At 53.8% G+C, this 57,671-nt stretch carries 39 protein-coding genes, 7 tRNA genes, 6 rRNA genes, 1 pseudogene and 1 riboswitch (2 of these 54 running past the window's edge); of the genes and pseudogenes, 38 read left to right on the top strand and 15 right to left on the bottom strand.

What is annotated here, in order from left to right:
- A protein-coding gene (gene fadB, locus OQV00_RS25205; protein ID WP_004869686.1) for a fatty acid oxidation complex subunit alpha FadB crosses the window boundary here: on the bottom strand, positions 1-1,303 show its 5' portion. 887 nt of this gene lie to the left of the window's left edge; only the first 1,303 of its 2,190 coding nucleotides appear in the window; it begins with the start codon at positions 1,301-1,303; its stop codon lies off the left edge, out of view.
- A gap of 191 nt (positions 1,304-1,494) precedes the next feature.
- On the opposite strand from fadB, the gene pepQ reads away from it, so the two are divergent.
- The 11 genes from pepQ (at position 1,495) to birA (ending at position 13,370) form a co-directional block, all read left to right on the top strand.
- Positions 1,495-2,826, top strand: a complete 1,332-nt coding sequence (gene pepQ / locus OQV00_RS25200; protein WP_004869689.1) for a Xaa-Pro dipeptidase — start codon at positions 1,495-1,497, stop codon at positions 2,824-2,826.
- The gene (locus OQV00_RS25195) at positions 2,826-3,440 is read left to right on the top strand and encodes an IMPACT family protein (protein WP_015585390.1); all 615 of its coding nucleotides are present in this window, start codon (positions 2,826-2,828) and stop codon (positions 3,438-3,440) included. The genes pepQ and OQV00_RS25195 overlap by 1 nt, the downstream gene beginning before the upstream one ends.
- Before the next feature lie 40 nt (positions 3,441-3,480).
- A complete protein-coding gene (gene trkH, locus OQV00_RS25190; protein ID WP_266279597.1) occupies positions 3,481-4,932 on the top strand; it encodes a Trk system potassium transporter TrkH in 1,452 nt (483 codons plus the stop codon).
- 11 nt (positions 4,933-4,943) lie between these two features.
- Positions 4,944-5,477, top strand: coding sequence for a menaquinone-dependent protoporphyrinogen IX dehydrogenase (gene hemG, locus OQV00_RS25185; RefSeq protein ID WP_032718488.1), 534 nt, complete (start codon positions 4,944-4,946; stop codon positions 5,475-5,477).
- 388 nt (positions 5,478-5,865) lie between these two features.
- Positions 5,866-7,403, top strand: a 16S ribosomal RNA gene (locus OQV00_RS25180).
- A 71-nt stretch (positions 7,404-7,474) separates the two neighbouring features.
- Positions 7,475-7,551 (top strand) — tRNA-Ile (locus OQV00_RS25175).
- A gap of 109 nt (positions 7,552-7,660) precedes the next feature.
- Positions 7,661-7,736 (top strand) — tRNA-Ala (locus OQV00_RS25170).
- A gap of 207 nt (positions 7,737-7,943) precedes the next feature.
- Positions 7,944-10,848, top strand: a 23S ribosomal RNA gene (locus OQV00_RS25165).
- Positions 10,849-10,941: 93 nt separating this feature from the next.
- Positions 10,942-11,057 (top strand): 5S ribosomal RNA (rrf, locus tag OQV00_RS25160).
- Together the 16S, 23S and 5S rRNA genes with 2 tRNA genes alongside form the textbook arrangement of a ribosomal RNA operon.
- A 325-nt stretch (positions 11,058-11,382) precedes the next feature.
- Positions 11,383-12,411, top strand: a complete 1,029-nt coding sequence (gene murB / locus OQV00_RS25155) for a UDP-N-acetylmuramate dehydrogenase (protein ID WP_266279595.1) — start codon at positions 11,383-11,385, stop codon at positions 12,409-12,411.
- A complete protein-coding gene (birA, locus tag OQV00_RS25150; protein ID WP_004118405.1) occupies positions 12,408-13,370 on the top strand; it encodes a bifunctional biotin--[acetyl-CoA-carboxylase] ligase/biotin operon repressor BirA in 963 nt (320 codons plus the stop codon). Before murB ends, birA begins: the two co-directional genes overlap by 4 nt.
- A 47-nt stretch (positions 13,371-13,417) precedes the next feature.
- On the opposite strand, the gene coaA is transcribed toward birA, so the two are convergent.
- Entirely contained in the window at positions 13,418-14,368 is a 951-nt protein-coding gene (gene coaA / locus OQV00_RS25145) for a type I pantothenate kinase (protein WP_015585388.1), read from the bottom strand.
- A gap of 524 nt (positions 14,369-14,892) precedes the next feature.
- Here coaA and OQV00_RS25140 point away from each other — a divergent pair.
- The 14 genes from OQV00_RS25140 (at position 14,893) to OQV00_RS25075 (ending at position 30,842) form a co-directional block, all read left to right on the top strand.
- A tRNA-Thr gene (locus OQV00_RS25140) sits at positions 14,893-14,968 on the top strand.
- Positions 14,969-14,978: 10 nt separating this feature from the next.
- A tRNA-Tyr gene (locus tag OQV00_RS25135) sits at positions 14,979-15,063 on the top strand.
- Positions 15,064-15,182: 119 nt separating this feature from the next.
- Positions 15,183-15,257, top strand: a tRNA-Gly gene (locus OQV00_RS25130).
- Positions 15,258-15,262: 5 nt separating this feature from the next.
- Positions 15,263-15,338, top strand: a tRNA-Thr gene (locus OQV00_RS25125).
- 115 nt (positions 15,339-15,453) lie between these two features.
- Positions 15,454-16,638 (top strand): elongation factor Tu, encoded by a 1,185-nt coding sequence (tuf, locus tag OQV00_RS25120; protein WP_004118409.1) that lies wholly within the window; start codon positions 15,454-15,456, stop codon positions 16,636-16,638.
- A gap of 229 nt (positions 16,639-16,867) precedes the next feature.
- A complete protein-coding gene (secE, locus tag OQV00_RS25115; RefSeq protein ID WP_004118411.1) occupies positions 16,868-17,251 on the top strand; it encodes a preprotein translocase subunit SecE in 384 nt (127 codons plus the stop codon).
- 1 nt (position 17,252) lies between these two features.
- Positions 17,253-17,798 carry a transcription termination/antitermination protein NusG gene (gene nusG, locus OQV00_RS25110; RefSeq protein WP_002438628.1) on the top strand — a complete coding sequence of 182 codons (546 nt, stop codon included), beginning with the start codon at positions 17,253-17,255 and terminating at the stop codon, positions 17,796-17,798.
- A gap of 153 nt (positions 17,799-17,951) precedes the next feature.
- The gene (gene rplK / locus OQV00_RS25105; protein WP_003862340.1) at positions 17,952-18,380 is read left to right on the top strand and encodes a 50S ribosomal protein L11; all 429 of its coding nucleotides are present in this window, start codon (positions 17,952-17,954) and stop codon (positions 18,378-18,380) included.
- 3 nt (positions 18,381-18,383) lie between these two features.
- Entirely contained in the window at positions 18,384-19,088 is a 705-nt protein-coding gene (rplA, locus tag OQV00_RS25100) for a 50S ribosomal protein L1 (RefSeq protein WP_004118413.1), read from the top strand.
- A 417-nt stretch (positions 19,089-19,505) separates the two neighbouring features.
- On the top strand, positions 19,506-20,003 hold the full coding sequence (rplJ, locus tag OQV00_RS25095; RefSeq protein WP_001207203.1) for a 50S ribosomal protein L10: 498 nt from the start codon (positions 19,506-19,508) through the stop codon (positions 20,001-20,003).
- Positions 20,004-20,069: 66 nt separating this feature from the next.
- Complete coding sequence (gene rplL / locus OQV00_RS25090; RefSeq protein WP_004118416.1) at positions 20,070-20,435, top strand: 50S ribosomal protein L7/L12; 366 nt, start codon at positions 20,070-20,072, stop codon at positions 20,433-20,435.
- 325 nt (positions 20,436-20,760) lie between these two features.
- A complete protein-coding gene (rpoB, locus tag OQV00_RS25085; RefSeq protein WP_004118418.1) occupies positions 20,761-24,789 on the top strand; it encodes a DNA-directed RNA polymerase subunit beta in 4,029 nt (1,342 codons plus the stop codon).
- A 76-nt stretch (positions 24,790-24,865) separates the two neighbouring features.
- Positions 24,866-29,089 (top strand): DNA-directed RNA polymerase subunit beta', encoded by a 4,224-nt coding sequence (gene rpoC, locus OQV00_RS25080; protein WP_015585387.1) that lies wholly within the window; start codon positions 24,866-24,868, stop codon positions 29,087-29,089.
- A 412-nt stretch (positions 29,090-29,501) separates the two neighbouring features.
- Positions 29,502-30,842, top strand: a complete 1,341-nt coding sequence (locus tag OQV00_RS25075; protein WP_004118421.1) for an anaerobic C4-dicarboxylate transporter — start codon at positions 29,502-29,504, stop codon at positions 30,840-30,842.
- A 50-nt stretch (positions 30,843-30,892) separates the two neighbouring features.
- Here OQV00_RS25075 and OQV00_RS25070 read toward each other — a convergent pair whose 3' ends face one another.
- The 10 genes from OQV00_RS25070 to OQV00_RS25025 all read right to left on the bottom strand — a co-directional run bounded on the left by OQV00_RS25070 (position 30,893) and on the right by OQV00_RS25025 (position 39,636).
- Positions 30,893-31,201 (bottom strand): PTS lactose/cellobiose transporter subunit IIA, encoded by a 309-nt coding sequence (locus OQV00_RS25070; RefSeq protein ID WP_004118423.1) that lies wholly within the window; start codon positions 31,199-31,201, stop codon positions 30,893-30,895.
- A 3-nt stretch (positions 31,202-31,204) separates the two neighbouring features.
- Complete coding sequence (locus tag OQV00_RS25065) at positions 31,205-31,510, bottom strand: PTS sugar transporter subunit IIB (protein WP_004118425.1); 306 nt, start codon at positions 31,508-31,510, stop codon at positions 31,205-31,207.
- A 172-nt stretch (positions 31,511-31,682) separates the two neighbouring features.
- Positions 31,683-33,215, bottom strand: coding sequence for a sensor domain-containing diguanylate cyclase (locus tag OQV00_RS25060; protein ID WP_162661779.1), 1,533 nt, complete (start codon positions 33,213-33,215; stop codon positions 31,683-31,685).
- A gap of 306 nt (positions 33,216-33,521) precedes the next feature.
- The gene (thiH, locus tag OQV00_RS25055) at positions 33,522-34,655 is read right to left on the bottom strand and encodes a 2-iminoacetate synthase ThiH (RefSeq protein ID WP_004118432.1); all 1,134 of its coding nucleotides are present in this window, start codon (positions 34,653-34,655) and stop codon (positions 33,522-33,524) included.
- Entirely contained in the window at positions 34,652-35,422 is a 771-nt protein-coding gene (thiG, locus tag OQV00_RS25050) for a thiazole synthase (RefSeq protein ID WP_266279591.1), read from the bottom strand. Before thiG ends, thiH begins: the two co-directional genes overlap by 4 nt.
- A 1-nt stretch (position 35,423) precedes the next feature.
- Entirely contained in the window at positions 35,424-35,624 is a 201-nt protein-coding gene (thiS, locus tag OQV00_RS25045; RefSeq protein ID WP_004118436.1) for a sulfur carrier protein ThiS, read from the bottom strand.
- Positions 35,608-36,363 (bottom strand): HesA/MoeB/ThiF family protein, encoded by a 756-nt coding sequence (locus tag OQV00_RS25040; protein WP_004118439.1) that lies wholly within the window; start codon positions 36,361-36,363, stop codon positions 35,608-35,610. The genes thiS and OQV00_RS25040 overlap by 17 nt, the downstream gene beginning before the upstream one ends.
- Entirely contained in the window at positions 36,356-36,991 is a 636-nt protein-coding gene (thiE, locus tag OQV00_RS25035; RefSeq protein ID WP_004118440.1) for a thiamine phosphate synthase, read from the bottom strand. Before thiE ends, OQV00_RS25040 begins: the two co-directional genes overlap by 8 nt.
- Positions 36,991-38,886, bottom strand: a complete 1,896-nt coding sequence (thiC, locus tag OQV00_RS25030) for a phosphomethylpyrimidine synthase ThiC (protein ID WP_088402750.1) — start codon at positions 38,884-38,886, stop codon at positions 36,991-36,993. The genes thiE and thiC overlap by 1 nt, the downstream gene beginning before the upstream one ends.
- 85 nt (positions 38,887-38,971) lie before the next feature.
- Positions 38,972-39,085, bottom strand: a riboswitch (TPP riboswitch).
- A 53-nt stretch (positions 39,086-39,138) separates the two neighbouring features.
- Positions 39,139-39,636, bottom strand: a complete 498-nt coding sequence (locus tag OQV00_RS25025; RefSeq protein ID WP_004118442.1) for an Rsd/AlgQ family anti-sigma factor — start codon at positions 39,634-39,636, stop codon at positions 39,139-39,141.
- 93 nt (positions 39,637-39,729) lie between these two features.
- Between OQV00_RS25025 and nudC the strand changes: the two genes are divergently transcribed.
- The 6 genes and pseudogenes from nudC (at position 39,730) to OQV00_RS24995 (ending at position 44,084) form a co-directional block, all read left to right on the top strand.
- Positions 39,730-40,503 carry an NAD(+) diphosphatase gene (gene nudC, locus OQV00_RS25020; RefSeq protein ID WP_004118443.1) on the top strand — a complete coding sequence of 258 codons (774 nt, stop codon included), beginning with the start codon at positions 39,730-39,732 and terminating at the stop codon, positions 40,501-40,503.
- Positions 40,504-40,542: 39 nt separating this feature from the next.
- Positions 40,543-41,607: a uroporphyrinogen decarboxylase gene (gene hemE / locus OQV00_RS25015; protein WP_004118444.1), complete on the top strand. Its 1,065-nt coding sequence runs from the start codon at positions 40,543-40,545 to the stop codon at positions 41,605-41,607.
- Positions 41,608-41,616: 9 nt separating this feature from the next.
- Positions 41,617-42,288: a deoxyribonuclease V gene (gene nfi, locus OQV00_RS25010; protein ID WP_004118445.1), complete on the top strand. Its 672-nt coding sequence runs from the start codon at positions 41,617-41,619 to the stop codon at positions 42,286-42,288.
- Positions 42,289-42,330: 42 nt separating this feature from the next.
- A complete protein-coding gene (locus OQV00_RS25005) occupies positions 42,331-42,921 on the top strand; it encodes a YjaG family protein (RefSeq protein WP_004118446.1) in 591 nt (196 codons plus the stop codon).
- Positions 42,922-43,107: 186 nt separating this feature from the next.
- Positions 43,108-43,380, top strand: a complete 273-nt coding sequence (hupA, locus tag OQV00_RS25000) for a nucleoid-associated protein HU-alpha (protein ID WP_004097675.1) — start codon at positions 43,108-43,110, stop codon at positions 43,378-43,380.
- 72 nt (positions 43,381-43,452) lie between these two features.
- Positions 43,453-44,084: pseudogene (locus OQV00_RS24995) on the top strand (DUF1481 domain-containing protein).
- 189 nt (positions 44,085-44,273) lie between these two features.
- Here OQV00_RS24995 and purD read toward each other — a convergent pair.
- Positions 44,274-45,563 carry a phosphoribosylamine--glycine ligase gene (gene purD, locus OQV00_RS24990; protein ID WP_015585383.1) on the bottom strand — a complete coding sequence of 430 codons (1,290 nt, stop codon included), beginning with the start codon at positions 45,561-45,563 and terminating at the stop codon, positions 44,274-44,276.
- A gap of 15 nt (positions 45,564-45,578) precedes the next feature.
- Positions 45,579-47,168 carry a bifunctional phosphoribosylaminoimidazolecarboxamide formyltransferase/IMP cyclohydrolase gene (purH, locus tag OQV00_RS24985; protein WP_015585382.1) on the bottom strand — a complete coding sequence of 530 codons (1,590 nt, stop codon included), beginning with the start codon at positions 47,166-47,168 and terminating at the stop codon, positions 45,579-45,581.
- Between the two features lie 614 nt (positions 47,169-47,782).
- Between purH and OQV00_RS24980 the strand changes: the two genes are divergently transcribed.
- From OQV00_RS24980 to rrf (OQV00_RS24965), 4 genes are all read left to right on the top strand, one after another.
- Positions 47,783-49,321: ribosomal RNA gene (locus OQV00_RS24980) — 16S ribosomal RNA — on the top strand.
- 85 nt (positions 49,322-49,406) lie between these two features.
- Positions 49,407-49,482 (top strand) — tRNA-Glu (locus tag OQV00_RS24975).
- Between the two features lie 219 nt (positions 49,483-49,701).
- Positions 49,702-52,605 (top strand): 23S ribosomal RNA (locus OQV00_RS24970).
- A 93-nt stretch (positions 52,606-52,698) separates the two neighbouring features.
- Positions 52,699-52,814 (top strand): 5S ribosomal RNA (gene rrf / locus OQV00_RS24965).
- Positions 52,815-52,967: 153 nt separating this feature from the next.
- Here rrf (OQV00_RS24965) and OQV00_RS24960 read toward each other — a convergent pair.
- Positions 52,968-53,411 (bottom strand): acetyltransferase, encoded by a 444-nt coding sequence (locus tag OQV00_RS24960; RefSeq protein WP_099842579.1) that lies wholly within the window; start codon positions 53,409-53,411, stop codon positions 52,968-52,970.
- Positions 53,412-53,566: 155 nt separating this feature from the next.
- Between OQV00_RS24960 and metA the strand changes: the two genes are divergently transcribed.
- From metA to aceA, 3 genes are all read left to right on the top strand, one after another.
- Positions 53,567-54,496, top strand: a complete 930-nt coding sequence (gene metA / locus OQV00_RS24955; protein WP_004856375.1) for a homoserine O-acetyltransferase MetA — start codon at positions 53,567-53,569, stop codon at positions 54,494-54,496.
- Positions 54,497-54,756: 260 nt separating this feature from the next.
- Positions 54,757-56,358 carry a malate synthase A gene (aceB, locus tag OQV00_RS24950; RefSeq protein WP_266279587.1) on the top strand — a complete coding sequence of 534 codons (1,602 nt, stop codon included), beginning with the start codon at positions 54,757-54,759 and terminating at the stop codon, positions 56,356-56,358.
- Between the two features lie 95 nt (positions 56,359-56,453).
- On the top strand, positions 56,454-57,671 hold the 5' portion of the coding sequence (aceA, locus tag OQV00_RS24945; RefSeq protein WP_032718554.1) for an isocitrate lyase. It continues 87 nt past the right edge of the window; 1,218 of the gene's 1,305 nt are visible here — the first part of the coding sequence; its start codon is at positions 56,454-56,456; its stop codon lies beyond the right edge, outside the window.

The following is a 57,671-nucleotide window of genomic DNA, read 5'->3' as shown; positions in this document are numbered from 1 at the left end:
CACCGATTGGAATCGTTGAAGTGTTAGAAGCCAGAACCGTATCCGGGCGGACTTTCTCTTCGGTTTCCGCCAGCACGGCCTTTTTCACTTTCGGATTCTCGACGACGGCTTCGACCACGACATCTACGCGCTCAAAACCAGCATAATCGAGGGTCGGGTGAATCGTGCCAATAACGCCGGCCAGCTTCAGCCCATCGATTTTGCCGCGCTCAAGCTGCTTGTTGAGCAGCTTAGCGGCTTCGTTCATGCCGAGCGTCAGCGATTTGTCGTTAATGTCCTTCATGATCACCGGCACGCCTTTCCAGGCGGACTGATACGCGATACCGCCACCCATGATCCCGGCCCCCAGCACGGCGGCCTGTTTCGGCGTCTCAACGTTTTTGGTCAGCTTCTTCGCTTTGGCTTTGACATACTGATCGTTAAGGAAGATACCGACCAGCGCGCGGGCCTCTTTGGTGTGCGCCAGCGGGACAAAACTTTGGTTTTCCAGATTCAGCGCCTCTTCGCGGCCGAAACGAGCGGCCGCTTCGATGGTTTTTACCGCTGTTATCGGCGCCGGATAGTGTTTCCCGGCGGTCTGCGCCACCATGCCTTTGGCGATAGTGAAGCTCATGGCCGCTTCAATTTTACTGAGCTTCAATGGCTCCAGCTTCGGCTGGCGCTTCGCTTTCCAGTCCAGGTCGCCATTAATGGCCTGACGCAGAATGGCGAGTGCGCCATCGCGCAGTTTCTCTGGTTTAACGATACCGTCGACGAGGCCGATTTTCAGCGCCTGATCGGCACTGACATCTTTCCCGGCGGCAATAATTTCCAGCGCGCTATCGGCGCCGAGCAGACGCGGCATTCGTACTGAGCCGCCAAAGCCCGGCATGATACCCAGTTTGGTTTCCGGCAGGCCGATACGCAGATCCGGCGTAGCCAGACGGTAGTCCGTAGCCAGCACGCACTCGCAGCCGCCGCCCAGCGCATAGCCGTTCACCGCAGAAATAGTCGGTACCGGTAAATCTTCCAGGCGGTTAAAGACGCTGTTGGCAAAATGGAGCCACTGGCTCAACTGCTCCTGTGGTACCAGGAACAGGGACAAAAATTCGGTGATGTCAGCGCCGACAATGAAGGCCGCTTTCCCGGAGCGCAGCAACAGCCCCTTAAGATCGTGTTGTTTTTCGAGTACGTCCAGCGCCTCACCGAGGCTGGCTACGGTTGCGGTATCGAGCTTGTTCACCGAGCCGGGAGCATCGAACACCAGTTCGGCAATGCCATCTTCCAGCCAGTCGAGGTACAGGTTGTCGCCTTTGTAGAGCATGTCAGTCTCCTGAATCCAGCAATGTGATCTGGTCGTACCAGATGCAACGGAGTGTGGGATTTATGTTAAAGAATTGCAAATGAGTCTTTAAATAAATGCTGGTCTGATCACACCTGGCGGAAATCACCCTGCCCGGGGCCGATGTGCTAAGATGCGGGGAATTACGATCGAATAAAAGCAAAGGATGAAAGATGGAATCACTAGCCGCGCTCTATAAAAATCATATCGTTACCCTACAAGAACGTACCCGTGATGCTTTAGCTCGTTTTAACCTTGATGCGTTGCTGATTCACTCCGGTGAGCTGGTCAATGTCTTCCTGGACGATCATCCGTACCCGTTTAAGGTCAACCCGCAATTTAAATCCTGGGTCCCGGTGACGCAGGTGCCCAACTGCTGGCTGCTGGTTGATGGCGTCAACAAACCGAAACTGTGGTTCTACCTGCCGGTTGATTACTGGCATAACGTTGAACCGCTGCCGACCTCGTTCTGGACGGAAGAGGTTGAAGTGATTGCCCTGCCGAAAGCCGACGGTATTGGCAGCCAGCTGCCTGCGGCGCGCGGCAATATCGCCTATATCGGGCCGGTGCCGGAGCGTGCGCTTGGTCTGGAGATCGCTGCCAGTCATATCAACCCGAAAGGGGTGATTGATTTCCTGCACTACTATCGTTCCTTTAAGACCGATTATGAGTTGGCCTGCATGCGCGAAGCGCAGAAGTCGGCGGTTAACGGGCATCGCGCGGCCCATGAAGCATTCCTCTCAGGAATGAGCGAATTCGATATCAACCAGGCGTATCTGACGGCTACCGGTCATCGCGACACCGATGTGCCTTACAGCAATATCGTGGCGCTTAACGAACATGCCTCTGTACTGCATTACACCAAACTGGATCATCGTGCGCCGGCAGAAGCGCGCAGCTTCTTACTGGATGCCGGAGCGGAATATAACGGCTATGCGGCAGACCTGACGCGTACCTGGGCGGCACACGGCGATAATGACTTTGCCCATTTGATTAAAGACGTTAACGATGAGCAGCTGGCTCTGATTAGCACGATGAAGGCTGGAAAAAGCTATGTGGATTACCACATCCAGTTCCACCAACGCATTGCTAAACTGTTGCGTAAGCACCAGATCGTGACCGACATGAGCGAAGAGGCCATGGTTGAAAACGATCTGACCGGACCGTTTATGCCGCACGGTATTGGCCATCCGCTGGGCCTGCAGGTCCATGATGTGGCCGGTTTCATGCAGGATGATACCGGTACCCATCTGGCGGCGCCGTCGAAGTATCCCTATCTGCGCTGCACGCGTATTTTGCAGCCGCGTATGGTGCTGACCATCGAGCCGGGCATCTACTTTATTGAATCTCTGCTGGCGCCGTGGCGTGAAGGGCAGTTTAGCAAACACTTCAACTGGCAAAAAATTGAAGCATTGAAGCCGTTTGGCGGCATCCGTATTGAAGATAACGTCGTCATCCACGAAAACAGTGTTGAAAATATGACGCGTGACCTGAAACTGGCGTAATGGAAAGCTGGTTGATACCGGCCGCGCCGGTGACCTTTGTCGAAGAGATCAAAAAAAGTCGTTTTATCACGCTGTTGGCACATACTGACGGCGTGGTAGCGGCAAAGGCGTTTGTTGAGTCCGTCAGGGCGGAGCACCCTGACGCCCGTCATCATTGTGTGGCGTGGGTGGCCGGGCCACCCAATGACTCTCAACAGCTGGGTTTTTCTGACGATGGCGAACCGGCAGGCACCGCGGGTAAACCTATGCTGGCGCAGCTGATGGGCAGCGGCGTCGGCGAAATAACGGCCGTCGTGGTACGCTACTACGGCGGTATTTTACTTGGTACCGGCGGTCTGGTTAAAGCGTATGGCGGCGGCGTCCATCAGGCGCTTGCCGGGCTGACAACGCAGCGCAAGACGCCGTTGACCGCATATACTTTGCAGTGTGAGTACGGGCAGTTAGCCGGAGTTGAAACGCTGTTGGCTCAGTTCTCAGGACAAATTGTCGCCAGTGACTATCAGGCCTCCGTCCAGCTTCGTGTGGCGCTTCCGCAAGCTGAAGTGGCGTCTTTTTCGACAAAACTGGCTGATTTTAGTCGTGGTTCGTTGCAATTACTGAAGATTGACGAATAATCCCCACCTGATTTTTTGCATACCAAAGGAAGCGCCAGAGATGCATTTTCGCGCCATAACCCGAATCGTTGGACTGTTGGTCATTTTGTTTTCGGGGACGATGATCCTTCCGGGATTAGTGGCCCTGATATACCGCGATGGCGCGGGGCGGGCGTTTACCCAGACCTTTTTTGTCGCGCTGGTGATAGGCTATCTATTATGGTGGCCGAACCGCCGTGAGAAGGGCGAACTGAAATCCCGCGAGGGTTTTCTGATTGTCGTCCTCTTCTGGACCGTGCTGGGCAGCGTCGGTGCGCTACCGTTTATTTTCGCCGAACAACCGAATCTGACGATAACAGATGCGTTTTTTGAGTCATTCTCAGGCCTGACTACGACCGGTGCCACCACGCTGGTGGGGTTGGACTCTTTACCACATGCCATCCTCTTCTATCGACAGATGCTGCAGTGGTTTGGCGGTATGGGGATCATTGTGTTGGCAGTAGCAATACTGCCGATACTGGGCGTCGGTGGGATGCAGTTGTATCGGGCGGAAATGCCGGGGCCACTGAAGGACAATAAGATGCGCCCGCGTATCGCCGAGACGGCCAAAACGCTGTGGCTTATCTACGTGCTGTTGACGGTCGCCTGTGCGCTTGCGCTCTGGTTCGCGGGTATGCCGGCATTTGATGCTATCGGTCACAGCTTTTCGACTATCGCGATTGGCGGCTTTTCTACGCATGACGCCAGCGTAGGGTATTTTAACAGTCCAACCATTAACACGATTATTGCGGTTTTCCTGCTGATCTCAGGCTGTAACTATGGCCTCCATTTTTCATTGCTCAGCGGGCGCAGTCTGAAGGTGTACTGGCGCGATCCTGAATTCCGCATGTTTATTGGTGTCCAACTGACGCTGGTGGTGATTTGTACGCTGGTGTTGTGGTTGCATGATGTGTATAGCTCGGCGCTGACGACGCTGAATCAGGCCTTCTTCCAGGTCGTCTCAATGGCGACGACCGCGGGCTTTACCACCGACAGTATCGCGCGCTGGCCGTTATTCCTGCCGGTGCTGCTATTGTGCTCGGCATTTATTGGCGGTTGTGCCGGGTCGACGGGCGGCGGGCTGAAGGTTATCCGTATACTGCTGTTGTTCAAACAGGGGAACCGGGAACTCAAGCGTCTGGTGCATCCGAATGCGGTATACAGTATTAAGTTAGGTAACCGTGCGCTGCCGGAACGTATTCTGGAGGCGGTGTGGGGATTCTTTTCTGCCTATGCGCTGGTGTTCATTATTAGCATGCTGGCGATCATCGCGACCGGAGTGGATGACTTTTCTGCTTTCGCCTCGGTTGTGGCAACGTTAAACAACCTCGGGCCAGGACTTGGCGTAGTGGCGGACAACTTCGCGACAATGAACCCGGTCGCGAAATGGATCTTGATTGCTAATATGCTGTTTGGTCGTCTGGAAGTGTTCACCTTACTGGTGCTCTTTACCCCCACTTTCTGGCGCGAATAACAGGAGTGCTTGTGAAAACGTTGATATTATTCTCTACCCGCGACGGGCAGACGCGTGAAATTGCCTCCTTCCTGGCCTCTGAGCTGAAAGAGCTGGGTATCGATGCGGATACGGTTAATCTCAACCGTACTGAAGAGGTTGAATGGCGCCACTACGATCGCGTGGTGATTGGTGCATCGATTCGTTACGGACACTTTCATCCGGCGCTGGACCGTTTCGTGAAGAAACACCTGCAGTCGTTGAATGCGCTGCCGGGGGCGTTTTTCTCGGTGAACCTCGTGGCGCGTAAGCCGGAGAAGCGCACGCCGCAGACAAATAGCTATACGCGTAAGTTTCTGCTCAATTCACCATGGCAACCGCAGCGCAGCGCGGTGTTTGCCGGCGCGCTGCGCTACCCGCGCTATAGTTGGTACGATCGCGTCATGATTCGTCTGATAATGAAGATGACCGGCGGTGAAACGGATACCAGTAAAGAAGTTGTCTATACCGACTGGAAGCAGGTTGCCAATTTTGCGCGGGAAGTCGCACAAATGACGAGCAAATAGCCCATAAAATGGGCGTGATGGCGGGAATTTGAGCGGTTGAAAAGTTTTTTTAAAACAGGGCTTGTCAACGTCTCAGAACTCCCTATAATGCGCCTCCACTGACACGGAACAACGGCTTACAGGCCGCCGGGTTAGCGGGGTTCAGCGATGAACGCCGGCAGAGAAAAGCAAAAATAAATGCTTGACTCTGAATGAGGAAAACGTATTATACGGGACCTCGCGACAGAGCGTTCAGCGCCGTCGCACTGCTCTTTAACAATTTATCAGACAATCTGTGTGGGCACTCAAAGTGACATGGATTCTTAACGTCCTCGGACGAAAAATGAATACCAAGTCTCTGAGTGAACACGTAATTCATTACGAAGTTTAATTCACGAGCATCAAACTTAAATTGAAGAGTTTGATCATGGCTCAGATTGAACGCTGGCGGCAGGCCTAACACATGCAAGTCGAGCGGTAGCACAGAGAGCTTGCTCTCGGGTGACGAGCGGCGGACGGGTGAGTAATGTCTGGGAAACTGCCTGATGGAGGGGGATAACTACTGGAAACGGTAGCTAATACCGCATAACGTCGCAAGACCAAAGTGGGGGACCTTCGGGCCTCATGCCATCAGATGTGCCCAGATGGGATTAGCTAGTAGGTGGGGTAATGGCTCACCTAGGCGACGATCCCTAGCTGGTCTGAGAGGATGACCAGCCACACTGGAACTGAGACACGGTCCAGACTCCTACGGGAGGCAGCAGTGGGGAATATTGCACAATGGGCGCAAGCCTGATGCAGCCATGCCGCGTGTATGAAGAAGGCCTTCGGGTTGTAAAGTACTTTCAGCGAGGAGGAAGGCGTTAAGGTTAATAACCTTGGCGATTGACGTTACTCGCAGAAGAAGCACCGGCTAACTCCGTGCCAGCAGCCGCGGTAATACGGAGGGTGCAAGCGTTAATCGGAATTACTGGGCGTAAAGCGCACGCAGGCGGTCTGTTAAGTCAGATGTGAAATCCCCGGGCTCAACCTGGGAACTGCATTTGAAACTGGCAGGCTTGAGTCTTGTAGAGGGGGTAGAATTCCAGGTGTAGCGGTGAAATGCGTAGAGATCTGGAGGAATACCGGTGGCGAAGGCGGCCCCTGGACAAAGACTGACGCTCAGGTGCGAAAGCGTGGGGAGCAAACAGGATTAGATACCCTGGTAGTCCACGCTGTAAACGATGTCGACTTGGAGGTTGTTCCCTTGAGGAGTGGCTTCCGGAGCTAACGCGTTAAGTCGACCGCCTGGGGAGTACGGCCGCAAGGTTAAAACTCAAATGAATTGACGGGGGCCCGCACAAGCGGTGGAGCATGTGGTTTAATTCGATGCAACGCGAAGAACCTTACCTACTCTTGACATCCAGAGAACTTAGCAGAGATGCTTTGGTGCCTTCGGGAACTCTGAGACAGGTGCTGCATGGCTGTCGTCAGCTCGTGTTGTGAAATGTTGGGTTAAGTCCCGCAACGAGCGCAACCCTTATCCTTTGTTGCCAGCGGTTCGGCCGGGAACTCAAAGGAGACTGCCAGTGATAAACTGGAGGAAGGTGGGGATGACGTCAAGTCATCATGGCCCTTACGAGTAGGGCTACACACGTGCTACAATGGCATATACAAAGAGAAGCGACCTCGCGAGAGCAAGCGGACCTCATAAAGTATGTCGTAGTCCGGATTGGAGTCTGCAACTCGACTCCATGAAGTCGGAATCGCTAGTAATCGTAGATCAGAATGCTACGGTGAATACGTTCCCGGGCCTTGTACACACCGCCCGTCACACCATGGGAGTGGGTTGCAAAAGAAGTAGGTAGCTTAACCTTCGGGAGGGCGCTTACCACTTTGTGATTCATGACTGGGGTGAAGTCGTAACAAGGTAACCGTAGGGGAACCTGCGGTTGGATCACCTCCTTACCTGAAAGAACCTGCCTTTGTAGTGCTCACACAGATTGTCTGATGAAAAATAAGCAGTAAAAAATCTCTGCAGGCTTGTAGCTCAGGTGGTTAGAGCGCACCCCTGATAAGGGTGAGGTCGGTGGTTCAAGTCCACTCAGGCCTACCAAATTCGCTACCGTGCTGCGTTATGGCGATGCTCACATACTTCAGTATGCTTCGTATCACCATGCATTGCCCGATATCGAATTACGGTAAACAGAGAGAAACATTACGATGGGGTTATAGCTCAGCTGGGAGAGCGCCTGCCTTGCACGCAGGAGGTCTGCGGTTCGATCCCGCATAGCTCCACCATCCTTTACTGCTGCACAACAAGAAAACTTCAGAGTGTACCTGAAAAGGTATGCTGCGAAGTTTTGCTCTTTAAAAATCTGGATCAAGCTGAAAATTGAAACGACACACTGTTTCCTCTCTCCGTAATAAGAGAGGAAAAAGCGGTGTGTTCGAGTCTCTCAAATTTTCGCAACGCGGACTGTTTTACGAAACAGTTTCGGGTTGTGAGGTTAAGCGACTAAGCGTACACGGTGGATGCCCTGGCAGTCAGAGGCGATGAAGGACGTGCTAATCTGCGATAAGCGTCGGTAAGGTGATATGAACCGTTATAACCGGCGATTTCCGAATGGGGAAACCCAGTGTGATTCGTCACACTATCGTTAAGTGAATACATAGCTTAACGAAGCGAACCGGGGGAACTGAAACATCTAAGTACCCCGAGGAAAAGAAATCAACCGAGATTCCCCCAGTAGCGGCGAGCGAACGGGGAGCAGCCCAGAGTCTGAATCAGCGCGTGTGTTAGTGGAACGGTCTGGAAAGTCCGGCGGTACAGGGTGATAGCCCCGTACACTAAAATGCACACGTTGTGAACTCGAAGAGTAGGGCGGGACACGTGGTATCCTGTCTGAATATGGGGGGACCATCCTCCAAGGCTAAATACTCCTGACTGACCGATAGTGAACCAGTACCGTGAGGGAAAGGCGAAAAGAACCCCGGCGAGGGGAGTGAAAAAGAACCTGAAACCGTGTACGTACAAGCAGTGGGAGCCTACTTGTTAGGTGACTGCGTACCTTTTGTATAATGGGTCAGCGACTTATATTCTGTAGCAAGGTTAACCGTATAGGGGAGCCGCAGGGAAACCGAGTCTTAACTGGGCGTTAAGTTGCAGGGTATAGACCCGAAACCCGGTGATCTAGCCATGGGCAGGTTGAAGGTTGGGTAACACTAACTGGAGGACCGAACCGACTAATGTTGAAAAATTAGCGGATGACTTGTGGCTGGGGGTGAAAGGCCAATCAAACCGGGAGATAGCTGGTTCTCCCCGAAAGCTATTTAGGTAGCGCCTCGTGAACTCATCTTCGGGGGTAGAGCACTGTTTCGGCTAGGGGGTCATCCCGACTTACCAACCCGATGCAAACTACGAATACCGAAGAATGTTATCACGGGAGACACACGGCGGGTGCTAACGTCCGTCGTGAAGAGGGAAACAACCCAGACCGCCAGCTAAGGTCCCAAAGTCATGGTTAAGTGGGAAACGATGTGGGAAGGCACAGACAGCCAGGATGTTGGCTTAGAAGCAGCCATCATTTAAAGAAAGCGTAATAGCTCACTGGTCGAGTCGGCCTGCGCGGAAGATGTAACGGGGCTAAACCATGCACCGAAGCTGCGGCAGCGACACTATGTGTTGTTGGGTAGGGGAGCGTTCTGTAAGCCGTTGAAGGTGGCCTGTGAGGGTTGCTGGAGGTATCAGAAGTGCGAATGCTGACATAAGTAACGATAAAGCGGGTGAAAAGCCCGCTCGCCGGAAGACCAAGGGTTCCTGTCCAACGTTAATCGGGGCAGGGTGAGTCGACCCCTAAGGCGAGGCCGAAAGGCGTAGTCGATGGGAAACAGGTTAATATTCCTGTACTCGGTGTTACTGCGAAGGGGGGACGGAGAAGGCTATGTTAGCCGGGCGACGGTTGTCCCGGTTTAAGCATGTAGGCGGGAAGTTTAGGTAAATCCGGACTTCTTTTAACGCTGAGGTGTGATGACGAGGCACTACGGTGCTGAAGTAACAAATGCCCTGCTTCCAGGAAAAGCCTCTAAGCATCAGGTAACAACGAATCGTACCCCAAACCGACACAGGTGGTCAGGTAGAGAATACCAAGGCGCTTGAGAGAACTCGGGTGAAGGAACTAGGCAAAATGGTGCCGTAACTTCGGGAGAAGGCACGCTGATGGTAGGTGAAGTGACTTGCTCATGGAGCTGAAATCAGTCGAAGATACCAGCTGGCTGCAACTGTTTATTAAAAACACAGCACTGTGCAAACACGAAAGTGGACGTATACGGTGTGACGCCTGCCCGGTGCCGGAAGGTTAATTGATGGGGTTATCCGTAAGGAGAAGCTCTTGATCGAAGCCCCGGTAAACGGCGGCCGTAACTATAACGGTCCTAAGGTAGCGAAATTCCTTGTCGGGTAAGTTCCGACCTGCACGAATGGCGTAATGATGGCCAGGCTGTCTCCACCCGAGACTCAGTGAAATTGAACTCGCTGTGAAGATGCAGTGTACCCGCGGCAAGACGGAAAGACCCCGTGAACCTTTACTATAGCTTGACACTGAACATTGAGCCTTGATGTGTAGGATAGGTGGGAGGCTTTGAAGCGTGGACGCCAGTCTGCGTGGAGCCAACCTTGAAATACCACCCTTTAATGTTTGATGTTCTAACGTAGACCCGTGATCCGGGTTGCGGACAGTGTCTGGTGGGTAGTTTGACTGGGGCGGTCTCCTCCCAAAGAGTAACGGAGGAGCACGAAGGTTAGCTAATCCTGGTCGGACATCAGGAGGTTAGTGCAATGGCATAAGCTAGCTTGACTGCGAGCGTGACGGCGCGAGCAGGTGCGAAAGCAGGTCATAGTGATCCGGTGGTTCTGAATGGAAGGGCCATCGCTCAACGGATAAAAGGTACTCCGGGGATAACAGGCTGATACCGCCCAAGAGTTCATATCGACGGCGGTGTTTGGCACCTCGATGTCGGCTCATCACATCCTGGGGCTGAAGTAGGTCCCAAGGGTATGGCTGTTCGCCATTTAAAGTGGTACGCGAGCTGGGTTTAGAACGTCGTGAGACAGTTCGGTCCCTATCTGCCGTGGGCGCTGGAGAATTGAGGGGGCTGCTCCTAGTACGAGAGGACCGGAGTGGACGCATCACTGGTGTTCGGGTTGTCATGCCAATGGCATTGCCCGGTAGCTAAATGCGGAAAAGATAAGTGCTGAAAGCATCTAAGCACGAAACTTGCCCCGAGATGAGTTCTCCCTGACTCCTTGAGAGTCCTGAAGGAACGTTGAAGACGACGACGTTGATAGGTCGGGTGTGTAAGCGTAGCGATACGTTGAGCTAACCGATACTAATGAACCGTGAGGCTTAACCTTACAACGCCGAAGCTGTTTTGGCGAAGAGACGAAATGTTCAGCTTGATTACAGATTAAATCATCACGCAGGAATGCGGGGTGAAACAGAATTTGCCTGGCGGCGATAGCGCGGTGGTTCCACCTGACCCCATGCCGAACTCAGAAGTGAAACGCCGTAGCGCCGATGGTAGTGTGGGGTCTCCCCATGTGAGAGTAGGGAACTGCCAGGCATCAAATAGAACAAAAGGCTCAGTCGAAAGACTGGGCCTTTTGTTTTATCTGTTGTTTGTCGGTGAGTGACTCTTTGAGCAGGACAAATCCGCCGGGAGCGGATTTGAACGTTGCGAAGCAACGGCCCGAAGGGTGGCGGGCAGGAAAGCCCGCCATAAACGGCCAGGCATCAAATCAGTCAGAAGCCCGTCCTCACCGACGGGCTTTTTGCGTCTTTATCCATGAAAAACTAAAACATCCTGAATAGCCGCCTGGCCGCAATCAAGCAAGCCTTCCCCCAGCAGATACGGTAAACTAGTGCAGATTTTGCATCAGGAAGCCACTATGAATCACTCCCTCAAACCCTGGAACACCTTTGGCATTGACCGCATGGCCAAAGCGATTGTACGTGCTGAAAATGAACAGCAGCTATTGTCCGCATGGCAACAGGCCACTGCAGAGGATAAGCCCGTTTTGATCCTTGGTGAGGGGAGCAACGTACTCTTCCTGAAGGATTATGCCGGTACGGTGATAATCAACCGCATCATGGGAATTGAGGTCACGGAAACACCTGATGCCTGGCATCTACACGTTGGCGCCGGAGAAAACTGGCATCAACTGGTGCAGTTTACGCTGGATAATGACATGCCGGGTCTGGAAAACCTCGCCTTGATTCCTGGGTGTGCAGGCTCTTCCCCGATTCAGAATATCGGCGCATATGGCGTCGAGCTACAGCGTGTTTGCCAGTATGTTGATTGTATCGAGCTGGCAACTGGCCATAAGCAGCGTCTTTCTGCGAGTGAATGCCGTTTTGGCTATCGTGACAGTATTTTCAAACATGAATACCAGGAGCGCTTTGCCATCGTTGCGGTAGGTCTCCGCCTGACAAAGGTCTGGGATCCGATATTAACCTACGGTGACCTGACCCGCCTTGACCGACAGACCGTGACTCCGCGTCAGGTGTTTGACGCCGTTTGTCATATGCGAATGACTAAGCTCCCTGATCCGAAGGTGAGTGGAAATGCCGGCAGTTTCTTTAAAAATCCGGTGATTGATGCCGGGAAAGGGCAGACGCTACTGGCCATGTTCCCGAATGCTCCGCACTACCCGCAGGCAGATGGGCGTATAAAACTGGCCGCAGGCTGGCTAATCGATCAATGCCAGCTGAAAGGGAAAACCATCGGCGGGGCCGCGGTGCATCGTCAGCAGGCTTTAGTATTAATCAATGCTAATCAGGCAACCAGCGACGATGTCATTAAGCTGGCGCATTATGTCCGTCAGCAGGTAGGCGAGAAGTTCAATGTCTGGCTCCAGCCGGAAGTCCGCTTTATTGGAGCAACCGGTGAAGTGAATGCCGAGGAGGCTATTGCATGAGAGATAATACAATCCCCCTGACATTGATATCAATTTTAGCGGATGGCGAATTTCATTCCGGAGAGCAACTTGGCGAGCGTCTGGGAATGAGTCGGGCGGCAATCAATAAACATATTCAGACTCTCCGCGACTGGGGAGTTGATGTGTTCACCGTCCCAGGAAAAGGTTACAGCCTGCCAGAGCCGATCCAGCTATTAGATGAACAGCGAATCGCTGCACAGATCGAACATGGACGGGTAACAGTGCTTCCCGTTATTGACTCGACGAACCAGTATTTGCTGGATCGTCTTAATGAATTGCAATCCGGCGATGCCTGTGTTGCTGAATATCAGCAGGCCGGCCGTGGTCGTCGAGGGCGCAAGTGGTTTTCTCCCTTTGGCGCAAACCTCTATCTCTCGATGTACTGGCGGCTTGAGCAAGGGCCCGCTGCCGCAGTGGGATTGAGTCTGGTCATCGGGATTGTTATTGCAGAAGTGCTACAGAGCCTGGGGGCTGATAAAGTTCGGGTGAAGTGGCCAAATGACCTCTATCTTCAGGATCGTAAACTGTCAGGTATTTTGGTTGAGCTGACGGGAAAAACCGGCGATGCGGCACAGATAGTCAGCGGGGCGGGGATCAACCTGGCCATGCGTCACGTCGAGTCAGATGTCGTAAACCAGGGATGGATTAGCTTGCAGGAAGCTGGCGTATCTATCGATCGTAATACGCTGGCCGCGCGCCTGATTAAAGAGCTTCGTGCGGGCCTGCAGCTCTTTGAGCAGGATGGCCTGGCGCCTTATCTGACGCGTTGGGAGAAATTAGATAACTTCCTCAACCGCCCGGTGAAGCTTATTATTGGCGATAAAGAAATATTTGGTATTTCGCGCGGTATCGATACTCAGGGCGCGTTATTGCTTGAGCAGGATGGCGTGATAAAACCCTGGGTTGGTGGTGAGATATCATTGCGCAGTGCAGAATAAACTGAATAAAAAGGGAGCCCAGGCTCCCTTTTTATTTTCTGTAATCGTTATTTCCGTAACCGAACCTGATCAACGGAGTGATTAGCACTTTTCGTCATGATAAGACTGGCTCGTTCACGAGTTGGTAATATATTTTCTTTTAAATTCAGAAGGTTAATCTCATTCCATAATGAGGTGGCAATGTTCACAGCTTCGTCTTTGGAAAGCTTTGCGTAATTATGGAAATAAGAGTCCGGGTCAGTAAAAGCCCCTTCACGGAATTTTAAGAAGCGGTTGATATACCATGTTTTTAGCAACTCTTCGGGCGCATCAACATATATCGAAAAGTCAACGAAGTCAGATACAAATACGTGGTGCGGATCATGAGGATAATCCATCCCGCTTTGTAAAACATTTAATCCTTCCAGAATCAAAATGTCCGGCTGCGCGACGGTTTTATCTCCATCGGGGATCACATCATAAATCAGATGCGAATAAACCGGAGCGGTAGCGTTAGGGATACCGGATTTCAGGTCGGAGACGAACTTGACCAGACGATGCATATCATAGGATTGCGGGAAGCCTTTCTTCTTCATCAGCCCGCGTTCTTTCAATACGGCGTTAGGATGCAAGAAGCCATCGGTCGTTATCAATTCAACATGACGATGTTCCGGCCAGCGGCTGAGCAGCGCCTGTAATACGCGCGCCGTTGTGCTTTTCCCTACCGCAACGCTCCCGGCAATACTGATGATATAGGGAATGCGTTGCCCGTTAGTTCCGAGGAATTGTTCCAGCACGGCCTGACGGCGCAAGTTAGAACTGATATAGAAATTAAGCAAACGCGACAGCGGCAAATAGATCTCGGCAACTTCTTCAAGAGAAAGATCTTCGTTGATGCCTTTTAACCGCGTGATTTCTTCCTCTGTCAGCGTCATCGGAACGGAATCACGAAGTGCAGCCCATTGGTTGCGGTTAAATTGTAGATAGGGTGTCATTAACGTCTGCTCTTTTTTGCTCATAAGCATGTTCTTAGCATCGCCGAATCAAATGCAGCGAGGGATGCTTCACACAAGTTAATCAGGACAATGGGCAGGAGGGTAACACCAGATTGCGAGGAATAATAAGAAAAAAACTCATCGGATAGTGCTTTCTAATGCAGACATCACAAGAGCGGGGTGCGCAGGTAATTACTAAACAGGTGAATAGAGCGCTCAGGTTACGTGAGCGATAAATGCCGCGGAAGGGAGTCGTCAGCGATGCAGCCAGGCGAAGCTGGAATATCTGCTTTGCGGGCTAAAAGATCGATTATCGTATGCAGAGGTGCTCAGGAAATCGCCCGGGAGGTCAAAAATGCCGGTCTTGAACAAAATATCCCGGGTCAGCGTACGATTTACGCTTAGGTAAATGCCGTTTTTTTGTGCTCCGTTGTTTGAAATTGCAACGATTTTCCTTGTTTGAGCACAAAATATGAGCAATGGAACATTTTATGCAATTTTTTAGTTGCATGAACTCGCAGGTCTCCCTAAAATGCGCGCTACTTGATGCCGACTTAGCTCAGTAGGTAGAGCAACTGACTTGTAATCAGTAGGTCACCAGTTCGATTCCGGTAGTCGGCACCATCAAGTGCCTGGTGGGGTTCCCGAGCGGCCAAAGGGAGCAGACTGTAAATCTGCCGTCATCGACTTCGAAGGTTCGAATCCTTCCCCCACCACCATCTTTCGGCAACGCTTTGCGGAGCCAGAGTTGCTTGGTTAAACTAATCAACTCAAACAGAAAAAGAGATAAGTCTCTTTTTTTTGTTATAGAAAGAACTGGGTAGCCGAGTTTCAGGATGCGGGCATCGTATAATGGCTATTACCTCAGCCTTCCAAGCTGATGATGCGGGTTCGATTCCCGCTGCCCGCTCCAGACGTGCTGATATGGCTCAGTTGGTAGAGCGCACCCTTGGTAAGGGTGAGGTCCCCAGTTCGACTCTGGGTATCAGCACCACTTCTTTATCTCTCCTTCCCTGTTTCTCTCTGTTTATTGCATTCAACAAGTCGGGCATGTTGCCCGGTTGATGTGGTGATATCACCGATTTATCCGTGTCTTAGAGGGACAATCGATGTCTAAAGAAAAGTTTGAACGTACAAAACCGCACGTTAACGTCGGTACTATCGGCCACGTTGACCATGGTAAAACAACGCTGACTGCTGCAATCACTACCGTTCTGGCTAAAACCTACGGTGGTTCTGCTCGCGCATTCGACCAGATCGATAACGCGCCGGAAGAGAAAGCTCGTGGTATCACCATCAACACTTCTCACGTTGAATATGACACCCCGACTCGCCACTACGCACACGTAGACTGCCCGGGCCACGCCGACTATGTTAAAAACATGATCACCGGTGCTGCTCAGATGGATGGCGCGATCCTGGTTGTTGCTGCGACTGACGGCCCGATGCCGCAGACTCGTGAGCACATCCTGCTGGGTCGTCAGGTAGGCGTTCCGTACATCATCGTGTTCCTGAACAAATGCGACATGGTTGATGACGAAGAGCTGCTGGAACTGGTTGAAATGGAAGTCCGTGAGCTGCTGTCTCAGTACGACTTCCCGGGCGACGACACGCCGATCGTTCGTGGTTCCGCTCTGAAAGCGCTGGAAGGCGAAGCAGACTGGGAAGCGAAAATCATCGAACTGGCTGGCTACCTGGATTCTTACATCCCGGAACCAGAGCGTGCGATTGACAAGCCGTTCCTGCTGCCGATCGAAGACGTATTCTCCATCTCCGGTCGTGGTACCGTTGTTACCGGTCGTGTAGAGCGCGGTATCATCAAAGTGGGCGAAGAAGTTGAAATCGTTGGTATCAAAGAGACTGCGAAGTCTACCTGTACTGGCGTTGAAATGTTCCGCAAACTGCTGGACGAAGGCCGTGCTGGTGAGAACGTTGGTGTTCTGCTGCGTGGTATCAAACGTGAAGAAATCGAACGTGGTCAGGTACTGGCTAAGCCGGGCTCTATCAAGCCGCACACCAAGTTCGAATCTGAAGTGTACATTCTGTCCAAAGACGAAGGCGGCCGTCATACTCCGTTCTTCAAAGGCTACCGTCCGCAGTTCTACTTCCGTACAACTGACGTGACTGGCACCATCGAACTGCCGGAAGGCGTAGAGATGGTCATGCCGGGCGACAACATCAAAATGGTTGTTACCCTGATTCACCCGATCGCGATGGACGATGGTCTGCGTTTCGCAATCCGTGAAGGCGGCCGTACCGTTGGCGCGGGCGTGGTAGCAAAAGTTCTCGGCTAATCGCTGATAACATTTGACGCAATGCGCAATAAAAGGGCATCATTTGATGCCCTTTTTGCACGCTTTCGAACCAGAACCTGGCTCATCAGTGATTTTTTTTGCCATAATCATTGCTGAGACAGGCTCTGTAGAGGGCGTTAAGTCCGAAACGCAGCAGAGCATTTCGGTTTGGTTGCCTCGCTCTCGCGGGGCAAAATTATTTGTCTGAATTCTTGTGACAGGTTGGTTTATGAGTGCGAATACCGAAGCTCAAGGGAGCGGGCGCGGCCTGGAAGCGATGAAGTGGGTGATCGTTGCTGCGCTGCTGATTGTGGCCATCGTAGGCAACTTCCTTTATCGTGACATTATGCTGGCGGTGCGTGCGCTGGCTGTAGTGATTCTGATCGCTGCTGCCGGTGGCGTCGCGCTGTTAACCACTAAAGGTAAGGCGACCGTCGCCTTCGCCCGCGAAGCGAGAACCGAAGTCCGCAAGGTTATCTGGCCAACTCGCCAGGAAACGCTGCACACCACGCTGATTGTTGCTGCGGTTACTGCGGTAATGTCACTGATCCTGTGGGGACTGGATGGTATTCTGGTTCGCCTGGTATCCTTTATCACTGGCCTGAGGTTCTGAGATGTCTGAAGCTCCTAAAAAACGTTGGTACGTCGTTCAGGCGTTTTCCGGTTTTGAAGGTCGCGTAGCTACCTCGTTGCGTGAACATATCAAATTACACAATATGGAAGAGTTGTTTGGCGAAGTCATGGTGCCGACCGAAGAAGTGGTCGAGATCCGTGGTGGCCAGCGCCGCAAGAGCGAGCGCAAATTCTTCCCGGGTTACGTTCTGGTCCAGATGGTAATGAACGACGCAAGCTGGCACCTGGTGCGCAGCGTACCGCGCGTGATGGGCTTTATCGGCGGTACTTCTGACCGTCCGGCACCGATCAGCGACAAAGAAGTTGATGCGATCATGAATCGCCTGCAGCAGGTTGGCGATAAGCCGCGTCCGAAAACGCTGTTCGAACCGGGCGAAATGGTTCGCGTCAGCGATGGTCCGTTCGCTGATTTTAACGGCGTGGTTGAAGAAGTTGACTACGAGAAGTCTCGTCTGAAGGTCTCTGTTTCTATCTTCGGTCGTGCGACTCCGGTTGAACTGGACTTTGCTCAGGTAGAGAAAGCCTAACCGGCGATCAAAAAAGCAGCGATTTAATCGTTGCATGAGGCGCGAAATTGACATACAATTTCGCGCCTTTTGTTTTTATGGGTCTGATTCCCATAAAGCGATATTTATCACGGGGAGCCTTTTCAGGCGCTACACCCAAACGAGGAAATTTAAATGGCTAAGAAAGTACAAGCCTACGTCAAGCTGCAGGTTGCAGCTGGTATGGCAAACCCGAGTCCGCCGGTTGGTCCAGCACTGGGTCAGCAGGGTGTGAACATCATGGAATTCTGCAAAGCGTTCAACGCCAAAACTGAATCCATGGAAAAAGGTCTGCCGATTCCGGTTGTTATTACCGTTTACGCTGACCGTTCTTTCACTTTCGTTACCAAAACTCCGCCGGCAGCAGTTCTGCTGAAAAAAGCGGCTGGTATCAAGTCTGGTTCCGGTAAACCGAACAAAGACAAAGTTGGTAAAATTTCCCGCGCTCAGCTGCAGGAAATCGCGCAGACCAAAGCTGCCGACATGACTGGTTCCGACATTGAAGCGATGACTCGCTCCATTGAAGGTACTGCACGTTCCATGGGCCTGGTAGTGGAGGACTAAGAAATGGCTAAACTGACCAAGCGCATGTCCGTGATTCGTGACAAAGTTGATGCGACCAAACAGTACGACATCAACGAAGCCATCTCTCTGCTGAAAGAACTGGCTACTGCTAAGTTCGTTGAAAGCGTAGACGTTGCCGTTAACCTCGGCATCGACGCGCGTAAATCTGACCAGAACGTCCGTGGCGCGACTGTACTGCCGCACGGTACTGGCCGTTCCGTTCGCGTAGCCGTATTTGCCCAGGGCCCGAACGCTGAAGCTGCTAAAGCTGCAGGCGCCGAGCTGGTAGGTATGGAAGATCTGGCTGACCAGATCAAAAAAGGCGAAATGAACTTTGACGTTGTTATTGCTTCTCCGGATGCAATGCGCGTTGTTGGCCAGCTGGGCCAGGTTCTGGGTCCACGCGGCCTGATGCCAAACCCGAAAGTGGGTACCGTTACTCCGAACGTTGCTGAAGCTGTTAAGAACGCTAAAGCAGGTCAGGTTCGTTATCGTAACGACAAAAACGGCATCATCCACACCACCATCGGTAAAGTGGACTTTGACGCTGACAAACTGAAAGAAAACCTGGAAGCTCTGCTGGTTGCGCTGAAAAAAGCAAAACCGACTCAGGCTAAAGGCGTGTACATCAAGAAAGTTAGCATCTCCACCACCATGGGTGCTGGTGTTGCCGTTGATCAGGCTGGTCTGAGCGCTTCTGCGAACTAAGATTAGCTTTACGTGGGCGGTGGATTTGTCTACAATTCTACCCCCACGATTCTGTCAATAAGACAGACGCTATGCGAGTCATTTGAATTGTAGCAAGGCAGCAATCGAGTGAATCACCGGGAGTGTAGTTAACTACATGACCGGTGTGAGCGAGAGCAGCTAACGCCGCTGCGGTTCGAAGGACGAAGTCATAGGAAGAATTTGTTCGTTGGAGCCTGGCCTATCCAGGCCTCCGTCGAAGACCGCAGGTGTTTCGTCAGAAACTTAATCCCCTGCGTAGACGGTGACAGAACGCTAAGATTATTTTTTGGATACTCTGGCTTGTTTCTGCTCACCGTATTAAAGACGCTCTTTCGTTGGAAAGAGTGAAGTGAGTTCCAGAGCATAAGCTCTGGCAAACATCCAGGAGCAAAGCTAATGGCTTTAAATCTTCAAGACAAACAAGCGATTGTTGCTGAAGTCAGCGAAGTAGCCAAAGGTGCGCTGTCTGCAGTAGTTGCGGATTCCCGTGGCGTTACTGTGGATAAAATGACTGAACTGCGTAAAGCAGGTCGTGAAGCTGGCGTTTACATGCGTGTTGTTCGTAACACCCTGCTGCGCCGCGTCGTTGAAGGTACTCAGTTTGAGTGCCTGAAAGACACGTTTGTTGGTCCGACCCTGATTGCATACTCTATGGAACACCCGGGCGCTGCTGCTCGTCTGTTCAAAGAGTTCGCGAAAGCGAATGCAAAATTTGAGGTCAAAGCTGCAGCCTTTGAAGGTGAGCTGATCCCGGCGTCGCAAATCGACCGCCTGGCAACTCTGCCGACCTACGAAGAAGCAATTGCACGCCTGATGGCAACCATGAAAGAAGCTTCGGCTGGCAAACTGGTTCGCACTCTGGCTGCTGTACGCGATGCGAAAGAAGCTGCTTAATCGCAGTTATCTTTATAAAGCGCTCGCTTACGTATAAACTTATTCTGATATTCAGGAACAATTTAAATGTCTATCACTAAAGATCAAATCATTGAAGCAGTATCCGCTATGTCCGTAATGGACGTTGTTGAGCTGATCTCTGCAATGGAAGAAAAATTCGGTGTTTCCGCTGCTGCTGCTGTAGCTGTAGCTGCTGGCCCGGCTGAAGCTGCTGAAGAAAAAACTGAATTCGACGTAATTCTGAAAGCTGCAGGCGCTAACAAAGTTGCTGTTATCAAAGCAGTACGTAGCGCAACTGGCCTGGGTCTGAAAGAAGCTAAAGACCTGGTAGAATCTGCACCGGCTGCACTGAAAGAAGGCATCAGCAAAGACGACGCTGAAGCTCTGAAAAAATCTCTGGAAGAAGCTGGCGCTGAAGTTGAAGTCAAATAAGCCAACCCTTCCGGTTGCAGCCTGAGAAATCAGGCTGAGGCTGGTGACTTTTTGGTCACCAGCCTTTTTGCGCTGTAAGGCACCAGTAGCGTTTCACGCTGTTTGACTACTGGGTTGTCCTTTCAATGCTTGTTTCTATAGACGACTTAATATACTGCGACAGGTCAGGGCCCCTGAGCTGTGTAAATCGCAACGAAATGGTTTAAGCGTGATAGAAACAGGCATTGCGGAAAGTGTTCCATTTTCCGGTCCACAAAATAGTGTTGCATAAAAAACTGCCTTATTTGGGCAGACGGGTCGACTTGTCAGCGAGCTGAGGAACCCTATGGTTTACTCCTATACCGAGAAAAAACGTATTCGTAAGGATTTTGGTAAACGTCCGCAGGTTCTGGACATACCTTATCTCCTTTCCATCCAGCTTGACTCGTTTCAGAAGTTTATCGAGCAAGATCCTGAAGGGCAGTACGGTCTGGAAGCAGCTTTCCGTTCCGTGTTCCCGATTAAAAGCTACAGCGGTAACTCTGAGCTGCAATACGTCAGCTACCGTCTGGGCGAACCTGTTTTTGATGTTAAAGAATGTCAGATCCGTGGCGTGACCTACTCGGCACCGCTGCGCGTTAAACTGCGTCTGGTGATCTACGAGCGTGAAGCGCCGGAAGGCACCGTTAAAGACATTAAAGAACAAGAAGTCTACATGGGCGAAATTCCGCTCATGACCGACAACGGTACCTTTGTTATCAACGGTACTGAACGTGTTATCGTTTCTCAGCTGCACCGTAGCCCGGGCGTCTTCTTTGACTCTGACAAAGGTAAGACTCACTCTTCCGGTAAGGTCCTGTATAACGCACGTATTATTCCTTACCGCGGTTCCTGGCTGGACTTCGAGTTCGATCCGAAAGACAACCTGTTTGTCCGTATCGACCGTCGTCGTAAGCTGCCGGCCACCATCATCCTGCGCGCGCTGAATTACACCACTGAGCAGATCCTTGACCTGTTCTTCGAGAAAGTGGTCTTTGAAATTCGCGACAACAAGCTGCAGATGGAACTGGTTCCGGAGCGTCTGCGCGGTGAAACGGCTTCCTTCGACATCGAAGCGAACGGCAAAGTCTACGTCGAGAAAGCCCGTCGCATTACCGCTCGCCATATCCGTCAGCTGGAAAAAGACGATATCAAGCATATCGAAGTTCCGGTGGAATATATTGCGGGTAAAGTTGCGGCCAAAGATTATATCGATGAAGCTACTGGCGAACTGATCTGCCCGGCGAACATGGAGCTGAGCCTGGATCTGCTGGCGAAGCTGAGCCAGTCCGGTCACAAGCGCATCGAGACTCTGTTCACCAACGATCTGGACCACGGTCCGTACATTTCTGAAACTGTACGCGTCGACCCAACTAACGATCGTCTGAGCGCGCTGGTAGAAATCTACCGCATGATGCGCCCGGGTGAGCCGCCGACTCGTGAAGCAGCTGAAAGCCTGTTTGAGAACCTGTTCTTCTCCGAAGACCGCTACGATCTGTCTGCGGTAGGTCGTATGAAGTTCAACCGTTCTCTGCTGCGTGACGAAATCGAAGGTTCCGGTATCCTGAGCAAAGACGACATCATCGAAGTGATGAAGAAGCTCATCGATATCCGTAACGGTAAAGGCGAAGTCGATGATATCGACCACCTCGGCAACCGTCGTATCCGTTCCGTAGGCGAAATGGCGGAAAACCAGTTCCGCGTTGGCCTGGTACGTGTTGAGCGTGCGGTGAAAGAGCGTCTGTCTCTGGGCGATCTGGATACCCTGATGCCTCAGGATATGATCAACGCCAAGCCGATTTCTGCGGCAGTGAAAGAGTTCTTTGGTTCCAGCCAGCTGTCTCAGTTTATGGACCAGAACAACCCGCTGTCCGAGATTACGCACAAACGTCGTATCTCCGCACTCGGCCCAGGCGGCCTGACCCGCGAACGTGCGGGCTTTGAAGTTCGAGACGTACACCCGACTCACTACGGTCGCGTATGTCCAATCGAAACGCCTGAAGGTCCGAACATCGGTCTGATCAACTCCCTGTCCGTGTACGCACAGACTAACGAATACGGCTTCCTCGAGACTCCGTATCGTAAAGTGACCGACGGTGTTGTGACCGACGAAATTCACTACCTGTCTGCTATCGAAGAAGGCAACTACGTTATCGCTCAGGCGAACTCCAACCTGGATGACGAAGGCCACTTTGTAGAAGACCTGGTTACCTGCCGTAGCAAAGGCGAATCCAGCTTGTTCAGCCGCGATCAGGTTGACTACATGGACGTTTCCACCCAGCAGGTGGTTTCTGTCGGTGCGTCGCTGATCCCGTTCCTGGAACACGATGACGCCAACCGTGCATTGATGGGTGCGAACATGCAACGTCAGGCGGTTCCGACTCTGCGCGCTGATAAGCCGCTGGTGGGTACCGGTATGGAACGTGCTGTTGCCGTCGACTCCGGTGTTACTGCAGTTGCTAAGCGTGGCGGTACCGTACAGTACGTCGATGCATCCCGTATCGTTATCAAAGTTAACGAAGACGAGATGTACCCGGGCGAAGCAGGTATCGACATCTATAACCTGACCAAGTACACCCGTTCTAACCAGAACACCTGCATCAACCAGATGCCTTGCGTGTCCCTGGGTGAGCCAATTGAGCGCGGCGACGTGCTGGCAGACGGTCCGTCCACCGACCTCGGTGAACTGGCTCTCGGTCAGAACATGCGCGTAGCGTTCATGCCGTGGAACGGCTACAACTTCGAAGACTCCATCCTCGTCTCCGAGCGTGTGGTTCAGGAAGATCGTTTCACCACGATTCATATTCAGGAACTGGCCTGTGTGTCCCGTGACACCAAGCTGGGGCCGGAAGAGATCACCGCTGATATCCCGAACGTGGGTGAAGCTGCGCTCTCTAAACTGGATGAATCCGGTATCGTTTACATCGGTGCAGAAGTGACCGGCGGCGACATTCTGGTTGGTAAGGTCACGCCGAAAGGTGAAACCCAGCTGACGCCAGAAGAGAAACTGCTGCGTGCGATCTTCGGCGAGAAAGCGTCTGACGTTAAAGACTCTTCTCTGCGCGTACCAAACGGTGTTTCCGGTACTGTTATCGACGTTCAGGTCTTCACCCGCGATGGCGTGGAAAAAGACAAACGTGCGCTGGAAATCGAAGAGATGCAGCTGAAGCAGGCCAAAAAAGACCTGTCTGAAGAACTGCAGATCCTCGAAGCTGGCCTGTTTGGTCGTATCTACGCGGTGCTGGTTGCCGGTGGTGTTGAAGCTGAGAAGCTCGACAAGCTGCCGCGCGATCGCTGGCTGGAACTGGGCCTGACCGACGAAGAGAAACAAAATCAGCTGGAACAGCTGGCTGAGCAGTACGACGAACTGAAACACGAGTTCGAGAAAAAACTCGAAGCGAAACGCCGCAAAATCACTCAGGGCGACGATCTGGCACCGGGCGTGCTGAAGATTGTTAAAGTGTATCTGGCCGTTAAACGTCAGATTCAGCCGGGTGACAAAATGGCAGGTCGTCACGGTAACAAGGGTGTTATTTCTAAGATCAACCCGATCGAAGATATGCCTTACGATGAAAACGGTACGCCGGTCGACATCGTACTGAACCCGCTGGGCGTACCATCTCGTATGAACATCGGTCAGATTCTGGAAACCCACCTGGGTATGGCTGCGAAAGGTATCGGTGAGAAAATCAACGCGATGCTCAAACAGCAGCAGGAAGTCGCCAAACTGCGCGAGTTCATCCAGAAAGCGTATGACCTGGGTACCGATGTTCGTCAGAAGGTCGATCTGAATACCTTCACCGATGATGAAGTTCTGCGTCTTGCTGAAAACCTGAAAAAAGGTATGCCGATCGCAACGCCGGTCTTCGACGGTGCGAAAGAGTCTGAAATCAAGGAACTGTTACAGCTGGGTGGCCTGCCGACTTCCGGTCAGATCACTCTGTTCGACGGTCGTACCGGTGAGCAATTCGAGCGCCAGGTTACCGTTGGCTACATGTACATGCTGAAACTGAACCACCTGGTTGATGACAAAATGCATGCGCGTTCTACCGGTTCTTACAGCCTGGTTACTCAGCAGCCGCTGGGTGGTAAGGCTCAGTTCGGTGGTCAGCGCTTCGGTGAGATGGAAGTGTGGGCGCTGGAAGCTTATGGCGCGGCATACACCCTGCAGGAAATGCTCACCGTTAAGTCTGATGACGTCAACGGTCGTACCAAGATGTATAAAAACATCGTGGACGGCAACCATCAGATGGAACCGGGCATGCCGGAATCCTTCAACGTACTGTTGAAAGAGATTCGCTCGCTGGGCATCAACATCGAACTGGAAGACGAGTAACTCTCGCTCAAACAGGTCACTGGTGCCGGGGTAACCCCCGGCGCCAGATTGTGCTAACTCCGACGGGAGCAAATCCGTGAAAGACTTATTAAAGTTTCTGAAAGCGCAAACTAAAACCGAAGAGTTTGATGCGATCAAAATTGCTCTGGCATCGCCAGACATGATCCGTTCATGGTCTTTTGGTGAAGTTAAAAAGCCGGAAACCATTAACTACCGTACGTTCAAACCAGAGCGTGACGGCCTTTTCTGCGCCCGTATCTTTGGGCCGGTAAAAGATTACGAGTGCCTGTGCGGTAAGTACAAGCGCCTGAAACACCGTGGTGTTATCTGTGAGAAGTGCGGCGTTGAAGTGACCCAGACCAAAGTGCGTCGTGAGCGCATGGGCCACATCGAACTGGCCTCTCCGACCGCCCACATTTGGTTCCTGAAATCGCTGCCGTCCCGTATCGGCCTGCTGCTGGATATGCCGCTGCGCGATATCGAACGTGTTCTGTACTTCGAATCCTATGTGGTTATCGAAGGCGGAATGACCAACCTGGAACGTAATCAGATCCTGACTGAAGAGCAGTATCTGGATGCGCTGGAAGAGTTTGGTGACGAATTCGATGCGAAGATGGGTGCGGAAGCTATTCAGGCCCTGCTGAAAAGCATGGATCTGGAGCAAGAGTGCGAGCAGCTGCGTGAAGAGCTGAACGAAACTAACTCCGAAACCAAACGTAAAAAGCTGACCAAGCGTATCAAGCTGCTGGAGGCGTTCGTTCAGTCTGGCAACAAGCCGGAGTGGATGATCCTGACCGTTCTGCCGGTTCTGCCGCCAGATCTGCGTCCGCTGGTACCGCTGGATGGTGGTCGTTTCGCGACTTCTGACCTGAACGATCTGTATCGTCGCGTCATTAACCGTAACAACCGTCTGAAACGTCTGCTGGATCTGGCTGCGCCGGATATCATCGTACGCAACGAAAAACGTATGCTGCAGGAAGCGGTTGATGCCCTGCTGGATAACGGTCGTCGCGGTCGTGCGATCACCGGTTCTAACAAGCGTCCTCTGAAATCTTTGGCCGACATGATCAAAGGTAAACAGGGTCGTTTCCGTCAGAACCTGCTCGGTAAGCGTGTTGACTACTCCGGTCGTTCTGTTATCACCGTAGGTCCATACCTGCGTCTGCATCAGTGCGGTCTGCCGAAGAAAATGGCGCTGGAGCTGTTCAAACCGTTCATTTACGGCAAGCTGGAACTGCGTGGCCTGGCCACCACCATCAAAGCCGCGAAGAAAATGGTTGAGCGCGAAGAAGCGGTTGTCTGGGATATCCTGGACGAAGTTATCCGCGAACACCCGGTACTGCTGAACCGTGCACCAACCCTGCACCGTTTGGGTATCCAGGCATTTGAACCGGTACTGATCGAAGGTAAAGCTATCCAGCTGCACCCGCTGGTTTGTGCGGCCTATAACGCCGACTTCGATGGTGACCAGATGGCTGTTCACGTACCGCTGACGCTGGAAGCCCAGCTCGAAGCGCGTGCGCTGATGATGTCTACCAACAACATCCTGTCCCCGGCGAACGGCGAACCAATCATCGTTCCGTCTCAGGACGTTGTACTGGGTCTGTACTACATGACCCGTGACTGTGTTAACGCCAAAGGCGAAGGCATGGTGCTGACTGGCCCGAAAGAAGCGGAGCGTATTTATCGCGCCGGTCTGGCCTCTCTGCATGCGCGCGTTAAAGTGCGTATCACCGAATACGAAAAAGATGAAAACGGCCAGTTCGTTGCGAAAACCAGCCTGAAAGACACGACCGTTGGCCGTGCGATTCTGTGGATGATCGTGCCGAAAGGTCTGCCGTTCTCTATCGTGAACCAGGCGCTGGGTAAGAAAGCCATCTCTAAGATGCTGAATACCTGCTACCGTATTCTGGGCCTGAAACCGACCGTTATTTTTGCGGACCAGACGATGTACACCGGCTTTGCTTATGCAGCGCGTTCAGGTGCATCCGTTGGTATTGATGACATGGTCATCCCGGAGAAAAAACACGAGATCATCTCTGAGGCGGAAGCCGAAGTTGCTGAGATCCAGGAACAGTTCCAGTCCGGTCTGGTTACCGCGGGCGAACGCTATAACAAAGTTATCGATATCTGGGCTGCGGCGAACGATCGTGTATCCAAAGCGATGATGGATAACCTGCAAACCGAAACCGTGATTAACCGTGACGGCGTCGAAGAGCAGCAGGTTTCCTTCAACAGCATCTACATGATGGCCGACTCCGGTGCGCGTGGTTCTGCGGCACAGATTCGTCAGCTGGCGGGTATGCGTGGTCTGATGGCGAAGCCGGATGGCTCCATCATCGAAACGCCAATCACCGCGAACTTCCGTGAAGGTCTGAACGTACTCCAGTACTTCATCTCTACTCACGGTGCGCGTAAAGGTCTGGCGGATACCGCACTGAAAACAGCGAACTCCGGTTACCTGACCCGTCGTCTGGTTGACGTTGCCCAGGATCTGGTTGTCACTGAAGATGACTGTGGCACCCTGGAAGGCATCACCATGACCCCGGTTATCGAGGGTGGCGATGTTAAAGAGCCGCTGCGCGATCGCGTACTGGGTCGTGTGACCGCTGAAGACGTTCTGAAGCCGGGTACCGCGGACATTCTGGTTCCACGCAACACGCTGCTGCACGAGCACTGGTGTGACCTGCTGGAAGAGAACTCCGTTGACTCCGTCAAAGTGCGTTCCGTTGTATCCTGTGACACCGACTTTGGTGTATGTGCGCACTGCTACGGTCGTGACCTGGCGCGTGGCCACATCATCAACAAAGGTGAAGCAATCGGCGTTATCGCGGCACAGTCCATCGGTGAGCCGGGTACACAGCTGACGATGCGTACGTTCCACATCGGTGGTGCGGCATCTCGTGCGGCTGCTGAATCCAGCATTCAGGTGAAAAACAAGGGTAGCATCAAGCTGTCTAATGCCAAGTCGGTTGTGAACTCCGCTGGCAAGCTGGTTGTGACCTCGCGTAACACCGAACTGAAGCTGATCGACGAATTCGGTCGTACTAAAGAAAGCTATAAAGTGCCTTACGGCGCCGTTATGGCGAAAGGCGATGGCGAGCAGGTTGCCGGCGGTGAAACCGTGGCAAACTGGGATCCGCACACCATGCCGGTTATCTCTGAAGTTAGTGGTTTCATCCGCTTTACTGACATGATTGACGGCCAGACCATTACCCGTCAGACCGACGAATTAACCGGTCTGTCATCGCTGGTTGTTCTGGATTCTGCAGAACGTACCGCGGGCGGTAAAGATCTGCGTCCAGCGCTGAAAATTGTTGATGCACAGGGCAACGACGTTCTGATCCCAGGTACCGATATGCCTGCTCAGTACTTCCTGCCGGGCAAAGCGATTGTCCAGCTGGAAGATGGCGTACAGATCAGTGCGGGTGACGCTCTGGCGCGTATTCCTCAGGAATCCAGCGGTACCAAGGACATCACCGGTGGTCTGCCGCGCGTTGCGGACCTGTTCGAAGCACGTCGTCCGAAAGAGCCGGCTATCCTGGCGGAAATCAGCGGTATCATTTCCTTCGGTAAAGAAACCAAAGGCAAACGTCGTCTGGTTATCACTCCGTTAGACGGCAGCGATCCGTACGAAGAGATGATTCCGAAATGGCGTCAGCTGAACGTGTTCGAAGGTGAACGTGTAGAACGTGGTGATGTGGTTTCCGACGGTCCGGAAGCACCGCACGACATTCTGCGTCTTCGTGGCGTACACGCGGTAACGCGTTATATCACCAACGAAGTACAGGACGTTTACCGTCTGCAAGGCGTTAAGATTAACGATAAGCACATCGAAGTTATCGTTCGTCAGATGCTGCGCAAAGCGACCATCGAAAGCGCAGGTAGCTCCGACTTCCTGGAAGGCGAACAGGTTGAATACTCCCGCGTCAAGATTGCTAACCGCGATCTGGAAGCGAACGGCAAAGTGGCGGCGACTTACTCCCGCGACCTGCTGGGTATCACCAAAGCGTCTCTGGCAACCGAGTCGTTCATCTCTGCCGCATCGTTCCAGGAGACCACGCGTGTCCTGACCGAAGCAGCCGTTGCGGGCAAACGCGACGAACTGCGCGGCCTGAAAGAGAACGTTATCGTCGGTCGTTTGATCCCGGCGGGTACCGGCTATGCGTACCACCAGGATCGTATGCGCCGCCGCGCCGCGGGCGAACAGCCTGCAGCACCTCAGGTGAGCGTGGAAGAAGCTTCTGCTAACCTGGCAGAACTGCTGAACGCAGGTCTGGGCGGTTCCGACAACGATTAATCGTTGACGCTACGCTTAAAAAGCCAGTCAGGTCTCCTGACTGGCTTTTTTATTATCCCGACATCTGCCACGATAATATCCGCTTCCGTCCCCTCATAATGAATTACATTCCATTAATATTTCCCCCTCAATTAAGCAGCAAACAATTCATATAAAAGTTGGCTGGCTGTTTTTTCTTAATACCCACACTTATTGATGGGTAAAAATTCTACACGTATCAAAAAATCAGCAAATCAAAGGCGATATAGTCAAAAAGTCCAATTAATCATGTGATTACTTTTTCTTTTATCTTCGGGTTCATAAAGCCGAGGAGGGCGGTTTATACCCGTAAAACGCGATGCGGGAGATGGCTAAATAATACGGCAGCAGAAGATAAGTCTTTTGATTTTCATAGCCAGGGGCTGGGGGATGCATGGAATTCGCAATACAACTCATCATTATCTTAATTTGTCTCTTTTATGGTGCCAGAAAGGGCGGTATCGCACTGGGTCTTTTAGGCGGTATCGGGCTGGTTATTTTGGTCTTTGTCTTTCATCTTCAGCCGGGTAAGCCACCGGTTGATGTGATGCTGGTGATTATTGCGGTTGTTGCCGCTTCGGCGACGCTTCAGGCTTCCGGCGGGTTAGATGTGATGCTGCAGATCGCTGAGAAACTTCTGCGGCGCAATCCAAAATATGTCTCCATTGTGGCTCCTTTCGTCACCTGTACGCTGACCATTCTTTGCGGCACCGGCCACGTGGTTTATACGATTTTGCCGATTATTTATGACGTCGCTATCAAGAACAATATTCGTCCCGAGCGCCCGATGGCGGCCAGCTCCATTGGCGCACAGATGGGGATTATCGCCAGTCCGGTGTCCGTAGCGGTGGTGTCACTGGTGGCGATGCTGGGCAACTTTACCTTCAACGGTAAGCATCTCGAATTTCTCGATCTGCTGGCTATTACCATTCCCTCTACGCTGCTGGGGATTCTGGCAATCGGTATTTTTAGCTGGTTTCGCGGTAAAGACTTAGATAAAGACGACGCGTTTCAGGCTTTCATCTCAACGCCGGAAAACCGTCATTATGTTTATGGCGATACGGCAACGCTGCTGGATCGAAAACTGCCGACCAGTAACTGGGTCGCCATGTGGATCTTCCTGGCGTCGATTGCCGTGGTTGCCGTTCTGGGGGCCTTCTCCGAACTGCGCCCGGCATTCAACGGCAAGCCGCTGTCGATGGTACTGGTGATTCAGATGTTCATGCTGCTCTCCGGCGCACTCATCATCATCATCACCAAAACTAACCCGGCGTCGATTTCTAAGAATGAGGTTTTCCGCTCGGGGATGATCGCCATTGTGGCGGTGTACGGTATTGCCTGGATGGCGGAAACGATGTTCGGCGCGCACATGACGGAGATTAAAGGCGTGCTCGGCGAAATGGTGAAGGAGTATCCGTGGGCCTATGCCATCGTACTGCTGCTGGTCTCCAAGTTTGTCAATTCCCAGGCCGCAGCGCTGGCGGCGATTGTCCCGGTGGCGCTGGCGATTGGCGTCGATCCGGCCTACATTGTCGCCTCCGCGCCAGCCTGCTATGGCTATTATATTCTGCCAACCTACCCGAGCGACCTGGCGGCGATTCAGTTCGATCGCTCAGGGACGACGCATATCGGCCGCTTTGTGATTAACCATAGCTTTATTCTGCCGGGGCTCATTGGCGTCAGCGTTTCGTGCGTGTTTGGCTGGGTCTTCGCCGCGCTTTACGGCTTCTTGTAATAAAAAAAGCAGGTGCCTGGCGGGCACCTGCTATTCACTGCGTTTATTGACTACGCGGTGCGACGATACAGTTCAATCATATCGGTTGCCAGATCCTGTATCACCATGGCATTCATCAGATGATCCTGGGAGTGAACGGTAATCAGGTTCACCGGCAGCTTACCTGTGCCTTCATCGAGACCGATGAGCTGGGTCTGGATTTTATGCGCATGCTTCACAAACTCATGTGATTCTGCCATTGCCTGCTCAGAAGCCGCAAAATCACCTTTGCGGGCCAGCTGCAGAGCCGTTAATGCCGAACTGCGGGCAGAACCCGCATTCACCAACAGCTCCATAATGATCGTTTCTAAATCTTCCATGACTTACTCCATCAACTTCAGGGCTTTATCGAGAACAGCATCGCCTTTCATCATGCCGTAATCCATCATATCGATAACGGCGACTTTTTTACCAAACGGGTCGGCCAGCGCCTGGAGCTTAGCTTGCTCGTACTTCACCTGAGGACCGAGCAGGATAATATCGGCAGTAGCAAGATTATCTTTAAACTCGGCAACCGGTACGGCTTTGATGGAGACTTCCACACCTTTCTGTTGTGCCGCGGCCTGCATGCGTTGAACCAGCATGCTGGTGGACATTCCAGCGGCGCAGCATAAAACGATATTCTTCATAGTTGATGGCCCTTATGTTCCCTTGATGCATCATCTTTATCGCGGGCCGACAGACACGACAACCGCTTTGCCGTGATTGTGTGTAAGGCATCACAAAATAATGAAACCGGTTTCGGTTTTAGGGTTGAAAACAGTAAAATCCGGGCTGACGGGCCTGCAGATGCAGGTGGTTTTAAGCGCGGACGATACGGTTTTTGCCCTGCTGCTTGGCTTTATAAAGCGCTTCATCAACGCTCACCACTAGCTGCTCCAGAGGCTCCATATTCCATTCGCCCAGGCCCGCGCTGAAGGTTACCATCAGTCCTTCTTCACGCCAGGTGCGTTGGGCAATGTTGAGTCGCCAGCTTTCCAGTATCGCCGGCGCATTGGCAATATGCTCGCCGGTGAAAATCACGGCAAACTCTTCGCCGCCATAGCGGTAGAGTGAAATATTCTGAGGTTGCAGGATTTGCAGTCCTTCACGTGCGACGTTGCGTAAAACAATATCGCCGTTGAGGTGACCCCAGGTGTCGTTAATCGATTTGAAGTTATCGATATCGACCAGGGCCAGCGCGAAAGGTTGATGATCGTTCATTAGCGCGGCGGTATCGCTGTCGAAGGCGCGGCGGTTTTTACAGCCGGTGAGCGCATCGATGGTAGCCTGGCGGACATAGATCAGTTCGCGCTGTTTATTACTTTCGATGGCTTTACTCAGCATCGCTTCCAGCCGCGGAGCACGGTTAACGTCGCCGGTTTTAATCGCGTTGATGATATTCATCAGCACCGTGTGGGATGCGTGGCGCAGATAGAGGCCAAAGAGAATAATCACAATGGCGGCCAGGGCAAACCCCCAAAGCACGATATCGGTTTCATACCGGGTTAAATCTACCAGCGTGGTGTTATCCACGCGGTAGATGACAAACCAGTCTGGATTGGTGAACGAATAATAGTAATACCAGATGCCCTTTTTCTCGTCATACAGCTGACCCTCGGCGCTGGTCATTTTGTCCATGAGATCGTCGCGGACATAGGGTTTAAAAAGCGCGCCGGTATCCGGATGGAGTACGACTTTCCCGTCGCGCTGCACGACGAAAAACTCGCCCTGAACAGGTGCGACCATCTGGCGTAAAGCGTATCCCATTGAGGTCAGATCCAGATGAAATGCGAGGCTGCCTTTGAGCCGGCCTTCCGGTGAGATGACCGGTTTATAGAGCGTAATGGTCGGATGCTGTGTAAAGAAATCCAGATAGGGACTGGTATAGTGGCTGAACGTGCTGGCCTCCGCCTGTTTGATAAACCACGGTCTGGACTTCGGATCGAAGGCGCGGCTGTTATCATTTTCCAGCACTTCAGGCGCCCGGAGGTAATGGCCCTGGGTATCCGCCAGCGAAATAGAAGAGACGGTTGGCATCAGCTCCTGCAGCTGCATTAATTCCTGCAACCCACCTTGCGGATCGATATTAATGGCCTGATTTAACTTATCGTTGTTCGCAAAGAACTTGGTTGCCCTGGCGAGGATATAATCATTTCCACGCAGCAGCGATTCCGTATAGTTCACGGCCAGGTTATGGGTGAAATTGCGATTAACGTGGTGATAGTCCTCGAGAAAGTTCTGTCTCTGCGTCGTGGTGACGAATACGGCGATCAGCAAAAAGCTGAGTAAAATCCCGGCAAAGCCAATAAGAATTGGCATAGTAAAAGAGAGCTTTCTACTGTGACGAGCCATGTGTTTTAAATCGTTCCAGAAGGTTTTTTCCATGGGAAGAAGCGCAGGATTAGTCGCAATGCCTGGCAAGCGAATCAGATGTTGCCTGGTTAATTATAACTGTGGCCAGCGGGAGGATGGGATTTATCTTCGATCGTGAGAGCTATGAATGCGATGAAGCAGGGCGAAAATGAGGAAGAGAAGTTTCGCCCTGGTCAGCATCCGCTGCTGACCAGGGCAGAATAGAGAAACGGAAATATGACCACAATCTCCCGTTTCTCTCATTACGATCGTCCACGAAGAACGTTTACGACGTTACATTCCTCATCATGATGAGCGGGAAGCGCGTCCCAGCCAGCTATCCCAGTCTTTCCATACCGGCTGCAGTCCGCTGGCTACCAGCGCGCTGGCAACCTCTTCCGGGCGACGGTCATCGTGAGGCGCGAACTGCTCCAGCTCCGGATGGTTATCGGCATACCCGCCGGGCTGCGTTTTCGAAAATGCACTGACGTTGTTGATGGCCAGCGGGATCACCCGATCGCGGAACCAGGGGGATTCACGGGTGGAGAGCGAGAGCTCCACTTCCGGGGCCAGCAGGCGGAAGGCGCAAATGGTTTGCACCAGCTGCCGTTCATCCATTAATGAGGCGGGCTCGATGCCCCCGGCGCAAGGGCGTAATCGCGGAAAGGAGATGGAGTAGCGGCTGCGCCAGTAGCGTTGCTGGAGCCACAGCAGATGTTCCGCCACCATAAAGCAATCCACGCGCCAGCTGTCGGAGAGGCCAATTAATGCGCCAAGGCCAATCTTATCAATTCCCGCCTCTCCAAGCCTGTCCGGCGTATCCAGTCGCCAGAAAAAATCCTGCTTTTTGCCTTTCAGATGATGTTTCGCATACATACTTTCATGATAGGTCTCCTGATAGACCATCACGCCGTCCAGCCCGAGGGTTTTCAGCTCGGCATACTCCGCCATCGCCAGCGGCTGGACCTCCATATGCAGCGAGGCGAACTGGCGGCGAATCGCGGGCAGATGCTGGCGAAAATAGTCCATGCCGACTTTGCTTTGATGTTCGCCGGTCACCAGCAGCAGATGCTCAAAGCCCATTTCGCGGATCGCCGCGCATTCACGGGCAATTTCCGCCTCATCCAGAGTCTTGCGCTTGATACGGTTACTCATTGAGAAACCGCAGTAGGTACAATCGTTGGCGCACAGATTAGAGAGATACAGCGGGACATAAAAGCTGACGGTATTACCAAAACGCTGGCGAGTCAGGCGCTGCGCACGCTGCGCCAGCGGCTCCAGATAACCCGCGGCGGCAGGAGAGAGCAGGGCCATCATATCGTCGCGGCTGAGCTGTTTTGCCGCCAGGGCGCGTTCAACGTCGGCGGGGGTTTTACTGTTGATACGCAGGCGAATATCGTCCCAGTCCAGCTGCCGCCAGCGGTCAGTGAAGGTATTCATACCAGCGCCTCCAGAAAGCCGGTCAGTGGGCTGGTGGCCTGCGCCTGCGCGCTGCGCGTCCCCGGGCCAGCCTGTCGCGCCAGCAATCCGGCATCAATCGCCAGGCGGAAAGCCCGGGCCATGGTGGCCGGGTCGTCGGCGACGGCGATGGCGGTATTCACCAGTACCGCGTCGGCACCCATTTCCAGCGCCTGAGCTGCATGGCTCGGCACGCCAATACCGGCATCAACCACCACAGGTACCGTGGCCTGCTCGATAATAATTTCCAGCATCGCTCTGGTTTCCAGCCCCTGGTTGGAACCGATCGGCGCGCCGAGTGGCATCACCGCCGCGCAGCCCGCCTCTTCCAGACGCTTGCACAGTACCGGATCGGCGCCGCAGTAGGGCAGCACCACAAAGCCTTCCCGTACCAGAATTTCTGCCGCTTTCAGCGTTTCAATCGGATCGGGGAGCAGCCAGCGCGCGTCCGGATGGATTTCCAGCTTCAGCCAGTGGGTACCCAGCGCTTCCCGCGCCAGACGGGCGGCAAATACGGCTTCTTCTGCCGTTTTGGCCCCGGAGGTATTGGGCAGCAGGCTCACGCCAGCCGCCAGTAGCGGTGCGAGGATAGCGTCATTATGCTGACGTAAATCGACGCGTTTCATTGCCAGCGTCACCAGCTGACTGCCGGAGGCGCGAATGGCCTCCACCATCACGTCGGGAGCGGCGAATTTACCGGTACCGGTGAAAAGATGTGATTCAAATGTTTTATCCGCAATACGTAACATGTCAGCCTCCGGCGATAACCTGAAAAAGCAGGATTTGGTCGCCTTCCTGCAGAAGATGGTGTTCCCACCGCTCGCGCGGCAGGATGTGTTGATTGAGCGCCAGCGCGACGCCCGGCTGATGCTGTTCCAGCTGAGTGAGCAGGGCGGCGACGGATGTCGCTTCGGCGCACTGCAACGGTTCATCGTTAAACCACACCTGCATGCTGCCCTCCACATACTGGACAACCCTGAGCCCGCTGTAATGCAAGTGCGCGCCAGCTGCTGGTGCGGGCATCGAACAACCGCAAAGTATTACGCGGCGTTGCCATGCCGCTGAGCAGCTTGATAGCCTCCAGCGCCTGCAGGGTACCCATCATGCCGACTACCGGGCCGATAATGCCCGCCGTACGACAGTTGCGTTCGGGCTCGTTAGCATCTGGCCACAGGCAGCGATAGCAGCCCTGTTCCCACGGCGGCGTCAGTACCATCAGCTGGCCTCCCAGCCCGACGGCGCTGGCGGTAATCAACGGTGTTGCAAGGGCGACGCAGGCGGCATTGATCGCCTGGCGGGTCACCATATTATCGGTGCAATCCAGTACCACATCGGCCTTCGCCACTTCATCCAGCAGGGCCTTTCCGCCTAACCGCTGCTTCAGCGCAATCAGTTCAATTTGCGGGTTGAGACGAGCCAGCCTTGCTCTGGCGGCCGTGGTTTTGGGTTGCGCGATATCATCGCTGGTGAACAGAATTTGCCGCTGTAGGTTGCTGACGTGCACGTCGTCGTCATCGGCCAGCACCAGCGTGCCGACACCGGCCCCGGCCAGGTACAGCGCAGCAGGCGAGCCCAGCCCGCCGAGACCGACGATCAATACCCGGCTGGCCAGCAGCTTTTGCTGCCCTTCGATGGCGATATCCTCCAGCAGCAGCTGGCGGCTATAGCGCATAAAATCATTGTCATTCATCACCGGCTCCCGCGATCGTCAGCAGTTGCGCGGTAGCCTGCTGCCAGTCCGCCGTCTGGGTGATTGCGCTGACCACGGCAATGCTGCCAACGCCGGTGCCCAGTACCGCCGGCGCGCGTTCGAGGCTGATGCCGCCGATCGCCACCGTCGGATAATCTTCCAGACGCTGGATATGGCGGGCAAGCTGTTCCAGCCCCTGAGGGGCGGAAGGCATCTGTTTGGTTTGCGTAGGAAAAACGTGGCCCAGGGCGATATAGGAGGGGCGTGCGGCCAGCGCAACGTCGATCTCCATATCGTCATGGGTCGAGACCCCAAGACGCAGGCCGGCGTTGCGGATCGCGCTCAGGTCCGTCGTTTCCAGGTCCTCCTGGCCCAGATGCACGCCGTAGGCCTGATGCTTAATGGCCAGCTGCCAGTAGTCGTTGATAAACAGCCGGGCATGATATTGACGACCGAGCGCGATAGCGGCGATCACATCGTCCTCAACGTCGCTGTCGCGCTTATCTTTGATGCGCAGCTGAAGGGTACGCACGCCGGCTTTCAGCAGGCGCTCAATCCATACCACGCTATCAACAACCGGATAGAGGCCTAAACGGAACGGGACGGACGGAAAATCGGGTTGATACATCAGGCTTGCTCCTTACGTAAATAGATTTCGCCGCCGCGGGTGCGGAAGTCCTGCGACATATCGGCCATTCCGCTTTCGATATCCTGGCGGGCGGCGTAGTCGCGCACTTCCTGACTGATTTTCATTGAACAGAATTTGGGTCCGCACATGGAGCAGAAGTGGGCGACTTTTCCCGACTCCTGCGGCAGGGTTTCATCGTGCCAGGCGCGGGCGGTGAAGGGGTCGAGGGAGAGGTTGAACTGATCCTCCCAGCGGAACTCAAAACGCGCTTTGGACATGGCGTTATCGCGGATCTGCGCCCCGGGATGGCCTTTGGCGAGGTCGGCGGCGTGGGCGGCGATTTTGTAGGTAATCAGCCCCTGCTTCACGTCCTCTTTATTCGGCAGCCCGAGGTGCTCTTTCGGCGTGACGTAGCAGAGCATCGCGCAGCCAAACCAGCCGATCATCGCGGCGCCGATACCGGAGGTGAAGTGATCGTAGCCGGGAGCGATATCGGTGGTTAACGGCCCGAGGGTATAGAACGGCGCTTCGTGACAGTGCTCCAGCTCTTCGGTCATGTTGCGGCGGATCATCTGCATCGGCACGTGACCCGGACCTTCAATCATCACCTGCACGTCGTACTCCCAGGCGATTTTCGTCAGCTCGCCTAAGGTTCGCAGCTCGGCAAACTGCGCTTCATCGTTGGCGTCCTGGATCGAACCCGGGCGCAGACCGTCGCCGAGCGAAAGCGAAACGTCATAGGCGGCGCAGATTTCACAAATTTCGCGGAAGTGCTGATAGAGGAAGTTTTCCTGATGGTGCGACAGGCACCATTTCGCCATGATCGAACCGCCGCGGGAGACAATACCGGTGAGGCGTCTGGCGGTCAGCGGCACGTAGCGCAGCAGGACGCCGGCGTGGATGGTGAAGTAGTCAACGCCTTGCTCCGCCTGTTCCAGCAGGGTGTCGCGAAAGGCTTCCCAGCTCAGGTCTTCGGCAATGCCGTTGACCTTTTCCAGCGCCTGATAGATCGGCACCGTACCGATAGGCACCGGACTGTTGCGCAGGATCCACTCGCGGGTTTCGTGGATATAGCGGCCGGTGGAGAGATCCATCACCGTATCCGCTCCCCAGCGGGTTGACCACACCAGCTTTTCGACCTCCTCCTCAATGGAGGAGGTGACGGCGGAGTTGCCGATATTGGCGTTAACTTTGACCAGAAAATTACGGCCGATGATCATCGGCTCCGACTCGGGATGGTTAATATTGGCGGGAATAATGGCGCGCCCGGCAGCCACCTCGTCGCGGACAAACTCCGGCGTGATGTTGTCCGGCAGATGGGCGCCGAACCCTTCTCCCGGGTGCTGGTGGCGCAGCACTTCGCTACGAATGCGCTCGCGGCCCATATTTTCGCGCAGGGCGATAAACTCCATCTCCGGCGTGACGAGGCCCCGGCGGGCGTAGTGGAGCTGAGTCACGCGGCGGCCGGCTCTGGCCCGCTTTGGCGTCAGCAGGCGGCTGAAGCGCAGCCCGTCAAGGCCGTCATCAGCCAGGCGTTGCTGGGAGTAAGCGGAGCTGCGATGGCTCAGCGGTTCGCTATCGTTACGCGCGTCAATCCACGGCTGGCGCAGCTTTGCCAGACCCTGGTGGACATCGATCGGGATATTGGGGTCGCCGTAGGGACCGGAGGTATCGTACACCGGGATCGCTTCGTTATCTTCATAGCGCGGATTTTCTTTGCCGCCGCCGATAAGCGTGGGGCTAAGCTGGATTTCACGCATCGGGACGCGAATATCATCCTGCGAACCCTGAATGTAGATACGCTGCGAGTTGGGGAAGGCCGAGCCTTCAAGCGTGTCGATAAAACGCTGAGCGCGTTCGCGCTGCTGTCTGCGGGTCAGTTTTTCTGTAGACATAGCTCATTCCAGATGAAAAGGAGATGGCTTGTCAGACGACGGATGGAGTAACAGATGCGTTTAGTCCCTGAGGGACGGCCGCTCTTTGCAGTTTACTCTTGTTCCCTTCGCAGGTATTAGCCTGATCAGGTTCCGCGGATCCCGAATTAACGGTCTCAGCCTTTTCCAGTGTGGAAAATAGGCACTCCGACAAGATAACGCTCCCTCCGCAGAGGGAGAATGTCTGTAAATTACTCGTTAACGGTTCACAACTCAAGCAGTCGGCGCGATATTGTCGCTGACGTTGTCCCGCAGGTTGTACGAAATGGCGAGGGCGATCAGCTTATCTTCCAGCGCAAAGCGGGCTTCCAGCGCTTCGCCGATATCAGACAACGCCTGCTGGAACTCAAGATAATTATCATGATCGATAGCATTTTCGAGGCAGGAGTCGTAGTAATCCATAATTTGCTGGGTATTGGCTTCCAGCTGCGGATAGAGTCTGGTGGCCGCCAAAAGTGGCGTATCACCTTCCATTTCGCCAAGAATACGTTCATAAATACTAAAATGGCCGGAGGAGAGGTAATCCACCAGGCTTTGGCAAAAGCTATCCAGCGCCTTTTCGTTAAGCCGCATAAAGGATTCTTTTCCTGGTTTCAGGCCAACCAGCTTGTAGTAAGCGACGAGCAAATGCTTACGTACATGCAGCCAGCGATCGACCAGTTCATTACTGCCTCCAACACGTTCCGTTAGGTTTTCCAGCTGGTTTAACATGGTTGACTCCGCAAGATTAAGAAAATAACGTTGCTCACCAAAATGTAAATATAATGTTAAAAGTGCCAGTAAAACGAAGGTAGTGCAATAGATATGGATCGTATTATTGAAAAATTAGATCGCGGCTGGTGGATCGTCAGTCACGAACAAAAATTATGGTTACCCGACGGGGAATTACCACATGGCGAAGCGGTAAATTTCAATCTTGTCGGCCAGCACGCACTGCATATTGGCGAATGGCAAGGCGACGCGGTGTGGATGGTGCGCCAGGATCGTCGGCATGATATGGGATCGTTGCGTCAGTTATTGGATCAGGATCCGGGGCTGTTTCAACTGGCGGGACGCGGGATCCAGCTGGCCGAATTTTACCGCTCGCATAAATTCTGCGGCTACTGCGGGCATCCTATGCATCCCAGCAAAACCGAATGGGCGATGCTATGCAGCCACTGCCGCGAACGTTATTACCCGCAAATTGCGCCCTGCATGATCGTGGCGATTCGCCGGGACGATTCTATCTTGCTGGCACAGCATACCCGCCATCGCAATGGCGTACATACGGTGCTGGCCGGGTTTGTCGAAGTGGGAGAGACGCTGGAGCAGGCGGTTGCCCGCGAGGTGATGGAAGAGTGCGGTCTGAAGGTGAAAAATCTGCGCTACGTGACCTCACAGCCGTGGCCGTTCCCGCAGTCGCTGATGACCGCATTTATGGCGGAATATGACAGCGGCGAGATTGTGATCGACAAGAAAGAGCTGCTGCAGGCTGGCTGGTATCGCTATGACGATTTACCGCTGCTGCCGCCGCCGGGTACCGTAGCGCGCCGCCTGATAGAAGACACCGTGGCAATGTGTCGGGCCGACGAGGAATGACGTGATACAATAACGGCCTGACGCTTAAGGAACTGCAAAATGACCGAACTGAAGAACGATCGTTATCTGCGTGCGCTGCTGCGCCAACCCGTTGATGTGACCCCGGTGTGGATGATGCGCCAGGCGGGCCGCTATTTACCGGAGTACAAAGCCACTCGTGCCCAGGCGGGCGACTTTATGTCGCTGTGTAAAAACGCCGAGCTGGCCTGCGAAGTCACATTGCAGCCGCTGCGCCGCTATGCGCTGGATGCGGCGATCCTCTTCTCGGACATTTTGACCATCCCTGACGCAATGGGGCTGGGGCTCTATTTCGAAACCGGCGAAGGCCCACGTTTCACCTCGACGATTACCTGCAAAGCCGATGTCGACAAACTGCCGGTGCCCGATCCGGAAGATGAGCTCGGTTACGTGATGAACGCCGTGCGGACGATTCGCCGCGAACTAAAAGGCGAGGTTCCGCTGATTGGTTTCTCCGGTAGCCCGTGGACGCTGGCGACCTATATGGTTGAAGGGGGCAGTAGCAAGGCCTTCACTGTGATCAAGAAAATGATGTATGCCGACCCGCAGGCGCTGCATGCGCTGCTCGAAAAGCTGGCCAAAAGCGTCACGCTGTACCTGAACGCGCAAATCAAAGCGGGCGCCCAGTCGGTGATGATTTTTGATACCTGGGGTGGCGTGCTGACCGGCCGCGATTATCAGCAGTTCTCGCTCTATTACATGCACAAAATCGTTGATGGCCTGCTGCGTGAAAACGAAGGCCGCCGCGTACCGGTGACCTTATTCACCAAAGGCGGCGGACAGTGGCTGGAAGCGATGGCCGAAACCGGCTGTGATGCGCTGGGTCTCGACTGGACCACCGATATCGCCGATGCGCGCCGCCGCGTCGGTCACAAAGTGGCGCTGCAGGGCAATATGGACCCTTCCATGCTCTATGCGCCTGCGGGCCGTATTGAAGAAGAAGTCGCGACCATACTGGCCGGCTTTGGTCAGGGAGAGGGCCATGTCTTCAACCTCGGTCATGGCATCCATCAGGATGTGAATCCTGAACACGCCGGCGTATTTGTAGAAGCGGTGCACCGGCTGTCGGCGCAATACCATCGCTAAGGAGCGAATATGGATCTGGCGTCGCTACGCGAACGGCAGCAGGAGCTGGCCGCGTCGGTCATTCGTGAGGATCGACTGGATCGGGATCCTCCCCGGCTGATCGGCGGTGCGGACGTTGGCTTCGAGCAAGAAGGTGAAGTGACGCGGGCGGCTATTGTGCTGCTCGCTTATCCATCTCTGGAACTGGTTGAGTATCAGGTGGCGCGCGTTGCCACCACCATGCCGTATATCCCCGGTTTTCTCTCCTTTCGTGAAACGCCCGCGCTGCTGGCGGCATGGCAGCAGCTCGCACAAAAACCAGACCTGCTCTTTGTCGATGGCCACGGGATTTCTCATCCCCGGCGTCTGGGCGTCGCCAGCCATTTTGGCCTGCTGGTGGATGTTCCGACCATTGGCGTGGCAAAAAAGCGCCTGTGCGGTCAGTTTATGCTGCCCGGCGATGAGCCGGGAGCGCTGGCGCCGCTGATGGATAAAAACGAGCAGCTGGCGTGGGTCTGGCGCAGCAAAGCGCGTTGCAACCCGCTGTTTGTCAGCACCGGTCACCGGGTGGCTCTCGATAGTGCGTTGACATGGGTTCAGCGCTGCATCAAGGGCTACCGCCTGCCGGAGCCTACGCGCTGGGCCGATGCGGTTGCCTCGCGGCGCCCGGCATTTGTGCGTTGGCAAGCAAATCACCGCTGATTCAGGTACACTGCGGCTAATTTCTGACTTCGAGAATTCATCATGTTACAAAACCCGATTCATCTGCGCCTGGAGAAGCTGGAAAGCTGGCAGCACGTCACCTTTATGGCCTGTTTGTGCGAGCGCATGTACCCCAATTACGCGATGTTCTGCCAGCAAACCGGATTTGCCGACGGCCAGCTGTATCGTCGTATCCTCGATCTGATTTGGGAAACTCTGACCGTCAAAGATGCGAAGGTGAATTTCGATAGCCAGCTGGAAAAACTGGAAGAGGCGATTCCGGTGGCCGACGACTATGATCTGTACGGCGTGTACCCGGCTATCGATGCCTGCGTTGCTCTGAGTGAACTGATTCATTCGCGTCTGAGCGGAGAAACGCTTGAGCACGCCATTGAGGTGAGCAAGAGTTCGATTACGACCGTCGCGATGCTGGAAATGACCCAGGCAGGTCGTGAAATGACCGATGAAGAGCTCAAAGAGAACCCGGCGGTTGAGCAAGAATGGGATATTCAGTGGGAAATTTTCCGCCTGCTGGCCGACTGTGAAGAACGCGATATTGAACTGATCAAAGGGCTGCGTGCAGACCTTCGTGAAGCCGGTGAGAGCAATATCGGTATAAATTTTCAGCAGTGAGACCAGAAAACGTGATTTACCGCCTGAATTGTAGCGTCTGAAGGCTTCCATTCCGCCCCCCGTCTGGTCTACATTTGGAGGGCGAAAAAAAGTGGCTATCGGTGCGTGTATGCAGGAGAGTGCTTTTCAGGCATTTCCGTCGCACTCGGTGCTTAGCAAGCGATAAACACATTGTAAGGATAACTTATGAACAAGACTCAACTGATTGATGTAATTGCGGACAAAGCTGACCTGTCCAAAGCACAGGCAAAAGCTGCCCTGGAATCTACCCTGGCTGCAATTACTGAGTCTCTGAAAGAAGGTGATGCTGTTCAACTGGTTGGTTTCGGTACCTTCAAAGTGAACCACCGCGCTGAGCGTACTGGCCGCAACCCGCAGACCGGTAACGAAATCAAAATTGCCGCTGCTAACGTGCCGGCGTTTGTTTCTGGTAAAGCACTGAAAGACGCAGTTAAGTAAGACCGCGTGGCAGTGTACAGTTTTAACGAAGGGGCCTTAAAGCCCCTTTTGTCTATCTGGCGTCGCGCATTGATGCTGGCAGGCGTCGTGCTGATCTCTGCCTGTAGCCATGATTCTTCTGTCCCACCTTTTACCGCCAGCGGGTATGCGGACAACCAGGGCGCGATGCGTATCTGGCGTCTGGACTCCAACGGCGAAGTGCATCTGCTTGCGGCCTTCAGCCCGTGGCGTCACGGCAACACTTCAACCAGCGAATACCGCTGGCAGGGCGACCGGCTCACGCTTATCGAACTCAACGTCTACGGCAAACCGACGGAACACATTCGCGCCCGTTTTGATGATCAGGGCGAACTGAGCTTTATGCAGCGCGAAGTGGACGGACAAAAACAGCAGCTTTCCAGCGATCAGGTGGCGCTTTACCGCTACCGGGCAACGCAGATTCGCCGGACCAGCGACGCATTGCGACAAGGCGCGTTGTTCTGCGTCAGGGGCGCTGGCATGCCAACCAGACGGTGACGACCTGTGAAGGGCAAACCGTGAAGCCGGATCTGGATGCGCGGGCCTTAGCCCATATTGAACGCCGCCAGAATCACTCCTCCGTTGAGGTGAGCGTGGCGTGGCTGGAAGCTTCAGACGGCGCTCAGCTTTTGCTGGTGGCCAACGAAGACTTCTGTACCTGGCAGCCGCAGGAAAAAACCTTCTGACCTCCTGTCAGAGACGCTTTGCGCTATCGGCGCGGTTACCATTCCCTCTGTCCTCCTCCACCATACGCTTCTCTGAGGCGGGTAGCCGAACATCCTCCGTGACAGGTTGGCGGGCTGACGATAAAAAACGGGCGACTCCAGAATGAAGCCGCCCGTCAATGAGGCCTGTTATGAGGTTACGCTCAGACGCTAGCGTTGCTCGCGGGCAATAGCGCGCCAGCCGATATCGCTACGGCTGAAGCTTCCTTCCCAATGAATACCGGTCAGGAGTTCGTAGGCACGCTGCTGCGCCTGGGCTACGGTGTCGCCCAATGCCGTCACGCACAGTACGCGGCCGCCGTTAGTCACCACGCGCTGATCGTCGGCAAGCTTCGTCCCGGCATGGAAGACCTTGCCATCCACCGCTTCTTCCTGCGGCAGGCCGAAGATTTCGTCACCGGTGGCGTAGTTGCCCGGATAGCCGCCTGCGGCAACCACCACGCCAAGCGAGGCGCGATCGTCCCACTCGGAGGTTTTCTCATCCAGCTTACCGTCACAGGCGGCGAGGCACAGCTCCACCATATCGGATTTCATACGCAGCATAATGGGCTGTGTTTCCGGATCGCCGAAACGGCAGTTGAACTCGATGACTTTTGGATTGCCCTGTTTGTCGATCATCAGACCGGCGTACAGGAAACCGGTATAGGTATTGCCTTCCGCCGCCATGCCTTTGACCGTTGGCCAAATGATGCGATCCATCGTGCGCTGATGCACCTCATCCGTGACCACCGGGGCGGGTGAGTAGGCGCCCATACCGCCGGTATTCGGACCGGTATCGCCATTGCCTACGCGTTTGTGGTCCTGGCTGGTGGCCATCGGCAGGACGTGCTCGCCGTCGACCATGACGATAAAGCTGGCTTCTTCACCATCGAGGAACTCTTCGATCACGATCCGATGACCCGCGTCGCCAAATGCGTTGCCGGCCAGCATATCCTGAACCGCCTCTTCCGCTTCTTGTAGCGTCATCGCGACAATCACGCCTTTACCGGCCGCCAGACCGTCCGCCTTGATAACAATCGGGGCGCCTTTTTCGCGCAGATAGGCCAGTGCCGGTTCGACTTCGGTGAAGTTCTGATATTCCGCGGTCGGAATGTTATGCCGCGCGAGGAAATCTTTGGTAAAGGCTTTTGAGCCTTCCAGCTGGGCGGCGCCTTCGGTCGGGCCGAAGATTTTCAGGCCCGCAGCGCGGAACGCATCGACAATGCCAATCACCAGCGGCGCTTCCGGGCCGACGATGGTCAGATCGATCTTTTCGCGCTGTGCAAAGTCCAGCAGCGCCGGAATATCGGTCACGCCGATATTCACGTTTTGCAGCGCAGGCTCCAGGGCGGTGCCGGCGTTACCCGGCGCCACGTAGACGGTGTCGACCAGCGGAGACTGTGCCGCCTTCCATCCCAGCGCGTGCTCGCGGCCGCCGTTGCCAATCACTAATACTTTCATGTTCTGCTCCGTGAATTAATGGCGGAAGTGACGCATGTCGGTGAAGATCATCGCAATGCCGTGTTCGTCAGCTGCGGCAATGACTTCATCATCACGGATAGAGCCGCCAGGCTGGATAACACAGGTAATGCCCACTGCAGCAGCAGCGTCGATACCGTCACGGAACGGGAAGAAGGCGTCAGAAGCCATTGCCGAGCCTTTCACTTCCAGACCTTCATCGCCCGCTTTGATACCGGCAATTTTCGCCGAGTAAACGCGGCTCATCTGGCCTGCACCTATCCCGATGGTCATGTTCTCTTTTGCATAGACAATCGCGTTGGATTTCACGAACTTCGCCACTTTCCAGCAGAACAGCGCGTCGCGCAGTTCCTGCTCGGTAGGCTGGCGTTTCGTCACGACGCGCAGATCGCTCTCGGTGACCATGCCCAGGTCGCGATCCTGAACCAGCAGGCCGCCGTTAACGCGTTTGAAATCGAGACCCGGGACGCGTGCCGCCCACTCGCCGCAGGTCAGAACGCGGACGTTCTGCTTGGCCGCCGTCACCTTCAGGGCCTCTTCGCTGGCGGATGGGGCAATGATCACTTCAACAAACTGGCGAGAAATGATGGCCTGTGCGGTTTCCGCATCCAGTTCACGGTTGAAGGCGATAATGCCGCCGAATGCGGAGGTCGGGTCGGTTTTGTAGGCGCGATCGTAAGCATCCAGAATTGAAGTGCTGACTGCGACGCCGCACGGGTTGGCGTGTTTGACAATCACGCAGGCCGGTTCGCTGAACTCTTTCACGCACTCCAGCGCCGCATCGGTATCGGCGATGTTGTTATAAGAAAGGGCTTTGCCTTGAACCTGAGTGGCGGTCGCAACCGACGCCTCTTTAATGTCTTCTTCTATATAGAAGGCAGCCTGCTGATGGCTGTTCTCGCCGTAGCGCATATCCTGCTTCTTAATGAAGTTCAGGTTCAGCGTACGCGGGAAGCGGCCGGAGGCTTCCTGAGTCTCACCATGATAGGCCGGAACCATGCTGCCGAAGTAGTTGGCAATCATGCTGTCGTAGGCAGCGGTGTGTTCGAAAGCTTTAATGGCGAGATCGAAGCGGGTTTCCAGAGTCAGGGAACCGTCGTTAGCATCCATCTCTTTAATAATGGCGTGGTAGTCATGGCTCTTCACGACGATAGCCACGTCTTTATGGTTCTTGGCCGCGGAGCGCACCATGGTCGGGCCGCCGATATCGATATTTTCTACCGCATCTTCCAGCGAACACCCTTCGCGGGCGACGGTCTGGGCAAACGGATAAAGGTTAACAACAACCATATCGATAGGAGAGATCGCGTGCTGGGCCATGATCTCATCATCCTGGCCGCGACGGCCGAGAATACCGCCGTGTACTTTTGGATGCAGGGTCTTAACGCGTCCATCCATCATTTCCGGGAAACCGGTGTAGTCAGAGACTTCGGTTACCGGCAGACCTTTCTCAGCCAGCAGGCGTGCGGTACCACCCGTAGACAGTAGCTCAACACCACGAGCGGAAAGAGCCTGCGCGAATTCGACGATACCGGCCTTGTCAGAAACACTGAGCAGAGCGCGGCGGACTGGACGACGTTGTTGCATGGTATTAAATCCCCAGGATTTGAACATTACAGAGAGCGTTAGGTGAGTTTTTGTCGAAAAACTCACCTAACGCACCCAACCGGGCATCCTTGTCATAGCGCGGCATTGTAACGAAAACGTTTGCGCAACGCTCGCGAATTTTTATCTTTCTCTTTTTTGCCGCTCTCTTCTCTATATAGAAGGGGCTTTTGACGGACTTTATCAGGTAAGAAGGGGCGCGATCTGTGGATAATTCTGTGTGTAACAGGGTATAAAACGGGGTTTTGCTGGGGAATGCAGCAGTCAGTCATTTTTCTGCAATTTTTCTATTGCGGGCGCTCGAGAACTCCCTATAATGCGCCTCCATCGACACGGAACAACGGCAAACAAGCCGCCGGGTTGAAAGAGAAAACTTCTGAAAAACGAGGTTGACTCTGAAAGAGGAAAGCGTAATATACGCCACCTCGCGACAGAGCGCTCAGCGCCGTCGCACTGCTCTTTAACAATTTATCAGACAATCTGTGTGGGCACTCAAAGTGACATGGATTCTTAACGTCCTCGGACGAAAAATGAATACCAAGTCTCTGAGTGAACACGTAATTCATTACGAAGTTTAATTCACGAGCATCAAACTTAAATTGAAGAGTTTGATCATGGCTCAGATTGAACGCTGGCGGCAGGCCTAACACATGCAAGTCGAGCGGTAGCACAGAGAGCTTGCTCTCGGGTGACGAGCGGCGGACGGGTGAGTAATGTCTGGGAAACTGCCTGATGGAGGGGGATAACTACTGGAAACGGTAGCTAATACCGCATAATGTCGCAAGACCAAAGTGGGGGACCTTCGGGCCTCATGCCATCAGATGTGCCCAGATGGGATTAGCTAGTAGGTGGGGTAATGGCTCACCTAGGCGACGATCCCTAGCTGGTCTGAGAGGATGACCAGCCACACTGGAACTGAGACACGGTCCAGACTCCTACGGGAGGCAGCAGTGGGGAATATTGCACAATGGGCGCAAGCCTGATGCAGCCATGCCGCGTGTATGAAGAAGGCCTTCGGGTTGTAAAGTACTTTCAGCGAGGAGGAAGGCGTTAAGGTTAATAACCTTGGCGATTGACGTTACTCGCAGAAGAAGCACCGGCTAACTCCGTGCCAGCAGCCGCGGTAATACGGAGGGTGCAAGCGTTAATCGGAATTACTGGGCGTAAAGCGCACGCAGGCGGTCTGTTAAGTCAGATGTGAAATCCCCGGGCTCAACCTGGGAACTGCATTTGAAACTGGCAGGCTTGAGTCTTGTAGAGGGGGTAGAATTCCAGGTGTAGCGGTGAAATGCGTAGAGATCTGGAGGAATACCGGTGGCGAAGGCGGCCCCCTGGACAAAGACTGACGCTCAGGTGCGAAAGCGTGGGGAGCAAACAGGATTAGATACCCTGGTAGTCCACGCTGTAAACGATGTCGACTTGGAGGTTGTTCCCTTGAGGAGTGGCTTCCGGAGCTAACGCGTTAAGTCGACCGCCTGGGGAGTACGGCCGCAAGGTTAAAACTCAAATGAATTGACGGGGGCCCGCACAAGCGGTGGAGCATGTGGTTTAATTCGATGCAACGCGAAGAACCTTACCTACTCTTGACATCCAGAGAACTTAGCAGAGATGCTTTGGTGCCTTCGGGAACTCTGAGACAGGTGCTGCATGGCTGTCGTCAGCTCGTGTTGTGAAATGTTGGGTTAAGTCCCGCAACGAGCGCAACCCTTATCCTTTGTTGCCAGCGATTCGGTCGGGAACTCAAAGGAGACTGCCAGTGATAAACTGGAGGAAGGTGGGGATGACGTCAAGTCATCATGGCCCTTACGAGTAGGGCTACACACGTGCTACAATGGCATATACAAAGAGAAGCGACCTCGCGAGAGCAAGCGGACCTCATAAAGTATGTCGTAGTCCGGATTGGAGTCTGCAACTCGACTCCATGAAGTCGGAATCGCTAGTAATCGTAGATCAGAATGCTACGGTGAATACGTTCCCGGGCCTTGTACACACCGCCCGTCACACCATGGGAGTGGGTTGCAAAAGAAGTAGGTAGCTTAACCTTCGGGAGGGCGCTTACCACTTTGTGATTCATGACTGGGGTGAAGTCGTAACAAGGTAACCGTAGGGGAACCTGCGGTTGGATCACCTCCTTACCTGAAAGAACCTGCCTTTGTAGTGCTCACACAGATTGTCTGATGAAAAGTAAATAGCAAGGCGTCTTGCGATTGAGACTTCAGTGTCCCCTTCGTCTAGAGGCCCAGGACACCGCCCTTTCACGGCGGTAACAGGGGTTCGAATCCCCTAGGGGACGCCACTTGCTGGTTCGTGAGTGAAAGTCGCCGACCTCCATATCTCAAAACTGATTCTCAGGAATCACGTTTGAGATATTTGCTCTTTAAAAATCTGGATCAAGCTGAAAATTGAAACGACACACTGTTTCCTTTCTCCGTAATAAGAAAGGAAAAAGCGGTGTGTTCGAGTCTCTCAAATTTTCGCAACGCGGACTGTTTTACGAAACAGCTTCGGGTTGTGAGGTTAAGCGACTAAGCGTACACGGTGGATGCCCTGGCAGTCAGAGGCGATGAAGGACGTGCTAATCTGCGATAAGCGTCGGTAAGGTGATATGAACCGTTATAACCGGCGATTTCCGAATGGGGAAACCCAGTGCAATTCGTTGCACTATCGTTAAGTGAATACATAGCTTAACGAAGCGAACCGGGGGAACTGAAACATCTAAGTACCCCGAGGAAAAGAAATCAACCGAGATTCCCCCAGTAGCGGCGAGCGAACGGGGAGCAGCCCAGAGTCTGAATCAGCGCGTGTGTTAGTGGAACGGTCTGGAAAGTCCGGCGGTACAGGGTGATAGCCCCGTACACTAAAATGCACACGTTGTGAACTCGAAGAGTAGGGCGGGACACGTGGTATCCTGTCTGAATATGGGGGGACCATCCTCCAAGGCTAAATACTCCTGACTGACCGATAGTGAACCAGTACCGTGAGGGAAAGGCGAAAAGAACCCCGGCGAGGGGAGTGAAAAAGAACCTGAAACCGTGTACGTACAAGCAGTGGGAGCCTACTTGTTAGGTGACTGCGTACCTTTTGTATAATGGGTCAGCGACTTATATTCTGTAGCAAGGTTAACCGTATAGGGGAGCCGCAGGGAAACCGAGTCTTAACTGGGCGTTAAGTTGCAGGGTATAGACCCGAAACCCGGTGATCTAGCCATGGGCAGGTTGAAGGTTGGGTAACACTAACTGGAGGACCGAACCGACTAATGTTGAAAAATTAGCGGATGACTTGTGGCTGGGGGTGAAAGGCCAATCAAACCGGGAGATAGCTGGTTCTCCCCGAAAGCTATTTAGGTAGCGCCTCGTGAACTCATCTTCGGGGGTAGAGCACTGTTTCGGCTAGGGGGTCATCCCGACTTACCAACCCGATGCAAACTACGAATACCGAAGAATGTTATCACGGGAGACACACGGCGGGTGCTAACGTCCGTCGTGAAGAGGGAAACAACCCAGACCGCCAGCTAAGGTCCCAAAGTCATGGTTAAGTGGGAAACGATGTGGGAAGGCACAGACAGCCAGGATGTTGGCTTAGAAGCAGCCATCATTTAAAGAAAGCGTAATAGCTCACTGGTCGAGTCGGCCTGCGCGGAAGATGTAACGGGGCTAAACCATGCACCGAAGCTGCGGCAGCGACACTATGTGTTGTTGGGTAGGGGAGCGTTCTGTAAGCCGTTGAAGGTGGCCTGTGAGGGTTGCTGGAGGTATCAGAAGTGCGAATGCTGACATAAGTAACGATAAAGCGGGTGAAAAGCCCGCTCGCCGGAAGACCAAGGGTTCCTGTCCAACGTTAATCGGGGCAGGGTGAGTCGACCCCTAAGGCGAGGCCGAAAGGCGTAGTCGATGGGAAACAGGTTAATATTCCTGTACTCGGTGTTACTGCGAAGGGGGACGGAGAAGGCTATGTTAGCCGGGCGACGGTTGTCCCGGTTTAAGCATGTAGGCGGGAAGTTTAGGTAAATCCGGACTTCTTTTAACGCTGAGGTGTGACGACGAGGCACTACGGTGCTGAAGTAACAAATGCCCTGCTTCCAGGAAAAGCCTCTAAGCATCAGGTAACAACGAATCGTACCCCAAACCGACACAGGTGGTCAGGTAGAGAATACCAAGGCGCTTGAGAGAACTCGGGTGAAGGAACTAGGCAAAATGGTGCCGTAACTTCGGGAGAAGGCACGCTGATGGTAGGTGAAGTGACTTGCTCATGGAGCCGAAATCAGTCGAAGATACCAGCTGGCTGCAACTGTTTATTAAAAACACAGCACTGTGCAAACACGAAAGTGGACGTATACGGTGTGACGCCTGCCCGGTGCCGGAAGGTTAATTGATGGGGTTATCCGTAAGGAGAAGCTCTTGATCGAAGCCCCGGTAAACGGCGGCCGTAACTATAACGGTCCTAAGGTAGCGAAATTCCTTGTCGGGTAAGTTCCGACCTGCACGAATGGCGTAATGATGGCCAGGCTGTCTCCACCCGAGACTCAGTGAAATTGAACTCGCTGTGAAGATGCAGTGTACCCGCGGCAAGACGGAAAGACCCCGTGAACCTTTACTATAGCTTGACACTGAACATTGAGCCTTGATGTGTAGGATAGGTGGGAGGCTTTGAAGCGTGGACGCCAGTCTGCGTGGAGCCAACCTTGAAATACCACCCTTTAATGTTTGATGTTCTAACGTAGACCCGTGATCCGGGTTGCGGACAGTGTCTGGTGGGTAGTTTGACTGGGGCGGTCTCCTCCCAAAGAGTAACGGAGGAGCACGAAGGTTAGCTAATCCTGGTCGGACATCAGGAGGTTAGTGCAATGGCATAAGCTAGCTTGACTGCGAGCGTGACGGCGCGAGCAGGTGCGAAAGCAGGTCATAGTGATCCGGTGGTTCTGAATGGAAGGGCCATCGCTCAACGGATAAAAGGTACTCCGGGGATAACAGGCTGATACCGCCCAAGAGTTCATATCGACGGCGGTGTTTGGCACCTCGATGTCGGCTCATCACATCCTGGGGCTGAAGTAGGTCCCAAGGGTATGGCTGTTCGCCATTTAAAGTGGTACGCGAGCTGGGTTTAGAACGTCGTGAGACAGTTCGGTCCCTATCTGCCGTGGGCGCTGGAGAATTGAGGGGGCTGCTCCTAGTACGAGAGGACCGGAGTGGACGCATCACTGGTGTTCGGGTTGTCATGCCAATGGCATTGCCCGGTAGCTAAATGCGGAAAAGATAAGTGCTGAAAGCATCTAAGCACGAAACTTGCCCCGAGATGAGTTCTCCCTGACCCTTTAAGGGTCCTGAAGGAACGTTGAAGACGACGACGTTGATAGGTCGGGTGTGTAAGCGTAGCGATACGTTGAGCTAACCGATACTAATGAACCGTGAGGCTTAACCTTACAACGCCGAAGCTGTTTTGGCGAAGAGACGAAATGTTCAGCTTGATGACAGATTAAATCATCGCGCAGGAATGCGGGGTGAAACAGAATTTGCCTGGCGGCGATAGCGCGGTGGTCCCACCTGACCCCATGCCGAACTCAGAAGTGAAACGCCGTAGCGCCGATGGTAGTGTGGGGTCTCCCCATGTGAGAGTAGGGAACTGCCAGGCATCAAATAAAACAAAAGGCTCAGTCGAAAGACTGGGCCTTTTGTTTTATCTGTTGTTTGCCGGGAAACACTCACCGGGGCAGGAAAGCCCGCCATAAACGGCCAGACATCAAATCAGTCAGAAGCCCGTCCTCACGGACGGGCTTTTTGCGTTTTAACGCGCGTCATAACGCAAATGAAGCAGCGGATAGGGTCGGCCATGGTCGTCATGATCGGATCGCCCGCTAACCACAAACCCCATATTCGCGTAAAATCCTACCGCCTGCGCGTTCTGCTCATTCACGTCGGTTGTGAGTCGGGGGATCAATCCCAGAGCATACATGACTAACTGGCGACCCACGCCCATACCGCGAAAGTCAGGATCAACAAAAAGGGCTTCCAGATGCTGTTCGGACAGCAGCATCAATGCGCAGGGCCTGTCCTCATGCGTGGCCGCAACCCATAGCGGCGCCTGAGGAAAAAATGCGCACACCTGCCGCTCAATTTCCCTTCGGTCCTGCGCTGAAAGAAAGTGATGCGTTGCATCAACGGAACGGCGCCAGATTTCAATCAGTTGTTCGCTCTCATCGCTGCGCGAACGTCGAATCACTATATTCATGATATTTCCTTGCGATTAACCGCTGTATTCTATCCTGGAGATGGTTGAAACTTTCTCACCTTCCGCTTGCAGACTCGACATTTTCATTATTCCTGGTTATTGTTAGCTGTCTGGATGTCTAAACGTTTATACGTATGCTATGAGGTAATCAAGTTATGCCGATTCGGGTGCAGGACGAGCTACCAGCCGTCAATTTCTTGCGTAGTGAGAACGTCTTTGTGATGACGACTACGCGTGCAACAACTCAGGAAATTCGTCCGCTGAAGGTACTTATCCTTAACCTGATGCCGAAAAAAATCGAGACGGAGAATCAGTTCCTGCGCCTGCTTTCGAACTCTCCGCTGCAGCTTGATATCCAGCTTCTGCGCATCGATGCGCGTGAATCCCGCAATACGCCAAGTGAACACCTGAATAACTTCTACTGTAACTTCGACGATATTTGCGACCAGAACTTTGACGGCCTGATCGTCACCGGCGCCCCGCTGGGGCTGGTTGAATTTAATGATGTTGCCTACTGGCCGCAGATCAAACAGGTGCTGGAGTGGGCGAAAGATCACGTCACCTCTACGCTTTTTGTCTGTTGGGCGGTACAGGCTGCACTCAATATTCTGTATGGCATTCCTAAGCAGACCCGCGCAGAAAAAATTTCCGGCGTTTATGAGCATCATATTCTGCATCCTCACGCGCTGCTGACCCGCGGTTTTGATGACTCTTTCCTCGCCCCACACTCTCGCTACGCGGATTTCCCGGCGGCGCTGATTCGCGACTACACCGATTTAGAGATCCTGGCAGAAACGGAAGAGGGTGATGCCTACCTGTTTGCCAGCAAAGATAAGCGAATTGCCTTTGTGACCGGCCACCCGGAATACGATGCCAACACTCTGGCCAGCGAATATTTCCGCGATGTGGAAGCCGGCCTGAGTCCGGACATCCCGTATAATTATTTCCCGCAAAACGATCCGCAAAACAAACCGCGAGCCACCTGGCGCAGCCATGGAAATCTGCTGTTTGCAAACTGGCTTAACTATTACGTCTACCAGATCACTCCATACGATCTGCGGAATATGAATCCGACTTTGGATTAATCCTCCAGATAACGCGATCCTAAAGCGTTTCAGCATTTTGCCTCTGGCACCTTCGGGTGCCTTTTTTGTTTCCGAAATTCAACTCACGATAAAGAATAACTTTAATTTTAATGTTATCAGTATGTTGCGTGTTAATTAAATTAAAAATGGAAATTGTTTTTGATTTTGTAATTTTATTGAGTAGTCTTAATTGTGTTGAGCGAAAACCAGACAACGATCGTTCACTCGCGCCAACTGGATCAACCAATAGGAGCTACAAAATGACGCAACAGGCGACAATAACTGACGAACTGGCCTTCGGCCGGCCATGTGGCGAGCAGGAAAAGCAGATTTTAACGCCTGAGGCGGTGGAGTTTCTGACGGAACTGGTGAGCCGGTTTACGCCTGAGCGCAATAAACTACTGGCGGCGCGTATTCAGCAACAGCAGGCGATTGACGCAGGAAGACTGCCTGATTTTATTTCGGAAACAGCTTCCATTAGAAATGGTGACTGGACGATCCGCGGTATTCCCGCCGATTTACAGGATCGTCGGGTGGAAATCACCGGACCGGTAGAGCGCAAAATGGTGATTAACGCCCTCAATGCCAACGTGAAAGTCTTTATGGCAGATTTTGAGGACTCGCTGGCACCGGACTGGAACAAAGTCATTGATGGCCAGATTAACCTGCGCGATGCGGTAAATGGCACCATCAGCTACACCAATGAAGCCGGCAAGATTTACCAGCTGAAACCCGATCCGGCGGTACTGGTATGCCGCGTGCGCGGCCTGCATCTGCCGGAAAAGCATGTTACGTGGCGCGGTGAGTCGATTCCCGGCAGCCTGTTTGATTTCGCGCTCTATTTTTTCCACAACTACAAAAACCTGCTGGCAAAAGGCAGCGGTCCTTACTTCTATCTGCCGAAAACCCAGGCCTGGCAGGAAGCGGCATGGTGGAGCGATGTCTTCAGCTACACCGAAGATCGTTTTGCACTGCCGCGCGGCACGATCAAGGCCACGCTGTTAATTGAAACCCTGCCGGCGGTGTTCCAGATGGATGAAATTCTGCATGCGCTGCGGGACCATATCGTCGGTCTGAACTGCGGACGCTGGGATTACATTTTCAGCTATATCAAAACATTAAAAAACCATGGCGACCGCGTCTTACCCGACCGTCAGGTTGTCACGATGGATAAGCCGTTCCTCAGCGCCTATTCGCGTCTGTTGATTAAGACCTGCCATAAACGCGGCGCGTTCGCGATGGGGGGAATGGCGGCGTTTATCCCCAGCAAAGATGCTGACCGTAACCGCCAGGTCCTTGCCAAAGTTACCGCAGATAAAGAGCTGGAAGCGAAAAATGGCCACGACGGCACCTGGATCGCCCATCCGGGGCTGGCGGATACCGCCATGGCGGTCTTCAACCAGGTCTTGGGTGAACGTCCTAACCAGCTGTTCGTCAGCCGGGAAGAAGATGCGCCGATCGCCGCCGACCAGCTGCTGGCGCCCTGTGAGGGCGAACGTACGGAAGCGGGGATGCGCGCCAATATTCGCGTCGCGGTGCAGTATATCGAAGCCTGGATCTCCGGCAACGGCTGCGTCCCGATTTACGGTCTGATGGAAGATGCGGCGACCGCCGAAATTTCGCGGACCTCCATCTGGCAATGGATTCACCATCAGAAAACCCTCAATGACGGTACGCCGGTCACCAAGACGCTGTTCCGTCAGTGGTTGGCGGAAGAGCTGATGGTCATTCAGGAGGAGCTCGGCGAACACCGCTACAGCAGCGGACGTTTTGACGATGCCGCTCGCCTGATGGAACAGATCACCACCTCAGAGGAGTTAATCGACTTCCTGACGCTGCCGGGCTACCGCCTGCTGGCGTAATCAGCGGGCAATTTTGTTTGTCTTTTTGGCCGCGGCCAAACTGCTTTCACCGATAACGCCTGGGAAGCCAGGAGAAAATAATGGAGCATCTGCACATGAAAACCCGTACCCAACAAATCGAAGAATTAAACAAAGAGTGGACACAACCGCGTTGGGAAGGCATTACCCGCCCCTATAGCGCTGAGGACGTGGTGAAATTGCGCGGCTCGGTCAATCCGGAATGCACGCTGGCGCAGCTGGGGGCGGCCAAAATGTGGCGACTGCTGCATGGCGAAGCGAAAAAAGGCTACATCAACAGCCTCGGCGCATTGACGGGCGGGCAGGCATTGCAGCAGGCGAAGGCCGGGATCGAGGCGATTTATCTCTCCGGCTGGCAGGTGGCGGCGGATGCCAACCTCGCCTCCAGCATGTACCCGGATCAATCGCTGTATCCGGCAAACTCGGTACCTGCGGTGGTCGATCGGATCAACAACACCTTCCGTCGCGCGGATCAGATCCAGTGGTCGGCGGGGGTTGAGCCGGGCGATCCGCGCTATACCGACTATTTCCTGCCGATCGTGGCGGATGCCGAAGCGGGTTTTGGCGGTGTGCTTAACGCGTTCGAGCTGATGAAATCGATGATTGAGGCCGGTGCAGCGGCCGTTCATTTTGAAGATCAGCTGGCATCGGTGAAGAAGTGCGGCCATATGGGCGGCAAAGTGCTGGTGCCGACGCAGGAAGCCATTCAGAAGCTGGTCGCGGCGCGTCTGGCTGCGGACGTGATGGGCGTACCGACGCTGGTGATTGCGCGAACGGATGCCGATGCAGCCGATCTGATTACGTCTGACTGCGATCCGTACGATCGCGAGTTTGTCACCGGCGAACGCACCAGCGAAGGATTTTTCCGTACCCATGCCGGTATCGAACAAGCGATCAGTCGCGGTCTGGCCTATGCGCCGTACGCGGACCTGGTGTGGTGTGAAACCTCGAAACCCGATCTGGAGCAGGCTCGCCGCTTTGCCGAGGCGATTCACGCGCGTTTCCCGGGCAAACTGCTGGCCTACAACTGTTCGCCGTCGTTCAACTGGAAGAAAAATCTTGATGACAATACCATCGCCCATTTCCAGCAGTCGCTGTCTGATATGGGTTACAAATACCAGTTCATCACGCTGGCGGGGATCCACAGCATGTGGTTCAACATGTTCGACCTGGCCCATGCCTACGCACAGGGTGAAGGCATGAAACACTATGTTGAGAAAGTGCAGCAGCCAGAGTTTGCCGCCGCGTCGCAAGGGTACACCTTCGTTTCTCACCAGCAGGAAGTGGGGACTGGC

The sequence above is a fragment of the Klebsiella sp. DY2415 genome (assembly GCF_026314315.1).
Taxonomy (GTDB): domain Bacteria; phylum Pseudomonadota; class Gammaproteobacteria; order Enterobacterales; family Enterobacteriaceae; genus Klebsiella; species Klebsiella ornithinolytica.
The sequence above is the reverse complement of the archived record's forward strand: the minus strand, read 5'-3'. Positions and strand labels throughout refer to the sequence as shown.

Bases quoted from the DNA above. Each gene is read 5' to 3' on its own strand.
- pepQ (WP_004869689.1), top strand. From the start codon at position 1,495: ATGGAATCACTAGCCGCGCTCTATAAAAATCATATCGTTACCCTACAA.
- OQV00_RS25195 (WP_015585390.1), top strand. From the start codon at position 2,826: ATGGAAAGCTGGTTGATACCGGCCGCGCCGGTGACCTTTGTCGAAGAG.
- trkH (WP_266279597.1), top strand. From the start codon at position 3,481: ATGCATTTTCGCGCCATAACCCGAATCGTTGGACTGTTGGTCATTTTG.
- murB (WP_266279595.1), top strand. From the start codon at position 11,383: ATGAATCACTCCCTCAAACCCTGGAACACCTTTGGCATTGACCGCATG.
- birA (WP_004118405.1), top strand. From the start codon at position 12,408: ATGAGAGATAATACAATCCCCCTGACATTGATATCAATTTTAGCGGAT.
- coaA (WP_015585388.1), bottom strand. From the start codon at position 14,368: ATGAGCAAAAAAGAGCAGACGTTAATGACACCCTATCTACAATTTAAC.
- tuf (WP_004118409.1), top strand. From the start codon at position 15,454: ATGTCTAAAGAAAAGTTTGAACGTACAAAACCGCACGTTAACGTCGGT.
- secE (WP_004118411.1), top strand. From the start codon at position 16,868: ATGAGTGCGAATACCGAAGCTCAAGGGAGCGGGCGCGGCCTGGAAGCG.
- nusG (WP_002438628.1), top strand. From the start codon at position 17,253: ATGTCTGAAGCTCCTAAAAAACGTTGGTACGTCGTTCAGGCGTTTTCC.
- rplK (WP_003862340.1), top strand. From the start codon at position 17,952: ATGGCTAAGAAAGTACAAGCCTACGTCAAGCTGCAGGTTGCAGCTGGT.
- rplA (WP_004118413.1), top strand. From the start codon at position 18,384: ATGGCTAAACTGACCAAGCGCATGTCCGTGATTCGTGACAAAGTTGAT.
- rplJ (WP_001207203.1), top strand. From the start codon at position 19,506: ATGGCTTTAAATCTTCAAGACAAACAAGCGATTGTTGCTGAAGTCAGC.
- rplL (WP_004118416.1), top strand. From the start codon at position 20,070: ATGTCTATCACTAAAGATCAAATCATTGAAGCAGTATCCGCTATGTCC.
- rpoB (WP_004118418.1), top strand. From the start codon at position 20,761: ATGGTTTACTCCTATACCGAGAAAAAACGTATTCGTAAGGATTTTGGT.
- OQV00_RS25075 (WP_004118421.1), top strand. From the start codon at position 29,502: ATGGAATTCGCAATACAACTCATCATTATCTTAATTTGTCTCTTTTAT.
- OQV00_RS25070 (WP_004118423.1), bottom strand. From the start codon at position 31,201: ATGGAAGATTTAGAAACGATCATTATGGAGCTGTTGGTGAATGCGGGT.
- OQV00_RS25065 (WP_004118425.1), bottom strand. From the start codon at position 31,510: ATGAAGAATATCGTTTTATGCTGCGCCGCTGGAATGTCCACCAGCATG.
- OQV00_RS25060 (WP_162661779.1), bottom strand. From the start codon at position 33,215: ATGGCTCGTCACAGTAGAAAGCTCTCTTTTACTATGCCAATTCTTATT.
- thiH (WP_004118432.1), bottom strand. From the start codon at position 34,655: ATGAATACCTTCACTGACCGCTGGCGGCAGCTGGACTGGGACGATATT.
- thiG (WP_266279591.1), bottom strand. From the start codon at position 35,422: ATGTTACGTATTGCGGATAAAACATTTGAATCACATCTTTTCACCGGT.
- thiS (WP_004118436.1), bottom strand. From the start codon at position 35,624: ATGCAGGTGTGGTTTAACGATGAACCGTTGCAGTGCGCCGAAGCGACA.
- OQV00_RS25040 (WP_004118439.1), bottom strand. From the start codon at position 36,363: ATGAATGACAATGATTTTATGCGCTATAGCCGCCAGCTGCTGCTGGAG.
- thiE (WP_004118440.1), bottom strand. From the start codon at position 36,991: ATGTATCAACCCGATTTTCCGTCCGTCCCGTTCCGTTTAGGCCTCTAT.
- thiC (WP_088402750.1), bottom strand. From the start codon at position 38,886: ATGTCTACAGAAAAACTGACCCGCAGACAGCAGCGCGAACGCGCTCAG.
- OQV00_RS25025 (WP_004118442.1), bottom strand. From the start codon at position 39,636: ATGTTAAACCAGCTGGAAAACCTAACGGAACGTGTTGGAGGCAGTAAT.
- nudC (WP_004118443.1), top strand. From the start codon at position 39,730: ATGGATCGTATTATTGAAAAATTAGATCGCGGCTGGTGGATCGTCAGT.
- hemE (WP_004118444.1), top strand. From the start codon at position 40,543: ATGACCGAACTGAAGAACGATCGTTATCTGCGTGCGCTGCTGCGCCAA.
- nfi (WP_004118445.1), top strand. From the start codon at position 41,617: ATGGATCTGGCGTCGCTACGCGAACGGCAGCAGGAGCTGGCCGCGTCG.
- OQV00_RS25005 (WP_004118446.1), top strand. From the start codon at position 42,331: ATGTTACAAAACCCGATTCATCTGCGCCTGGAGAAGCTGGAAAGCTGG.
- hupA (WP_004097675.1), top strand. From the start codon at position 43,108: ATGAACAAGACTCAACTGATTGATGTAATTGCGGACAAAGCTGACCTG.
- purD (WP_015585383.1), bottom strand. From the start codon at position 45,563: ATGAAAGTATTAGTGATTGGCAACGGCGGCCGCGAGCACGCGCTGGGA.
- purH (WP_015585382.1), bottom strand. From the start codon at position 47,168: ATGCAACAACGTCGTCCAGTCCGCCGCGCTCTGCTCAGTGTTTCTGAC.
- OQV00_RS24960 (WP_099842579.1), bottom strand. From the start codon at position 53,411: ATGAATATAGTGATTCGACGTTCGCGCAGCGATGAGAGCGAACAACTG.
- metA (WP_004856375.1), top strand. From the start codon at position 53,567: ATGCCGATTCGGGTGCAGGACGAGCTACCAGCCGTCAATTTCTTGCGT.
- aceB (WP_266279587.1), top strand. From the start codon at position 54,757: ATGACGCAACAGGCGACAATAACTGACGAACTGGCCTTCGGCCGGCCA.